A 55,894-nucleotide genomic window follows, 5' to 3' on the forward strand; every position below is an offset into this window, starting at 1 on the left:
TGATAGGCCGGGTGTGGAAGCGCAGCAATGCGTGAAGCTTACCGGTACTAATCGCTCGATTGGCTTGATCGTTCTCATTGAAAATGCTCATCGAATGAAATTCGATGAGCCATCTCTTCTGTCCTGACGCGAAAAGCGCTCCGGACGGGCCGCGCCAAAAGGCGCGACGGCCATCTGGCCTTGCGGAGCTTCGCTCCGACGCCCAACCAGAAGAAAAGACGTGTTCAAAAAAAGGCACCGCCTTACCAGCTTCTCAATCAATTTGCCCTTAGCCGACCTGGTGGTTCTGGCGGGGTGGCTGCACCCGTTCCCATTCCGAACACGGCCGTGAAACGCCCCAGCGCCAATGGTACTTCGTCTTAAGACGCGGGAGAGTAGGTCGCTGCCAGGTCTGCTAAAGGCAAATTGAGCTCGCTCAGCGAACAAAAGATCAGCTTCTCATCACATCATCGGCCCAAGCCGAAAAAAACCGGGCCGCCTTCCAGCGGCCCTTTCGTTTTGATACAATACATAACCGGAATAACGCGGGGTGGAGCAGCCCGGTAGCTCGTCAGGCTCATAACCTGAAGGCCGCAGGTTCAAATCCTGCCCCCGCAACCAATGATCCCTCCGATCGCAATAAAGCCCCCTCGTGGGGCTTTTTGCGTTTCTGCGCAGTGGCAAGCTCGACGGAGCGAAGCCGATCCGCTTATCGAGGTGCGTTCGTCGCAGAAGGCGGCGGACGTCTCGCCATCAGACGCGGCCAAGTGGCGACAACGCCGCACGCAGCGATGCGCGGTGCGTCGCCCGCTTGCCGGAACGTAAAGCCTCGCCAAGGGCGACCCCCAGCCGAAACAGGAACGTCGAAACTGGGCCGTGATGACGGCGGAAATAGCGGATGCGGTTGGAGGTCAAAAGTGCCGAGAGATATGGGTTTCGCTGATAGTCGCCGCCAATGTGCAGGACGGTCGATGTGGGCTCATAATAGACCGCCAGCCCTGTGCGGCGGACGCGCTCCATGTAGTCCACTTCTTCGCTGTAGAGGAAGAACGTCTCGTCCCACATTCCGACCTGCCGACGGGCTTCGGCGGAGATGAGCAGAGCAGCCCCGGTTGCCCAGTCGATGGTTCCGCCATTGCCGTAGAGGAGCGGATCGTCGACGACCTCGCCAAGTCCTATGCCCGCGGATATCCGGCCGCCGAGCAGCGCTTCAGACCACGCACCGATGAGCGACGGCTCCTGCCGGATCGAACGGGCGACACTGCCATCCTCATTGAGGATTTGCGGGACGACGATACCGATGGTCGGATCCAGTAAACGGTTGCGCATTCGTGCGACAGACCCCTTGTGCAGGCGTATGTCCGGATTGAGGACAAGGATATCGACATCGTCGCCGACGGTTGCTGCTGCAGCGTTGATTCCTGCCGAATAGCCGCCATTTCTGCCGGTTTCTATCACACGTGCACCGATTGGGTGCTGCCGGGCAAGTGTGACGGACTGGTCGTGGGATGCATTGTCGACGACCACGATCTCATAGTGCCGCGTGCCCTCAAGCCCATGCTCGAGTGAATCGAGCAGCCCGCCCAGGACAGCTGCGCTGTTGTAGGTGACGATGACGACCGCTACTCCTGCGGAGGCGTTGTTGGACGTCGAAATGGAGGCGGGCCTGTCGCCTGCGTTGGACGTTTTTTCCCTCATGTTTTTCCTCGCTCGGCGTCTCTCTGCTGCAATTGCGCGCTCGCGCAGCATCGCAGGATCGGCCCGGTACAGGAAGACTGCCGAGAGAGGTAGAAGCCTGGTTGCGCCGAAACGCGCTTAAGCCGGATAGGCATACACCCTGTGCGGTGGTTCATCCGATCGATGAATGCCGTAACCTCCACCGGCAAAATATGCCTGCATCGCTAAGACTTTGAGTGCGGTGGAATATCGGCGCGAATTTTCTAGCATGGTTTTGTGGAAGCAGGCGGGGTCCCGTCCGCGCGGTGTTGTCGTCTGACCCGAGGCCGCCTCCTCGAGCCGGGTGGCCATAGAATGGAAGGTTACATGTCGATCGAACCTCAACGCACGACACATCCCTTCACCAATGGACGCGGCGACGCGGGAGCGGTACGGCTGTCTTTCAATCGGGGGCCTTCCGAGGATAGCACTCGGCTGCAGGCGCTGGCCCAGGTTTCGTCGGCAGCCCGCACGCGGGTAGGCCAGTTCATTACACTTGCCGGCGACGGCCTGCCGCGCATGCATGACGGCTGGACCTTCGGCCATACGTTGCGCGCCGTAAAAGGCGAGCGCGGCTGGAGCGAGCGGCTGGAAGGCGACAGCCTGCGTTATGCTGCCATGGTCGCCCTCGGCCTTTCCTATCTCGGGGAGGGTGAGCAGAGACGCATCCTCGGAAACGGAACGGCTGCCGACCTGGCGCGTGCCTGTGCGGAGCGAGCGAGGTCGTCTCAGGATGCCGGTGCGATCGCATTGTCGGCCTGGGCGGCGGCCGAGGCGGGACATTTTCATGCCGAAGCGTTGTTCGATCGTCTTGCAACGAGGATCGGCTCGGCCGAGCCGCTGGCGACGGTGGAGTGCGCGTGGGCCGTCATTGCCGCGCTCTCTGCCGCCCGGCTGGGCAGCACGGCGCAGCTCCTGGATGCGGCTGCTAGGCGTTTGACGGAAGCTCAGTCCGAGACGGGGCTTTTCCCGCATATGCTGCCGGCAACGGCAAGCGGACGTTTGCGGGCGCACATTGGTTGTTATGCCGATCAGGTCTATCCGATCCAGGCGCTGTCGCGCTTGTCGGTGGCGCGCGGTGACGCCGGAGCTCTCGAAGCCGCCGATGCCTGCGCTGCGCGCATCTGCGCACTGCAGGGTCCTTCAGGCCAGTGGTGGTGGCACTACGACACGCGGGACGGCACGGTCGTGGAGGGATACCCTGTCTACAGCGTCCATCAGCATGCGATGGGTCCCATGGCCCTGCTGGACCTGATGGAAGCCGGCGGTACGGCGCACTGGCAGCCGATCCTCCTCGGCCTGCGCTGGCTGGACGACCATCCCGAAACGGTTTCGACGCTGGTGTGCCCGGAGAAGGGCGTCATCTGGAGAAAGGTCGCCCGCCGTGAGCCGGGCAAGGCCGCACGCGCGATTGCCGCCGTCACGACCGCCGCCTCGCCCGGCCTGCATCTTCCCCTGGTCGATACGATCTTTCCCCCGGGCGAAGTCGATTACGAATGCCGGCCGTATGAGCTCGGCTGGCTGTTGTACGCCTGGAATGCGGAGGGCGCCGTCACCTCCCTTGCAAAGCAGCCGGCCAGCGAGCCTGAGGAGATCTGAGATGAACCGTCACCGTCAGCTGTTGTTCGGCATGTATCTCGATGCGGTGCGCATGGACGACGTGATCGAGCGCTGCCACGAGGCGCTTAAGACCCGCAGCCGCATGCTGCTTGGCGTTCTCAACGCCGCCAAGGTGGTCAAGCTGCGGCAGGATGCGCTGCTGCGCGATTCCCTGATCGAGTGCGACCTGCTCGTGGCCGACGGCCAGTCGATCGTCTGGGCCAGCAAGCTCCTTCGGCGCCCCCTGCCGGAGCGAATAGCGGGCATCGATGTCTTCGACCGCCTGCTGAGGCTGGCTCATGAGGAGGGACGCTCGGTGGCGCTGCTGGGAGCGAAGCCCGACGTTCTGCGCAAGCTCGAGGAGGTCGTCGCCAGGCGGTTTCCGGGCCTGACGATCGCCTGTAGTCATCACGGCTATTTCGAGCAGCACGAGGCGGAGCGTGTGGCCGACATGATCCGCGCTTCCGGCGCCGACATGCTGTTCATCGGCATGACGTCGCCTAAAAAGGAAATCTTTCTCGGAACCTACGGGTCGTCTCTCAATGTGCCCGTCCTGCACGGGGTCGGCGGTTCATTCGATGTCATGGCGGGGTTGACCAAGCGGGCGCCGGTGGCCTGGCAGCGAGCCGGCATGGAGTGGGCCTATCGCCTGCTTCAGGAGCCGAGACGGCTGTTCTGGCGCTATCTGGCGACCAACACCAGTTTCATTCAACTGACCGCCCGCGAGATGTTTCATCCGGCAAGGGCGTTTGCGGCCGAGCGGAGCGGACCGGTACCGCAGGCCGGCTCTTCGGCAACCGAACGCGTGAGTGGAGCTTAGGTCGATGAACGAAGTCTTCAGGGGCCGGCTGGCCATCATCGGTATGGGCTACATCGGCCTGCCGACCGCGGTCGCGATCGCGACGCGCGGCATCGATGTGATCGGCGTCGATATCAATCCGGCAACCGTGGCAGCCATTTCGCGCGGCGAGGTTCCCTTCGTCGAGCCAGATCTGGCGGTCGCCGTCAGCGGTGCGGTTGCTATGGGACGGCTGAAGGCGACGACGGAGACACCGGAGGCGGATGCCTTCATCATCGCCGTTCCCACGCCCTTCAACGAGGACCGGACGGCCGACCTTTCCTACGTCAAGGCCGCGGCCGAGCAGATCGCTCCAAAGCTCAAGCCGGGCGACATCGTCGTGCTTGAATCGACCTCGCCTCCCGGAACCACGGAGAAGATCGGGACCTGGATCGGGGCGTTGCGCCCCGACTTGCGCATGCCGCGCGACGGTCAGGCGGTGGCGACTGGGATGAGCCACGTGCTCGGCGAGCCGGAGAACATCGCCTATCTGAACCTCTTCTTCGAGAGCAGGCTGATCGCCCACATCCATGTCAACTGGCTGGCGCCCGTGAAGGTTCGCCGCACGCTGATCGGCGGCAGCAGCAAGATGATCGTCTATGACGATCTCGAGCCCAGTGAAAAGATCAAGGTCTACGACAAGGGCATCACGCTCAACGGCGGACCGCAGACCAACGGCGACGTCTACCAGATGCTGGTGGGATACCGCACCGGCGACATGTACGCACCCCAGCTGGACATGACGGAGGCGCTGAACCGCGAACTGCGGCAGTTCGTATCCTGCGTCGAGAACAACGAACAGCCGGTCGCCGATGGACATGCCGGCCTTCGCGTCGTGCGGATCCTCGAGGCGGCGACGCAGTCGCTGGCCCAGCGCGGTCGCGTCGTCGAACTTGGTCAGGCGAGGATGATCGCATGATCCCCTTTCTCGACCTGAAGGCCCAGTACGCATCGATCAAGGAAGAGATCGACGCGGCTGTCCTCGGTGTTCTCGCATCGGCTCAATACGTGCTCGGCGACGAGGTGGCGGCCTTCGAGCGCGAGTTTGCGGAATATTGCGGTGCAAAGCATGCGATCGCCGTCAATACCGGGACCAGCGCGCTGCACCTGGCGCTGCTCGCCGCCGGAGTGGGGCCCGGAGACGAGGTCATAACGGTTCCGTTCACCTTCGTCGCAACCGCCTCGGCCATCTGCTACACCGGCGCGCGTCCGGTCTTCGTGGACGTCGAGCCGGTCACGCTGACGATGGACCCGACCGCGCTTGAGGCTGCGATCACGCCGAAGACGAAGGCGATCGTGCCGGTTCACCTCTACGGCCAGATGGCCGAGATGGACGAGATCGCCGCCGTCGCCGCCCGTTACGGCCTGCCGGTCATCGAGGATGCCTGCCAGGCGCACGGCGCGGAATACAAGGGCCGGCGCGCCGGCAGTCTCGGCGTGTCCGGCTGCTTCAGTTTCTACCCCGGCAAGAATCTTGGCGCCTGCGGCGAGGGCGGGATCGTCGTGACAGGCAATGACGAGCATGCCGCGCGCATACGCATGCTGCGCGATTGGGGGCAGGAGCAGCGCTATCATCACGTGCTCAAGGGCTTCAACTACCGCATGGACGGTATTCAGGGCGCCATCCTTCGGGTGAAATTGCGGCATCTGGAGAACTGGATCGCGATGCGTCGCGCCCATGCGGCACGCTATACCGCGATGCTGGCGGATTCCCGCGACATTCGTCGCCCATCCGAAATCGCCGGCAGGCGCCACGTCTACCACGTCTATGCCGTGCGCACCGACGATCGCGCTGCCCTGCAGGACCGGTTGCAGGCGAACGGTATCCAGTTCGGCCAGCATTATCCGATCCCCGTGCATCTCCAGGCAGCACACGCCGATCTGGGCTACGGGCCCGGTGATTTCCCCGTTTCCGAGGCAGCGGCCCGGGAGGGCCTTTCTCTGCCGATCTATCCGGAGATGACCGTCAGGCAGGTCGAAAGCGTCGTCGCGGCGGTGCGGGCGAGTGCCTACGTCGGATAGAGCGCTGAGGCGTGTCGCAGAAGCAGATCCCGGTGCCTGCCCGGGCGCATACGACCGGCCAGCGGAGCAGGTGCCACTGGCCACGGTGAAACAACAACGCATTAGCCAGGCGCGATGGGCTGTCGCGGTCGAGGTTGGAAGCAAGGGGCGAAACATGAAGGATAAACGGGTACTCATTACTGGCGGCGCCGGACTGATCGGTTCGCACATTGCCGATCTGGTTGCACTTGAGGCGCCTCGCGAGATTCTTGTTCTCGACAACTTCGTGCGCGGACGACGTGAAAATCTCAAGGCCGCCGCCTCCGCAGCGGCTTTGACGGTCATCGAGGGCGACATACGGGATCGAAAGCTGCTGGCCGAAGTGCTCGATGGCGTCGACATCGTCTTCCACCAGGCTGCCATCCGGATCACGCAGTGCGCCGAAGAGCCGCGCCTGGCTTTCGACGTTCTGGCGGGTGGCACGTTCGACGTCCTGGAGGCCGCGGTCAATGCCGGCGTCCAGAAGGTCGTTGCCGCCTCGTCGGCATCCGTGCTCGGGCTGGCCGAGAGCTTCCCAACGACCGAGGACCATCATCCCTACAACAACCGTACGATCTATGGCGCGGCCAAGGTCTTCAACGAGGCGCTTCTGCGCAGTTTTGCAGACATGTACGGCCTGCGCTACGTAGCTTTGCGCTATTTCAACGTCTACGGGCCGCGAATGGACGCCTATGGCGTCTATACGGAGGTGATGATCCGATGGATGGAGCGCATCGCGGCCGGCCTGCCGCCGATCATCTTCGGTGACGGGCTGCAGACGATGGACTTCGTCGATGCGCGCGACATCGCCCGAGCGAACATGCTGGCGGCGAAATCCGACGTCACCGACGAGGTCTTCAATGTGGCGAGCGGCACCGAGACCAACCTTCTCGAGCTGGCGCATCTGCTCATTCGCATCATGGGGTCCAACGTGGAGCCGCAGTTCCAGCCGGTCCGCAAGGTCAATCCTGTGTCACGCCGGCTAGCCGACACCAGCAAGGCGGAGCGCATGCTCGGCTTCCGCACCGAAATTTCACTTGAGGAAGGGCTCGCAGAGCTGGTCGAATGGTGGCGCGGCGAGGTTGAAAGAGCGGAGGGAGAAGCGGCGTGACGACGTTTCCGATACCCGTAGCAAAGCCGATGATGGACGAACTCGAAATCGAGGCTGTCCGGCGGGTGGTGATGTCCGGATGGGTGACGCAGGGACCGGAAGTCGCAGCCTTCGAAAATGAATTCGCAACCTTTGTCGGCGCGCGGCATGCCTGCGCCGTCTCGAACTGCACGACCGCCCTTCATCTGGCCCTAAAGGTCGTGGGCGTGGAGCCGGGCGACGAGGTCGTGACGGTCAGCAACTCCTTCATCGCAACCGCAAACGCCATTCGCTATTGCGGCGCGATACCGGTGTTCGTCGACATAGAGGCGGACGGCTTCAACATCGATCCGGCCTCCATCGAGGCGGCAATTTCGCCGCGGACGAAGGCGATCCTGTGCGTTCACCAGCTCGGCATGCCCTGCGATCTTGCGAAGATCGTTCCGATTGCCAAGCGCCATGGCATCGCGCTGGTGGAGGATGCCGCCTGCGCATCCGGCAGCGAGATCCTTTGGGACGGGCGCTGGGAGAAGATCGGCAAGCCGCATGGCGACGTCGCGTGCTTCTCCTTCCATCCTCGCAAGCTCTTGACCACGGGTGATGGCGGCATGCTGACGACGTCAAACCCCGACTACGACGCGAAATTCCGCCTGTGGCGTCAGCATGGCATGAGCGTACCGGACACCGTCCGCCATGGTTCGACGCGTGTCATCTTCGAGAGCTATCCGGAGCTAGGGTACAATTACCGGCTGACGGACCTTCAGGCCGCGATCGGGCGCGTTCAACTGGCCAGGTTGCCGGAACTCGTATCGACCCGCCGCCGCCTCGCGGAGCGCTACCGGGACGGGCTCGCCAGAATTCCGAGCGTACAGGCACCCGTCGAACCGTCTTGGGCCCGCAGCAACTGGCAGAGCTACTGCCTTCGCCTTTCCGACGGTGTCGACCAGCTGAAGGTCATGCAGACCCTGCTCGACCAGGGTGTTTCGACGCGAAGGGGCATCATGACGATCCACCGCGAACCGGCATATGCCGAGGTGGGCAGCCACCGCACGGTTGGAAGGCTTCCGCGCAGTGTCGCTGCCCAGGAGCGCTCCATCATCCTCCCGCTTTATGCGCAGATGACGGAGATGGAACTCGCCACCGTGCTTCAGCAACTGTGCGCGATCTGCCGGGCGCCTTCTGCCGATCGCGTCGTCATGGCAGGCGCGGTGCGGATGCTGGCGTTGCCGGCATGGCTGGCGACCATGGTTGAGAACGGCGCCGTCTTCCTGGCGTGAAGCGAAAGGTTGGTCTGCGCCTGTAGATGCTCCCTTGCGCGAGGCCGAAGCAAGCATCAAGAAAGCGGCCCGGGCTTTTCGGCCCGGGCTGCTTTCTTGTCGTCCGTCAGCTGTCTCGCGCAGGTTTCGGCAGTGCAGGCCGAGGACGGGTTCGGATTGCATTTGCGACCCTGATTACGCGGCACGATGCTGCACAGGGGTAGGGCAAGGAGGCATGTCCGTCCGTCGGCGGGCTGTCCTGGCGCCGTCACGGAAGGCGAAATCTCAAGCGGACTTGGATACCGCGGATTTGGATACCCATGTCCTGATCGGTGAGGGCAGCGATTCCGCCGGCATCAGGCCCACGAGATAGCGCAGCGAATAGAGTCCGCTGAGAAGGGTCGCCAGCGTGCCGACCGCCATGCCCTCCCATGGCGGCAGGTAAACGGTCGCGCAGAAGACCAAACCGGAAATCGTCAGGAACACGATGGCGAGCTTCAGGTTGGCCTGCGACCAGCGGAACTGTGAAAGCTTCCGGGCGATGTAGTACACGAACAGGCAATGCCAGACGTAGAGGCCGAAGTAGGCGATCCCCGAGCCGATCGGGCCGAGGTGGGGCACAAGGAGCCATGCCAGCCCGATATGCACCAGAAAGGCCGCAGCATCCCCTACCAGGAAGATCATCCGCCGGCCCTTGGCGACCATGATGAAGCCCATCGGCCACGCGATGATCCGCAAAAGCATGCCGAGGCAGATCCAGCGCAATATGTTGGCCGCCGGATAGAATTCCGGCGTGTAGAACAGCCACATTGCCAGGGACGCGAATGTGAGGGTCGCCAGCACGCCGGGTGCCGCAAGCAGGAGGCTAATCTGCGTTTGCTGGTTTACCAGGCGATTGACCGCAGCGTGGTCGTTGGCGACGGCCGTCAGCCGGGGGTAGAAATCCGCACCCATCGCCTGCAGGATGAAGCCGGCATAGATGCCGCCCAGCACCCAGGCGGCGTGATACTGACCAGCCGCGGCGATGCCATCCTCCCAGAGGACGAACAGCCTGACGATATAGGATGCGCCGTATCCCATGAGCCCTGCCAGCATGAAAACGAAGCCGAGCTGCATCAACGGCACGACCTCCTGCCAGACTTCACGGAAGGTCATCCTCGGGGGACTGATCGCAACCTTGCGGCTGAACCACCAGCACATCAACAACAGTGCCGCAGCACTGGCAACGATCGCGGGCGCGATCGCGCTCGGCCCGAACATGTAGACGAGGACAATGGTGATCGTCGTCGACGCGAGCCCGGATAGGATCTGCATGCGCGCCAGGCCGCCGATATCGCGCAACCCCTGTATAAGGGCTACCTGTCCGCCGGCGGCAAGTTGCAGCAGGACCGCGAGCGACAGCAGCGCGACGCCGTACACATGTTGATCGTCGCTGAAGGTCAGACGCGCGATCGGTTGCGCGAGCGCCACAAGCATGATCGCGCCCAGCAGGCCGAGGACCATGGACGTCCGACGTAAAACCGTCGCCGTGCGGGCGATCCGGTCGTTGTCGCCGCTGCCTGTCGCCTCCGCGATCTGGCGCACGCCGCTCGAGGCCACGCCGCAGCCGGCGAGCGTCTGTGTAAGGTCGACGATGGATTGGTACAGGCCGATCTGGCCGATGCCGGCGGGGCCGAGTAGAACTGCCAGCGTCTTGTTGCGAATGATGGAGAACAGCACATTGACCAGCGACGATCCGCCTATCATGACCATGGTCTTGAGGATGTGGAAGTAGCTGTGGCCGTCCGAATGATGTTCCTGCGATGCCATTGGCCGCTCCGGGCGTCGGATCAGACGCCTGTCCTCTGGGAAAGATTTTTGTGATCTGCCTCAAGTATGCGCTGTACAACGGTGTCGGTGCTTGCCTGCCATGGCGGGGCGCGCCAGCCGAAGGCGTTCTCGAACCTGTCGCAACTGAGGCGTGAATTTGCGGGCCGCACGGCCTTTGTCCTGAAATCCGCCGAGCTGATGTCCAGGACTTCGGCAAAAGGTCCGCCTGCCGCCCGGCTCGCCGCGAAGACATAACGGGCAAAGCCTGCCCAGTTCGTCTCGCCGGTGCCGGCGACGTGATAGATGCCGAAATGATCCCGCGCGGGATGCGTCGCCACCTGCAGGATCGCGGCTGCAAGGTCGAGCGCACAGGTCGGGTTGCCCCACTGGTCCGATACGACCTGAACGGTACCGCGCTCGCAGGCAAGCCGAAGCATCGTCTTGACGAAGTTGGCGCCGAACGGGCTGTAAACCCAACTGGTCCTGAGGATGAAGTGCCGCGGATTGGCGCACGCGACCGCATGTTCGCCCCGCAGCTTCGTATAGCCGTACACTGTTCTCGGCTGCGGTTCGTCGTCTTCCCCGTAAGGATGTTTCGCATTTCCCGAGAAGACGTAGTCGGTCGAGATGTGAATGACCGGCACGTGCAGCGCTGCCGCCGCCTCCGCGACGTTCGCAGCACCGATCACGTTGACCTGGTAGGCCGTGTCCCGATCGTCCTCTGCGCGATCGACCGCGGTATAGGCTGCGGCCGAGACCACGACGTCGGGATTTGCCGCCGCTATGGCGCGCCGGATCGAGGCGGCGTCTGTTAGGTCGAGTGCGGGACGGCCAACGGCGATCAGGTGGATGTCGGGCCGGGCGGCTGAAAGTTCCACGAGGCTGGACACGACCTGTCCGCGCGATCCGGTCACGAGAATTCTCATTTCACCGCTGCCAGCTTGCCCAGGCGGTCGCCGCCATAGATGCCGTCGCGAAGGGGGCGCCACCACCATTCATTGTTTAGATACCAGTCCACGGTTCGCTCCAGACCGCTTTCGAAGGTCTCTTCCGGCCGCCAGCCGAGTTCGCGCTCGATCTTGCTGGTATCCATCGCATAGCGTCGGTCATGGCCCGGACGGTCAGCAACGAACGTGATCAGATCGCGATGACTGGCGCCGTTGCAGCGCGGTCGCTTGCGGTCGAGAGCGTCGCAGATTGCCTCCACGACCGCGACGTTGGTGCGTTCGCTGGCGCCGCCGATGTTGTAGCTCTGGCCGATGCTGCCGCGGGCGGCGACCAGCGCCAGCGCCCGGGCGTGATCCTCGACGTAGAGCCAGTCACGCACGTTCATGCCGGTGCCGTAGATCGGCAGGGGCTTCTCCTCCAGCGCGTTGAGGATCACCAGCGGGATCAGCTTCTCCGGAAAGTGGAAGGCGCCGTAGTTGTTCGAGCAGTTGGTCAGGACGACCGGCAGGCCGAAGGTGTGATGCCATGCGCGCACGAGGTGGTCGGAGGCGGCCTTTGAGGCCGAGTAAGGCGAAGACGGCGCATACGGCGTCTGTTCGTTGAAGCTGCTGTCGTCGAAGGCAAGATCGCCGAAGACTTCATCGGTTGAGACATGATGGAAGCGAAAGCGCGAAGCAGACGCCTCCGGCAGTTCGTGCCAGTATTTGAGCGCTGCCTGCAAGAGTTTGAACGTGCCGAGCACATTGGTCTCGATGAAGGCTGCCGGCCCGTCGATCGACCGGTCGACATGCGTTTCCGCGGCCAGGTGGATGATGCAGCCGATATTCTCGCTTCGCAGCAGCTGCGCGACCGCGGACTCGTCGCAAATATCGGCCCTGACGAAGCGGTAGTTCGGCAATGCCGCAATCGCAGTCAGCGAGGCGAGATTGCCGGCGTAGCTCAGCTTGTCGAGGTTGACGACGCGGTTGTCCGGGTTCGTTGCGAGATGGCGGCAAAGGGCGGAGCCGATGAAGCCGGCGCCGCCGGTGACGAGAATGTTCATGCGCTGGCCTCCTCCATTGCCTCGTAGAGCTGGGCCTTCGCCAGCCGCGGCGCGTTGCGGTCCTTGTCCGAAAGCTGGAACTGGGAGGCGGCGAGCGGCCAGATGATGCCGATGTCCGGATCGTCGAACCGGATGCCGCGATCATGCGCGGCCGAGTAGGGACTGCTGACCTTGTAGATTACCTCCGTCTCCGGCTCGAGCGTCAGAAAGCCGTGCGCGAACCCCTTCGGCACGAGCAGCTGGTTCCACTCTTTCGCCGAAAGGCGCGCCCCGCACCACCGCGCAAAGGTGGGCGACCCCTTGCGGATATCGACCGCGACATCGAAGATCGAGCCCTTCACCACCCGCACGAGCTTGTCCTGGGCGAAGGGTGGCAATTGGTAGTGCAAGCCGCGTAGGACGCCGCGTGCGCTTGAATAGGAATGGTTGTCCTGCACGAAGGCCAGCCCGATGCCGGCATCGGCGAAACCGCGTGCGCTCCATGTTTCGGAGAAAAAGCCGCGTTCGTCGACGAACTTCCTCGGCCGGATCTCCAGCACGCCATCCAGTTCGAGCGGCCTGATCTCAAACGTCATGCGGCGTATTCCTCGGCCAGGCGATTGAGGTAAGCCGCGTAGGAGGTTTTTCCGAGCAGGCTGGCCCGGTGGCGCACGTCCTCCGGTCCGAGCCACCCCATGTCAAGCGCGATCTCCTCTGGGCATGCGATCTGTACGCCCTGCCGCCGCTCTACGGTGCGCACGAAGGACGACGCGTCCTGCAGGCTGTCATAGGTGCCGGTGTCGAGCCAGGCATAGCCGCGTCCGAGCTGGCAGACGTTAAGGTCGCCGCGCTCCAGGTAGATGTTGTTCACCGCGGTGATTTCAAGCTCGCCGCGGGCCGACGGTTCGATCGAACGGGCGATGTCGACGACGTCGTTGTCGTAGAAGTAGAGCCCCGTGACCGCCCAGTTGGACTTCGGCGAAAGCGGCTTCTCCTCGATCGTCAGCGCCTTGCCGGTCTCCTTGTCGAAGCTGACGACGCCGTAACGTTCCGGATCCTCCACGTGATAGGCGAAGACCGATGCGCCCGTGTTGCGCGCCGCCGCCTGGCGGCAGACATTCGGCAAGCCGCTTCCGAAGAAGATGTTGTCGCCGAGGATCATGGCGACGTTGTCGTCCCCGATGAACTGCCGCCCGATGATGAATGCTTCCGCAAGGCCGTTCGGATGCGGTTGTTCGGCATATGAGATGTCGAGACCGAAGTCCGATCCGTTGCCGAGCAGCGCCTGGAAGCACGGCAGATCGCGCGGTGTGGAGATGATCAGGATCTCTCGAATGCCGGTCAGCATCAACACGCTGAGCGGATAGTAGATCATCGGCTTGTCGTAGATCGGAAGTATCTGTTTCGACACGGCGATCGTCAGCGGATAGAGGCGCGTCCCGCTTCCTCCGGCGAGAATGATGCCCTTCATCGCGTGTGCCCCTCCAAACCCTGACGTTGCGGACCCCGATACTGCGGCCTGTGATGTTGTGGCCCCTGACATTGCGGCCCCTGACATTTGGGTATGCGTGCCCCCCGCTTCATTGGCTCGCCTCTTCCGTTGAAGCCGCGTCGGCGGCCTGCTCGGCGTCCCTGATGCGAACCCGCTGGACACGAACGACGTCGCCGGGAAGGAGCGTCGTGGTCTCCTCCGCGTCGATCGGCGTCACCTTTCCGTCGACGCGCCGGGAAATGCTGTAGGTGGTGATCGACGGCTGGGCACCGTTTTCCTCGCCGGTATCAACGCCCAGCGTGTCCGTCAGGAACCGTTGCCTGGTGTCGCGCCGCAACTGCAACTGCTTCAGCGCACCGCGCTCGGACTGGAGCTGTGCGGTGACGTCGGCCTGCCGGTTATCGGCAAGACCTTCGAGGTTGCGTGTTGCCTCCGCTATGTTCTGTCGTGCGCGCATGATCGCGGTCACCATGTCGAGCCGCGAAGCCTGGTAGCTGCGCAGCGTTCTTTCGAGGTCCGTCTGCCGCGTCGGCAGGATGACGCCGCGGTCCACCATCGGCTTGATGGTGGCCAATTCCTTGCGAACCGAATCGAGATCCTCGTCGTTCGAGTCGATCTTCTTTTCCAGCGCGTCGATTTCCTGCGCCATCAGGTCGCGCAGTTCGGCGAACGAGCGCGACTGGCGCTCGACGACCGCGGCGCGTGCGGCGAATATCTGTTTCTCTTGGTCGTAGATCCCCGCCGCCAGCGGATTTTTGCGATAGGGCTTCATGTCGAACTTGAACTCCTTGGCCCCAGCCATCTCCGCATCCAGGCGCGCCACGCGAATGGTGCTACGCAGGATGGAATCGTTGAGTTCGCGCAGCTCTCCTGCGAATTCGGCGCGATCCCGTGTGCCGCTGAGGCCCTCGGGACGGAACTCGCCGCCCGCCAGCGCGAGTGCCTGCAACACCGTCAGCCCGGGCCGGAACCGGAATTCGCCGGAGGTCGTCACGTCGCCCACGACGTAGATCGGAGGATAGTCGACGATGGCGATGGAGGCTTCCGGCTTTTCGACAAGCCCGATCCTGGCCTTCAGCTCGTCGGCGATCTTGGCGGCGAGCTGCGCCTCGTCGAGGTCGCCCACCGGCACGTTGCCGAGAACCGGCAGGGCGATTGTGCCCTCGTCGGATACGACAAATTCGCCGCCGAGCGCATCCCACCGCTCGTAGACGCCCCGCGTTGGCATCCATTGTACCACGTTCAGCCGCAGTCGTGTCTGCGGCACGAGCTTGGAGGCGAACGCGGGTACGGGCGCTAGGAGAATGCCCAGCAGAAGCGCCGAGACCATGGTCCCGGCTCCTATCGAACGGCGACGATGCAGGGTGGTGCCTGGCATGTGTGTCTCCAACCTGAAAGATCCCGGGCATGAACGGCGGCGTAAGACATATGCTCGCCCGCCAGCGCCCGGCTTGCCTCAGCGACGGCGCTTTCCAGTGTGCAAATTATTGAAATATTGAGAAGGGGAAGGACGTTGCTTCGGCTTCATCAATATTGGTGAAAGTGTATATGCCATACCTACCCACGTCGCCCTTCCCGTGCCCGAGCATAATCTTGCGCAATCTATGGGTGGTGCTCGGACGGGTGAGGTAGGGCGCCCCCTGCGCCGGGTTCCTTAGATGGTGGATGAGCGCTCGATCGCCTAGTTCGTTTGGATGATTGCCTGCCGCCGAGCGTGTCCACATGCGCTGCCTTTCGCGCCCTCCACTCAGCCCATTTGTGTCGTCGCCGTCGCTTCGGACGTGCGCTAAGGTCTTCGAGGTGATGCGCGAATGCGTCCGTCTGGCCGGTCGTCACGGCTGCCGGCCGACGAGTCGCGCGGGTGAAGGATATGGTGCTTTTGGACGGGAACGATTACGCGGAAGCGGGTTTGGGCGTGGCCGGAATCAGGGGTGGGCCTGAGCCGCAACGCGTGATGCTGATCATGTCGGATACGGGCAGTGTTTCACCTCGGCTCGTTGATGCGGTGGAGCGCGAGTTCCCCTGGATACTGGTCGAGCAGGTCGGCAGCGTCGCTGCCGCGTGCCGGAGCTTCTCCCACCCCGTGGCGCTGATGCTTGTCGACGTAGGCCTGATGGGGGAGGCGGAGGCTGCCACCGCGGCCCTCAACCGCATCCATTCCCATGCGCTCGCCGCGGTTATCGAGCCCCATGAGAAGCAGCAGGCCGCCTCCCTCTCGGCCATCGTCGACTCGCCGCTTTTCCGGAGCGTCCTGCCGATGGACATGCGTCTCGACATCTGGCTGTCGATCATCCGCTTGATGCTGTGTGGCGGCGAGTACTTCCCGCCCGGGTCGATGGTCAATGCGCGCCCGGCCGATGTCGGTCCCGTCCTCGCCTACAACGCGGCGGCGCAGCCCCCGCCGCGCAAGCCTGAGAACGGCGTTTCGGACCTCACCGCGCGCGAATTGCAAATCCTCGAAATGGTCTCGCGCGGCATGCAGAACAAGCTCATCGCCGCCGCGTTCGGCCTGTCGGAGCACACGGTGAAGATCCACCTGCACAACATCATCCGCAAGCTCGGCGTCCACAATCGCACCGAGGCCGCGGCCAGGTTCCGCACCGCCCGCCACAGCAACGCGTTGTTCGAATAGGCCCCTTGGCGCGCCGCCGAACCGCGGGTGGGGCCGCCGACTGGTTCCATCCCATGCGGCAAATTTATCTGAGCCGCGGGTTAATATCCATTGCCATCCCGGTCGCGTTTCTAAATTAGCAAACGATATTGCGTTGACCGCAAAGCGCTGCAATTCTCCCCGGTGAAATCGGTGGCGAGCCCTGATTCGCCGGCTGCTGCCTCCGACAACGGAGTGGGGATGCATGAAAATCACTAGCGTTCTTCTCGGCGCGGCGACCGTCGCGGCGACTGCATATGGTGCGCATGCGGCCGACGCCGTCGTCGCGGCCGAGCCGGAACCGATGGACTATGTCCGGCTCTGCGACGCCGAAGGCGAGGGGTACTTCTACATCCCCGGCAGCGAAACCTGCCTGAAAATCGGCGGTTACCTCCGGGCCGAGGTCGCCGGCGGCGACCCGAACGGGCAGGATACCTATCCCGGTGGAGGCGGCGATTCCTGGTTCACGCGCTCGCGGCTCTTGCTCACGATGGACACGGCGTCGGAGACCGACTTCGGGAAGCTCAACACCTATTTTGAGGTGGAGATAAACCGCGACGACAACACCGATGCCTACGAAACCATCAAGGCCGCCTATATCGAGCTGGCCGGCTTCCGCGCCGGTCTCAGCGACACGCTCTACACCGAATTCACAGGCTATGCCGGCAACGGCATCAACGACTATTACTACGTCGACTACGGCGACTTTGCCCGCAATCAGCTCCGCTACACCTACGATCCGGGCTCCGGATTCAGCTTCGGCCTGGCCGTGGAGGATCCGAGCGAACAGGACAACGACCGCGTCTACGACTACGCCGTGGCCGAAGACAGCTACATGCCCGATCTGGTCGTTGCGGCGGGTTACACCGCAGGCGACTTCATGATCCGTGGCGCAGGGGGCTATGACGCCTCGATGGAGGAGGGAGCCGTCAAAGTTCGCATCGACGGCAAGATCGGCCAGTTGTCACTGTTTGCGATGGGCGGGTGGAGCACCGACGGTGACCGGATCAACAATTATGCGCTCTGGGAAGGCGACTGGGCGGCGTGGTTGGGCGCGACCTATGATCTGTCCGACAAGGCGCAGTTCAATGCCTCGATCAACTTCGACGAAGGCGATGACATCGAAGCGGCGCTGAACGTGGTCTACACCGTCGTTCCCGGACTGACGATCACCCCCGAACTCGATTTCGTCAACAACATGGACGAGAAGGCCGGCCCTAAGGCCAAAAACTGGGGTGGTGTCCTGCGCGTGCAGCGCGACTTCTGAGCGCGTTCTTCCTGCATGGCCGGCAGCAGCTCTGGCCTGCCTCCACTGGTGGCGTTACCGCTTTGCAAAGCGGCTTATATGGCGCGCGCTCCATTCTTCCCAGTAGTCCAGCCGTTCCAGGTTGACGCCGCCGCGGGCGATCCCGGTTCCGGCATCCGTCATCAGCGATCCGGGCCGATGCGCGCCGAAGGATAGCGGCTGGCGCAGCCGCTTCCAGCCGCGCCAGCCGAAGACGAGTTTCAGCCTGGCGATATATTCGCTGTCCGCACCCGTGCGCACGTCTTCATAGTAGCCGGCCTGCGCCAGGGCCTCTTCGCGGCGGAAGAGCGGCGAAGCGGGGTTGAGCCGCGTGAGGGGGTAGACCTGCCGGGCGTAGAAGTGGCCGTGGTCATCGACCCGCGCCCAGTTCGACAGGGTGAAGAAAAGCCCCTTGTCCTTCAGAAGCGGCTTCACCTGACGGGCGATCTTTTCGGGATGCGCCCAGTCGTCGGAGTCCTGACAGGTGACGAACATCCCTCTTGCATTGGCGAGCGCCATGTTCCGAGCCGCATAGGGCCCGCCATTGCCGTCGCGCACGATCAGCCGGACGCGCGGGTCTCGCCCGGCCAGCTCCCTGACCACGGCGACGGTGTCGTCCGTGCTCGCATCGTCGACGACGACGACCTCGATGTCGCGGTAGGTCTGGGCAAGAAGCGACTCGATCGAGCGCCCGATGCGGGCGCCGGTGTTGTAGGCCGGCATGGTCACGGTGACGAGCGGGCCGCGGACGCTGCCGGCGGCAACGCGGCTGGCAAGGTTGGAGGCCGACATCGGCTTTGCCTGGTCGATCAGGGCGACGGGCGACAGCCCGTGCGAAGACAGATAGGCGTTTGCGAGATCCAGTTGCGTGCCGTCCTGCGGCATTGCATTGGCGAACAGGAGAAAAAGGTCCGGCTCGCGTGCGCCATTGCCACGGTCGATGGCGGCCTTCGCGGCGGCCAGCGCTTCGTCGCGCCGGCCTTGCGCCAGAAGCAGGGCAATACGCAGCCCGCTGCTCACAGGTGCGCCGGCGTCCACGAATTCAGCGGCCGTCTCAAGGCTGTAGGCCGCAATCGCCTCGGTTGCGGCGGCGAGCTGGCGCCCTTTCAGGAGGCCATTTGCCCGCGCTTTTCGCAGAAGCTCCACGCCTGCATCATTCTGCCCGGAGGCAGCCAGCGAAACGCCGAGCGCCAGTGCCTCGCGCCCCGAGCGCGGCTCGCGGACGAGAGCGCTCGCCGAGCGGTAGCAGCCGAGCCGGTAAAATGCCCAGGCCCGGCCGGCGCGCTCGCCGTCGGACTGCGACAGTGCAAGCGCTTCCGCAAACCGGTTGGTCGAGATCAGGTATTGGAATTGGATACGACGGAACTGCAGCACGGACCACCCGCTTGCCGGAGATCGTCCAGGGCGGGCGACACCTGTTCCAGATCCCGGCGGATCGATAAACCTCGCAGTAACCAATAGTTTGTGGCAAGGCAAGGTCGGGCAGCGGGTTGCCCTCAGTTCGGCTCGGTTGTTGCTTGCCTATCGTCAATCCATCGCCTGTTCGAAACCTTGCGGCGTTCGAAGCCTCAGTCCAGCTGTTGACAGAACGCAGTCCGCTGTCGCACCGATAGGCGCTCCCGCAACAAGCAGCCACGGCCGTCATGTCGAAAACCACACGCGCCACCCAGGCCCTCGTCCGGGCCGGCATCGCATTTACCACCCACGCCTATGAGTACGATCCGTCCGCCGAGAGGATCGGGATGCAGGCCGCCGAAGCCCTGGGCGAGACGCCGGACCGTGTGCTGAAGACCCTGATGGCGGAGGTCGATGGCAAGCCCGTCTGTGTCATCGTGCCGTCCGATTGCGAAGTCAGCATGAAAAAGCTCGCCGCAACCTTCAAAGGCAAGTCGGCCAGAATGATGAAGCCGTCGGACGCGGAGCGGCTGACGGGCTACCACGTCGGCGGCATCAGTCCGTTGGGCCAGCGCAAGCAGGTCCCGACCGCAATCGAGGCCATGGCGCTGGCGCATGCGAGCGTCTATGTCAACGGCGGTCAGCGCGGCCTCCAGGTTCGGCTGTCGCCGCACGACATCTGCAAGGCGCTGAACGCCGTGGCCGCGCCGCTTGTTTCGTAGAGACGCAGCGAGTCGCAGCTATCCGCACGCCCGACCTTCTGTTTTTTGCGAATCCGTCCTAAGAAGGGGGATCGCAATCGAAGACAGCAGGAACCGCGATGAACGCACCCGTTCGCACCGCCCCCGTCGATCCGGCCAAGCTCGAGAAGCTTGCAGATGTGGCCGTCAATGTCGGCCTTCGGCTGCAGAAGGGGCAGGATCTCGTGATGACCGCGCCGATCGCGGCCCTGCCGCTGGTCCGCCTCATCACCAAGCATGCCTATATGGCCGGCGCCGGTCTTGTCAGCACGTTCTATGCCGACGAGGAGGCCACGCTTTCGCGCTATCGCTACGCCCCGGACGCCAGTTTTGACCGGGCCACGGACTGGCTGTACGAGGGCATGGCAAAGGCCTATGCCGATGGCGCCGCCCGCCTGGCGATCGCCGGTGACAATCCCATGCTGCTTGCCGGCGAGGATCCCGCCAAGGTCGCCCGAGCCAACAGGGCGAACTCGATTGCCTACAAGCCGGCACTGGAGAAGATCGCCAATTTCGACATCAACTGGAACATCGTTTCCTATCCCAACCCGTCCTGGGCCCGGCAGGTGTTTCCGAACGATCCCGAGGACGTGGCGGTCGAGAAGCTCGCCAATGCGATCTTCGCCGCGTCGCGCGTCGACCTGGATGATCCGATCGGCGCCTGGAAGGCGCACAATGCGAACCTGCGCAGCCGTTCCACCTGGCTGAACGGCGAGCGCTTTTCGGCCCTTCATTTCAAAGGGCCGGGGACGGACCTCACCATCGGTCTTGCCGATGGTCACGAGTGGCATGGCGGGGCCTCGACCGCAAAGAACGGCATCACCTGCAACCCGAACATCCCGACCGAAGAAGTCTTCACCACCCCGCACGCATTGCGCGTCGAAGGGCATGTTTCCAGCACCAAGCCCCTTTCGCATCAAGGGACCCTCATCGATGACATCCGCGTGCGCTTCGAGGGCGGCCGCATCGTGGAGGCGCACGCGTCGAAGGGCGAGGCCGTCCTTGTCAAGGTCCTCGACACCGACGCCGGCGCGCGCCGCCTGGGCGAGGTCGCGCTGGTTCCGCATTCCTCGCCGATCTCGGCGAGCGGGTTGCTGTTCTACAACACCCTTTTCGACGAAAACGCCGCCTGCCATATCGCGCTCGGCCAGTGCTATTCGAAGTGCTTCCTGGATGGCGCGAACCTCTCGCCGGAGCAGATCGCCGCACAGGGCGGAAATTCGAGCCTGATCCACATCGACTGGATGATCGGCTCGGACAAGATCGACATCGATGGCGTCCGGGTTGACGGCAGCCGCGTTCCGGTGATGCGCGGCGGTGAATGGGCATGAGGATCGCGTGACGACGATCGGTGTCATTGGCGGCGGAGGTTGGCTCGCGGGTGCGCTTCTGCGCCCCGCGCTGCAGGATGGTCTGCTGCGGCCGGACAGGCTGATTCTCTCGTCGCGCTCCGGCCGCGTGCCGGGTTTCGAGGAATGGCCGGATATTGAGGTGACGGCCGACAACGAGGAACTGGCGACAGCGTCGGACATCGTGATGCTCTGCGTTCGTCCGCAGGATCTGGCCGAGATCGCGGTCGACCTGCGCGATCGGCTGCTCATATCCGTCGTCGCCGGCGTGACGGTGGCGGATCTGGCCCGGAGCTACCGCGCGACACGTGTTGTGCGCGCAATGCCCAATGCCTGCGCCGAGCACCGGCTGTCGTTCACACCCTGGTTCGCCACCGACAGCGTGACGGATCGCGAAGCCGATTTCGTCTACCGGTTCTTCTCCGCCTCCGGGCAGGCGCATGGAATTCTCGAGGAGGCGCAGCTCGATTACTTCACCGCGTTGACCGGCTCTGGACCTGCATTTCCGGCACTTTTTGCCGATGCCATGATCCGCCACGCGATCGGCGCGGGGCTCGATCCGGAGACGGCAGATGCCGCCGTGCGTCAGCTTTTCCTGGGAGCGGGTGTGTTGATGGCGGAATCGGACACAACACCGTCGGATCTCGTCGACGTCTTCCTCGACTACCGTGGCACCACCGCCGCCGGCCTTTCGGCGATGATCGAGGCGGACATAGCCTCGCCCATCTTTCGCGGCCTCTCGGCCGCCCGCCGGCGCGCCTCCAAGGGGCTGGTCTGAGCTTTCAGGTCTTCGGCTAAATCGGCTCCGGCGGCATTGCCCCGGCGGCATTGCCATTGCGTCGGGCACCGTTGACGCGGCATGGGTTCGGTCCTATTTTTAGAATTATTCTAAAAAAGGTTTCCTGATGCTCTCCCGTTTTTTCCGCAGCTACAAGCGCTCTCTGGAATCGCTTAGCGAACAGGAGATACTGGCCCTCGCCATCTCGTCCGAGGAGGACGACAGCCGCATCTACCTCGCCTATGCCGATGCGCTGCGGGAAACTTCGCCGCACACCGCGCACATGTTTGCCGAAATGGCGCAGGAGGAGAACGAGCATCGCCGCATGCTGATCGACATGCACATCCGCAGGTTCGGAGAGCGCATCCCGCTCGTCCGGCGCGAGCATGTCCGCGACTTTCCCGAGCGCAAGCCTGACTGGCTGATCGCCAACATGCCTGTCCAGACGGCGCGTGCGCAGGCCAAAGCGATGGAGGAAGCCGCCCACCGGTTCTACCTTCAGGCGGCGTCGCGGGCGACCGATGCGCCCACCCGAAAGCTTCTCGGCGACCTGGCGATCGCTGAGAAATCCCATGAGGACAAGGCCCGCCATATGCGCGAGGGCGAGGAGAACGCGGCAGCCATTGCCGACGAGGACCAGGTCGCCCGCCGCCAGTTCATCCTCACCTACGTCCAGCCGGGGCTTGCCGGCCTGATGGACGGGTCCGTTTCGACGCTGGCACCGATCTTCGCCGCGGCGTTTGCCACGCAGGATACCTGGCAGACCTTTCTCGTTGGCCTCTCCGCATCCGTCGGCGCCGGCATATCGATGGGCTTTACCGAGGCGGCCCATGACGACGGCAAGATTTCCGGCCGTGGTTCGCCGGTCAAGCGCGGGCTGGCGTCCGGCATCATGACCGCGCTCGGCGGTCTCGGCCATGCGCTGCCCTATCTGATCCCGCATTTCGGGATCGCCACCACCATTGCGGCCTCGGTCGTCTTCGTCGAGCTTTGGGCGATCGCCTTCATCCAGAACCGTTTCATGGAGACGCCTTTCTGGCGTGCCGCCTTCCAGGTGGTGCTGGGCGGCGGGCTGGTGTTTGCCTGCGGTGTGCTGATTGGCAACGCCTGACCCGAAACGGAAACGGCGGCCGTGGGGCCGCCGTACACTGCACTCCGGAATGTCTTGGCGCAGTGCCTACTTGCCGACCGACGACACCATGAGCGCATCGCCATTCTCGATGGAGACCCAGCGACCAGGGTGGAAGGAGGCCTGCCGCTTCAGGTAGCGATAGGGCGTCTCGGTCCACAGCTTCACGTCGCCGTCCAGGTTGTCGAGGATGTAGTCGCCATCGGTGGAACGTACCGTGAGCACCGCATGACCCTCGCCATCCGGCTTGCGCACAACGGTGATCAACAGGTCTGCAGCCGAAAAGCCGTGCTCGATCAGCTTGCGGCGCTTCAAAAGCACGAAGTCCTCGCAGTCGCCGGCCGTGTCCGGATAGGCCCAGTGCTCGTCCTTGCCGTAGAGCTCCTTGTCGGTGACGGGCGTGAGCTCGTGGTTGATGGTGCTGTTGATGTTGCGAACGACGTTCCAGCCGAACTCGGTCACCTTTGCCGGGCCCGGATCGCGTTGGCCGGCGGCACATTCGGACCGGTATTGCTGGCAGAACTCGTAGTGACCGATCGGTTGCGAGGTGATGGCGCCGGTCTGCATCGAAAGGGCGGAAGCGGGTGCCGAAAACGTTGCTGAAGATGATACAAAAAGGGCTGAAATTGCCACAAAGAATGCCTTAGCACCAATCATTCGCGCCATTGGGTGTCCCCTCAATCGTTAACAAAACGTTAAATTTTTAGGGGGCTGGTCGTCAATCACGATAATTCGCAATGCGGCAACATGGTTAAAATGCGCCGCCTTGCGTGGCATTCATGCAGCATCAACCATGTGGGAAACCGCCTCTTTGAGCTTCTCGATATCCTCCGGGCGCGACAGGCGATGGTCGCCGTCACGGATGAGCGTCAGCACGGCGTCGTCGCCGGACAGGTGCTCCATCAGGCGGATCGCATGGGTGTAGGGCACGTCCGGATCTTCCATGCCCTGCAGCACGTGCACCGGGCAGCCGGTGTCGAGCACACCGCCGAGCACCCGGTTCCGGCGACCGTCCTCGATCAGCTTCAGCGTGTAGACGTTCGGCTCGGGACCGTAGGGCGTCGGCTCCTCGAAATAGCCGCGCTCGGCAAGCGAGGTCCGCTCGGCCTCGGTGAGGTTGGGCTCGATCAGCTCGCTGGTGAAATCGGGCGCGGGCGCGATCAGGACCATGCCGGCGATGTCCTCCACCCGGCCCGCCCGGCGCAGCTCCTGGGCGACCCTGAGCGCCAGCCATCCGCCCATCGACGAGCCGACAAGGATCATGCGTCCGGTGCCGAGGTGCCGGCGCGCATGGTCGATCACGGCCAGCGCCTCTTCCAGCCAGCGCGAAATCGTGCCGTCCGCAAAGGCACCGCCCGACGCGCCGTGGCCGGAATAGTCGAAACGGATGCAGCCGGTGCCGAGCTGTGCGGCGAGGCCTGCGAGTTCGGCTGCCTTGGTTCCCGTCATGTCGGATCGGTAGCCGCCGAGCCAGACGAGATGTGCATGCCGGTTGCCGGGGTTTTCGCCAAGCAGGCGCATGGCGATCTGTCTGCTGTCGGGGCCCGTCCCCACCAAAAGCGTGGCGTCGGTCTCTCTCGTTTCTTCTGCGCTCATGCGTTTCTCCTGAAGTGCCGCGTGCGGCCGCGCTCCATGCCGGCGGGACCGCCTCTTGAGCCCTGATCTACACGATTTCGCCGAGGACGGCACAGATGGTGATTTTTTCCGCGCGACATGCTATTGACTTCGCCTCGGCGATTGACACATTGCCGCCAAGCAGCGCGTATGCGCAACGCCGGCGGCAGGATCGCCCAGCACATGCGATCCCTATCCGAAACGATTCGAGGAGAATACGACCATTCGCAGACCCTTCAAAGCGGACGCTCCGGTCAAGGACGGCCCCCGCTCAAACCGTGAAATCCGGATCCCCCGGATTCAGCTCATCGATGCCGAAGGCGTAAACCACGGCATCGTGCCCACCGATCAGGCCCTTCGCATGGCGGAAGACGCCGGTCTCGATCTCGTGGAGATTTCCCCCAACACCGATCCGCCGGTGTGCAAGATTCTCGATCTCGGCAAGCTGAAGTACGCCAACCAGAAGAAGGCGGCCGAAGCGCGCAAGAAGCAGAAGATCGTCGAGATCAAGGAAATCAAGATGCGCCCAAACATCGACACGCACGATTACGACGTGAAGATGAAGGCGATGAACCGGTTCTTCGAAGACGGCGACAAGGTCAAGGTGACGTTGAAGTTCCGCGGCCGCGAAATGGCCCACCAGGAACTTGGCATGAAGCTTCTGCTTCAGGTCAAGGAAGACACGCAGACGATCGCCAAGGTCGAGGCAGAGCCGAAGCTCGAAGGCCGTCAGATGATGATGGTGCTTGCACCCCGGACGTGACCGACGGGCCGGCCGTCCGGCCGGCTTGGGTGACGACCCATGAAATGTGCATGAGCCGCCGACCTGGCGGCTTTTTGCATTCTGGCACAGACGCCGAGATCTCAGGAATCCGGTTGCGCTTTCGGGGCACTTCGGTTACAAGCCCCCGTCCGAACGGTCCGGCAGGGCATGCCGTGGCCGTTCTTTACGCTGGAGATGTGCCTCGTCAGCCGTCTCGAAACCAAGAAGAATGGAGTAGCAAAATGCCCAAGATGAAGACGAAATCGTCTGCCAAGAAGCGGTTCAAGATCACCGCTACCGGCAAGGTCCGTGCTGCCGCCGCCGGCAAGCGTCACGGCATGATCAAGCGTACCAACAAGTTCATTCGCGACGCGCGTGGAACCATGGTTCTCGCCGAGCCCGATGGCAAGAAGGTCATCAAGAACTACCTGCCGAACGGTCTCTGAGACTTTCAGGCATTTTGGACACGTTAAGGAGATCATGACATGGCACGTGTAAAACGCGGCGTTACCGCCCACGCCAAGCACAAGAAGACGCTGAAGGCAGCCAAGGGCTTCTACGGCCGTCGCAAGAACACCATCCGCGCCGCCAAGGCAGCGGTTGACCGTTCCAAGCAGTACGCCTACCGCGACCGCAAGGTAAACAAGCGCAACTTCCGCGCTCTCTGGATCCAGCGCATCAACGCTGCCGTCCGCGAATTCGGCCTGACCTACGGCCGCTTCATCGACGGCCTCAACAAGGCCGGCATCGAAGTCGACCGCAAGGTCCTCTCCGACATGGCGATCCATGAGCCGGCAGCGTTCGGCGCTCTCGTCGCAGCTTCCAAGAAGGCGCTCGAGTACCTCAAGGACGCTGGCACCACCAACGAGTTTGAAAGCGCGGTTCGTTAAGCCAGCGCTTCCCAAGCCTTTGTACATAGAAGTTGGGAAACCCGCGCTGGCAGGGCTGGCGCGGGTTTTTCTTTGAGCCAATGGATTTGAGCAATGTCCGATCTCGACACTTTGAAGCAGACCCTGTTGGCGGACGTTGCAGCCGCCGGCGATGAAGCGGCCATTGAGGCCGTGCGCGTTGCAGCCCTCGGCAAGAAGGGCTCCGTCTCCGAACTCCTGAAGACGCTCGGCACCATGACGCCGGAAGAGCGCCAGACCCGCGGCGCGGCGATCAATGCCCTGAAGAACGAACTGACAGAAGCGATTGCCGCCCGAAAGACCGAGCTGCGGGACGCTGCGATCGCAGCCCGGCTCGTCGCCGAGACGGTCGATGTCAGCCTGCCGGTGCGTTCCTCCCCCGCCGAGCGCGGCCGCATCCATCCGATCAGCCAGATCGTCGACGAGATCACCGCGATCTTCGCCGACATGGGCTTCTCGATCGCCGAAGGGCCGGATATCGAGACGGACTATTACAATTTCACCGCGCTCAACTTCCCCGAGGGTCACCCGGCCCGCGAGATGCACGACACCTTCTTCTTCCCGCCGGATGGCAACGGCGAGCGCAAGGTGCTGCGCACGCACACCTCGCCCGTTCAGGTTCGCACCATGGAGGCGCAGAAGCCGCCGATACGCATCATCATCCCGGGCAAGACTTACCGGCAGGATTCGGACGCGACCCATTCGCCGATGTTCCATCAGGTGGAAGGGCTCGTGGTCGACAAGACCGCGAACGTCGCCAACATGCGCTGGGTGCTGGAGGAGTTCTGCAAGGCCTTCTTCGAGGTCGACAGCGTGACGATGCGTTTCCGCCCGTCGTTCTTCCCCTTCACCGAGCCCTCCTTCGAGGTCGACATCCAGTGCGACCGCTCTTCGGGCCCGATCGTCAAGTTCGGGGAGGGAACGGACTGGATGGAGATCCTCGGCTGCGGCATGGTCCATCCGAACGTGCTGCGCGCCGGCGGTCTCGATCCGGACGAATACCAGGGCTTCGCCTGGGGCATGGGGCTCGACCGCATCGCCATGCTGAAATACGGCATGCCGGACCTGCGCGACTTCTTCAACGCCGACGTCCGCTGGATGAACCACTACGGCTTCCGCCCGCTCGACGTGCCGACCCTGTTCGGCGGCCTCAGTGCTTAAGTCGCGCGCGTAAGGATCAGAAACGATGAAATTCACACTCTCCTGGCTGAAAGAGCATCTGGAAACGGACGCCTCGCTCGAACAGATCTGCGAACGCCTGACCGCGATCGGGCTCGAGGTCGAGGATGTCGACGACAAGGCCTCGTTCAAACCGTTCGTCATCGCCAAGGTGGTCTCCGCCGAACAACATCCGAACGCCGACAAGCTGCGCGTGCTGATGGTGGACACAGGCTCGGGCGCACCGGTGCAGGTCGTCTGCGGTGCGCCGAACGCGCGCACCGGCCTCGTCGGCGCCTTCGCCGCTCCCGGCACCTATGTGCCTGGCATCGACGTGACGCTTTCCGTCGGCAACATCCGCGGCGTCGAAAGCCGCGGCATGATGTGCTCGGAAAAGGAACTGGAGATGTCGGACAATCATGACGGCATCATCGATCTGCCGGCGGATGCGCCGGTCGGGACCAGCTTCGCCTCCTATGTGGGCCTCGACGATCCGGTCATCGAGATCAATCTGACGCCGAACCGCCCAGACTGCACCAGCGTCTACGGCATTGCCCGCGACCTGGCCGCCTCCGGTCTCGGCACGCTGAAGGCGCCGAAGGTACCGACCTTTGCCGTGGAAGGCGAGACCCCGGTGAAGGTGGCGCTGGAACTCGGCGAGGATACCCATCTCTGCCCCGGCTTCGCTCTCCGCCTCGTGCGCGGCGTCAGGAATGGCCCGAGCCCGCGCTGGATGCAGCAGCGGCTGCTGGCGATCGGCCTGCGCCCGATCAATGCGCTGGTCGACATCACCAACTACATGACCTTCGATCAGGGCCGCCCCATGCACGTCTTCGACGCGGCGAAGGTCAGGGGCAACCTGATCGTCCGCCGGGCGAAGGAGGGCGAAACCGTGCTGGCGCTCGACCAGCGTGAATACACGCTGTCGCCGGCCAATGTCGTGATCGCTGACGACAACGGCATCGAGTCCATCGGCGGCGTCATGGGTGGCGAGCATTCGGGTTGCGACGAGAACACGACCGATGTGCTTATCGAATCGGCTCTGTGGGACCCGATGAACATCGCCCGCACGGGCCGCATGCTCGGCATCATCACCGATGCGCGCTATCGTTTCGAGCGCGGCGTCGATCCGGAATACATGCTCCCCGGCCTGGAGCGGACGACCGAGCTCGTGCTGCAGCTTTGCGGCGGCACGGCGGCAAAGGCGGACGTGGTCGGCTACAGGGGCTACGAGCCGAAGTCGATCGATTTGCCGGTATCCGAGGTGAAGCGCCTGACAGGGCTCGAGGTCTCGTCGGAGGAAAGCCGCGAGATCCTGACGAAGCTCGGCTTCGGCGTGACAGGTGCAGGCGAGCGGTTGACCGTCACGGTTCCATCCTGGCGCCCGGATGTGGACGGCAAGGCCGATCTCGTGGAGGAGGTCATGCGCATCCACGGCGTCGACAAGATCCATGCCGAACCGCTGCCGAGCCACGGAAGCGTCAATGGCAAGATCCTGACGACGCTGCAGATCCGTTCGCGGCAGGCAAAGCGCGCGCTCGCCTCCCGTGGCATGATGGAGGCTGTCACCTGGTCGTTCATCCCGAAGGCGCAGGCCGAGCTTTTCGGCGGTGGCGCCCCGGAACTGGCACTGTCGAACCCTATTGCTGCCGACATGTCGGATATGCGCCCCTCGCTGCTGCCGGGTCTTCTGGTCGCCGCCCAGCGCAACGCCGACAAGGGTCACGGCGACGTTGCGATCTTCGAGGTCTCGGGAACCTATGAGAACGACCGGCCGGAAGGCCAGCGGCGCGTCGCAGGCGGCGTGCGTCGCGGCACGGCGTCGCTCGCCGGTGCCGGGCGGCTGTGGTCGAATGCGGCCAAAGGCGGCGGCAAGCCCGTCGACGTCTTCGACGCCAAGGCCGATGCACTGGCCGTCATCGAGGCCTGCGGCCTGCCGATGGCCAATGTCCAGATCGAGCCCGGCGGCCCGGCGTGGTACCATCCTGGCCGCTCGGGCACGATCAAGATGGGTCCGAAGATCGTGCTTGGCTATTTCGGAGAGTTCCATCCGAAGACGCTGGCGGCCCTCGATGTTTCAGGCGCGCTCGCCGGTTTCGAGATCTTCGTCGACGCGATGCCGGAACCAAAGAAGAAGGCGACGCGAACGAAGCCCGCGCTCGACCTGTCGCCGTTCCAGGCGGTTCGGCGCGACTTCGCCTTCGTCGTGGACAAAGCCGTCGAAGCGGGCGCGATCGTGCGCGCAGCAACGGGTGCCGACCGCAAGCTCGTTACCGCCGTCAATGTCTTTGACGTCTTCGAGGGAGCGTCCGTTGGCGAAGGCAAGAAGTCGATCGCGATCGAGGTCGTCATCCAGCCCACCGACAAGACGCTGACGGACGAGGATTTCGAGGCCCTGACCGCCAAGATCGTCGCCAATGTCGCAAAGACCACCGGCGGGGTCTTGCGCGCCTGAGCCTGACCCGCTGAGGCTCGATACTGGGCTTCGGGACCGGACTGCCGTTTCCCGGAGCCGAAATGACGGGCAGGGCTATCCGCCGGCCGCTTCGCATGCAGGCGGTGGAAGAGACCCGTGATACGTCCCGTCGTCCGCCTGCCTTTCGGCATCGGTTGGATGCTGAAGTTGTGCTGTGGGCCATCCCTCCCGTCATTCCAGCCCGCCCCGGCGCCTGACGCCGGGTGGGATATGTCAGGCGGCCTTGACAGCCTTCTTGTTGGAGTTCGCCACGGCGAGCTTCGTCAGGTCGCTGTCGGTCTGGCCCTCTTCCTGCAGCGTTGCATCGAGAAGCTTGACCGCCTCCTTGTGGCCGAGCGTTTGCGCCCAGGTCTTCAGCGTTCCGTAGCGCGAGATCTCGTAGTGCTCGACGGCCTGGGCGGCCGAGATCAGGCCGGCATCCAGCGCAGCGGTGCCCTTGAATTCCTCCAGGATCTCCTCGCCCTCGGCGAGAATGCCTTCGATCGCTTCGCAGGTCTTGCCCTGGGCACGCTTGCCGATGATCTCGAACACCTGCTGCAGGCGCTCGACCTGGCCCTGCGTCTGCTCCCTGTGCTTTTCGAAGGCAGCCTTCAGTTCGGCCGACTGCGCGCCGCGCGCCATCTTGGGAAGTGCCTTCAGGATCTGCCGTTCCGCATAGTAGATGTCCTTCAGGGTGTCGTAGAAGAGATCATCCAATGTCTTTTCCTTGGCCATCTGCCTCGTCCTTCCGTCAGTGTGAGAGAACGTCACGCTGTTGTGACCTAACGTCAACGGCAAGGCGGCGCAGATGTTCCGGGATGATGCAGACTTTCCCCGGGATTGCTCGCCAAAGCCGCACTGGCACGATGCGCCAGTGCGTGTCGATCTACGGATGCGGTCAGACGCCGGCAGCGTCGAGTGCGGCGATCTGCCCCGGCGTCAGCCTGAGGCTGGCCGAATTGATGAGGCTCTCGATCTGCGTGAGGCTGGTCGCGCTTGCGATCGGCGCGGTGACGGCAGGCTTGGCCATCAGCCATGCCAGCGCGACCTCCGCAGGCTTTGCGCCTGCCTCTGCGCTGACCTTGTCGAGCGCAGCAAGGATGCGCATGCCCTTGTCGTCGAGGTAGTGCGCGACCCCTTCGCCGCGGGCGGCGGCCTTTGTATCGGCGGGCGAGCGATACTTTCCGCTGAGGAAACCGCTCGCCAGGCTGAAGTAGGTGATGACGCCGATGTTCTCGCGCAGGCAGAGTTCGGCAAGCTGGCCTTCGAACCCGGAGCGGTCGTAGAGATTGTACTCGGGCTGAAGGGCGGCGTAGCGCGGCAGGCCGGCGGCCTCGGCTGCATCGAAGGATGCCTGCAACTGTGCGGCATCGAGGTTGGAGGCGCCGAAGGCCCGCACCTTGCCCGCCTTGACCAGCGCCGCATGGGCTTCCAGCGTTTCCTCGTAAGGTGTGCGCTCGTCCGGCCAGTGCGAGAGATAGAGATCGATGTGATCGGTCTGCAGCCTTTTCAGCGACGCCTCGACCGCTTCCGCGATCCAGGTCTTCGAAAGGTCGCGATGACCCTGCCCCATGTCGGAACCGACCTTGGTGATCAGGACGACACTGTCGCGCGCCACGCCGGATTGCTTCAGCCATTTGCCGATGATGGTCTCCGATTCGCCGCCGCTGTTTCCGGGTACCCAGCGGGAGTAGACGTCGGCGGTGTCAATCGCGTTGAATCCGGCGCCGACGAAGGCGTCGAGCAGCGCAAACGAGGTCTTCTCGTCAGCGGTCCAGCCAAAGACGTTACCGCCGAAGACGAGGGGCGCGATGTCGAGGCCGGTGCGACCGAGCGAGCGCTTCTGCATGCGAGTTCTCCAAATTTCTCTGATGAAACAATCGAGGCGGGCGATCGGTAGAGTAGGGCGAGATCACGACATGTACACCCAGTCACGTGGAAATTTTGCCGGCCGCCGCCCTTGCTAGGCACGTACCTCACGACTAGTCTTCGACCCGTTTCAAGGAGGAGCTCCCATGCTGCGTTTCGGTATTCTCTCGACGGCCAAGATCGGCCGCGAACTGGTCGTGCCTGCCATTCAGGACGCAGAGAATTGCGTGGTTACGGCAATAGCCAGCCGCGATATCGCGAAGGCCCGCGCGATGGCTGCCCGCTTCTCGGTGCCGCACGCCTTCGGCTCCTACGAGGAAATGCTGGCATCCGACACGATCGACGCCGTCTATATCCCCCTGCCGACCTCGCAGCATGCTGAATGGACGATCAAGGCCGCCGACGCCGGCAAGCATGTCCTTTGCGAAAAGCCGATCGCGCTGAAGGCATCGGAGATCGACGCGCTGATCGCGGCCCGCGACCGCAACAAGGTGGTGGTGTCCGAGGCGTACATGGTCACCTATGCGCCCGTGTGGCGCAAGGTGCGCGAGCTTTTGCAGGAGGGAGCGATCGGCAAGCTCCGCCACGTCCAGGGCGCCTTCACCTATTTCAACCGTGATCCCGGCAATATGCGCAACATTCCGGCACTCGGCGGTGGCGGTCTGCCGGATATCGGCGTCTATCCCGCGATCACGACCCGTTTCGCCACCGGCAAGGAGCCGATCCGGGTGCAGGCGTCGACGGAGCGCGATCCGGAGTTCGGCACCGACATCTATTCGAGCGTGCGTGCGGATTTCGGCGATTTCGAATTGAGCTTCTATGTCTCCACCCAGCTGGCGGCCCGTCAGGTGATGGTGTTCCATGGCGACAAGGGCTTCATCGAGGTGAAATCGCCCTTCAACGCCGATCGCTACGGCGCTGAGGAGCTCGAGCTGACCAACCAGAACCACGCCCTGTCGCAGCTGTTCCGTTTTCAGGATTCGCGCCAGTACAAGCTGGAGGCGGAGGCCTTCTCCCGCGCGGCCGCCGGAGCGGTAGAGGAAGTGGTCCCGCTCGAAAGCTCCGTCAGGAACCAGAAGCTGATCGACGCCATCTATCGCGCCAGCGACAAGGATGGCTGGGAGACGGTCTGACACGCTCGTCCGTCTCCCTGAGAGTCCCGGCCGAGCAATCGGCCTTGTCGCATCACGCCCCTGTCTGCCGGCGCCAGCCAACAAGCTTCAGGAGCATGATATCGAGTACGGCCAGTGCCACGAGCGCGATCGCCGCCATGCCGAGCGTCGAAAGCTGCTCCCGGGCCATAAGGAGGATGGCGGCGCTCGCGAGCACCCAGAGCCCGTCGCCGGCAATGGCGATGCCGATGGCGGCCGCGCGCGGTTGCGCCGGTCGCCCCGCGGCGAGATGGAACACGCCCCATCCGAGGAGGAACAGGCCGACCGAGCCGACGATTGCGGGATCGACGGAAGCCCCGAGCAAGCCGGCGATCGGCCCGGCAAGGGCTACCAGCCCGGCGCCGGCCACGAGCGAAAAGGCGCCGTCGGCGAGCATGACGGCCTTAAGGAGGTTGCGGTTGAGGTTTGCAAACATGGGGATCGTCCTTTCGTTGCTGATGGCCCGATCCTCCAGAAGCTGCCGATCAGAAACAATTACCTTGGAGGTAATGGATTTTCGCCCCGATCCGTCGTCTCCTGCTTGCGACGCAGGGAGGTGTCGATGGAGTTCGGTGAACGGTTAAAGGAATGGCGCACCCACAGGCGCCTGAGCCAGATGCAGCTTGCCGCCGAAGCCGGCATCTCGACGCGCCATCTTTCCTTCCTCGAGACGGGCCGGTCTCGGCCGTCTGAGGGGATGATCCTGCGCCTGTCGGATGTACTGGCAATCCCCGCGCGCGACCAGGGCATTCTCTTTTCGACGGCCGGTTTTCGGCCCCGACTGGAAACCCGGCCGGCAACGGCCCTGGATGCGATGCCAAGTGCGGTCAAGGAGGCGATCAGCCTGATTCTTGCGCGCCACGATCCCTATCCCGGCGTCGTTTTCGACCACGATTACAACGTGCTTGCCGCGAACGGCGCGCTTGAGGGGCTGGCTGCAATGGCAGGCCTCGCATTACGGCCCGGCGACAATTTCCTCGATGCCTATCTCGGCCCGTCGCCCCTGCGTTCCATCATCCTCAACTGGGAACAGACGGCCGCCGACCTTTTCCATCGCATCCGGGCCGACGCCTGGCTGCAGGGGCCGCGCAGCGCGCTTGCGCGGCGGATCGAGCGGCTGGCGGCGGATGGGGACGTGCGCGCAGCACTGGAAGCCTTCCCGCAAAGCGAGCGGCTGCCCGTTCTTCCGGTCGAGATCGGCATGGGAAAGACACGGCTCTCCTTCATCACCACGCTGACATCGTTCGGCTCGGCACAGGACGCCCTGGTGCAAGGCGTCCTGATCGAATCCTTCTTTCCGGCGGACGAACAGACGCGCAGGCACTTCGAAAGCGGGCCTTCGAACAGGAGCATAGCCTAGCGGTGGCGACGCTGCGCCGTCATCGGCATGTCTTTCCGGGGACGGCGTCCCCGGCCTACTGGTCAGCCGCGCCACCGCCGGTCAAAATAGGGCATGAGCATGTTTCCGGATAATGATTCGCCCACCAACCTCGCGGAATATTCCGTTTCGGAGCTTTCCGGCTCGATCAAGCGTACGGTCGAGCAGGCCTTCGACCAGATTAGGGTGCGCGGCGAGATTTCCGGCTATCGCGGGCCGCATTCGTCCGGTCATGCCTATTTCAGCCTGAAGGACGACCGGGCCCGCATCGACGCGGTTATCTGGAAAGGCAGCTTCTCGCGCCTCCGCTTCCGCCCCGAGGAGGGCATGGAGGTCATTGCCACCGGCAAGGTCACCACTTTCCCGGGATCGTCGAAGTACCAGATCGTGATCGAGACGCTGGAGCCGGCCGGGGCCGGCGCGCTGATGGCTCTCCTGGAGGAGCGGCGGCGCAAGCTGGCGGCGGAGGGGCTGTTCGACGCGGGCCGCAAGCGGCCGCTTCCGTTCCTGCCGCCTGTGATCGGCGTCGTCACCTCGCCGACCGGCGCGGTCATTCGCGATATCCTGCACCGGATCGCGGATCGCTTTCCGGTCCACGTCCTGGTCTGGCCGGTGAAGGTGCAGGGCGAAGGCTCGGGCGAGGAGGTGGCAGCTGCCATTCGCGGCTTCAACGCGCTTGTGCCGGGCGGGGCGATCCCGCGGCCCGATGTCCTGATCGTGGCGCGTGGCGGCGGCAGCCTTGAGGATCTCTGGAGCTTCAACGACGAGATCGTCGTCCGGGCCGCCGCGGCCTCCGAAATACCGCTGATATCGGCCGTCGGCCACGAGACCGACTGGACGCTGATCGATCATGCCGCCGACCGGCGCGCGCCGACGCCGACGGGGGCGGCGGAAATGGCCGTACCGGTAAAGGCCGACCTCGAGGCGGCCGTCGCGGCCCTTGCCGCCCGGCTGCGCGGGGCGGCGGTGCGCCAGATGGATGGCCGCCGCCAGGGCCTGCGGGCGCTTGCCCGCACTCTTCCTTCGCTGGACCAGCTTCTGGCGCTGCCACGCCGCCGCTTCGATGAGGCTTCCGCCGGTCTCGGGCGCGGCTTGCACATGAACACGCTGAACAAGAGGCGCACCTTCGAGCGGGTTTCGGCGCATCTGCGCCCGGAGCTTCTTTCCGGCCGGCTCGTCGAGCGACGCCAGCGCGTCGTCGAAGCATTGCGGCGCGCCGAACGCGTCGTCGAAAGACGGCTCGACCAGGGGCGGGCGCGGATAACGGCGCTCGATGCGGCGCTGCGCACGACGCCTTCGCGCATCCTCGCACGGACAGAGCGTTCGCGCGACCGGCTGAAGGGGCTGGCTCTGCGCGCCGATACGGCGCTGGCCGGGGACCTCTCGCGGCGCAAGGCGCTGCTGGGCGCGCAGGACAGGATCTTGCAGTCCCTTTCCTATCGCAACGTTCTCAGCCGCGGCTATGCGCTGGTGCGGGACGAGGCCGGACATGCGGTCAAGCAGGCCGCCGCCGTCTCCGCAGGGGCTGTTCTCTCCATCGAATTCGCCGATGGCAAGGTCGATGCCGTCGCAGGGGCAACGGCGTCGGAGGTTGCGTCCCCGGCACCGCCCCCGCAGCCGCCAAAACGCAAGCCTGCCAAGTCCGAAGATTCAGGTTCGGCGCCGCCAAAGCAGGGATCGCTCTTCTAGAGCGTAATGGCGGAGGCATGCCTTCATTCGAAGGCTGCCAGAAGCGCGCGCAAGGCCGCGTCCAGTTCCTCTCGTTGCCGGGCGTCAAGGCCATCGACCAGCCGATGCTGGTTGGCGACATGGGCTTCCACGGCGCGGTCCACGCGCTCGCGTCCTTCCGGTGTCAGGGCGATCAGCACGCTGCGGCCGTCGTCAGGATTTTTGATCCGCTCCACCAGCCCTTCCTTCTCCAGCTGATCGATCCGGTTGGTCATCGTGCCCGATGTGACCATGGTCGTCGCCAGAAGGTCTCCCGGCGAGAGCCGGAACGGCGCGCCCGATCGGCGCAGGGTTGCCAGCACGTCGAAGCCCGCAACGGACAGGCCATGCTCGGCGAGCACCTGCTCGATCTCGCGGCCGAGATGCTGGCGTACGCGGTTCAGCCTGCCGAGCAGGGCCATCGGCCCGACGTCGAGGTCCGGCCGCTCCCGGTTCCACTGTGCGATGATGCGGTCGACATGATCCATGCGCCGACTATCGCGGAATTTCTCTTGACGTCAAGATAAACCGATATATCTTGACGTCAAGATAAATGGATTCGAACCGATGAACCACCTACGCGACATTTTGCTGACCGCGATTGCGCCCGCCATATGGGGCAGCACCTACATCGTCACGACGGAGCTGCTGCCGGCAGGCTATCCGCTCACCGTATCGCTGCTCAGGGCCCTGCCGGCGGGGCTGCTGCTGCTGCTCATCGTCCGGGAGCTGCCGAAGGGCGTATGGTTGGCGCGCGCCTTCATTCTCGGCGCGCTCAACTTCTCCTTCTTCTGGGCCATGCTGTTCGTGTCGGCCTATCGCCTGCCGGGCGGGGTGGCGGCGACGGTCGGCGCAATCCAGCCGCTGATCGTGATCGCCCTGTCGCGGATGGTGCTAGGCTCGCCCATACGGCCGCTGTCCCTCCTCGCCGGTCTCACGGGCATCGCCGGCGTGGCGCTGCTTGTGCTGACGCCGGCCGCAGACCTCGACCCGGTGGGTGTCGCCGCGGGCCTTGCCGGCGCCGTCTCCATGGCGGCTGGCACGGTGCTCTCCCGCTATTGGCAGCCGCCGGTCTCTCCATTGACCTTCACGGCGTGGCAGCTTGCGGCGGGCGGCCTGCTGCTGGTGCCGGCCGCGTTGATGCTCGAACCGGCACTGCCGCCGCCGACCTATCTCAACATTCTCGGCTTCGCCTATCTCGGCCTCGTCGGCGCGGCCTTGACCTACATTCTCTGGTTCCGCGGCCTTTCCCGGCTCGGACCGCCGGCCGTCGCCTCCCTTGGCTTCCTCAGCCCGATGACGGCCGTGCTGCTCGGCTGGGGGCTGCTGGGCCAGAGCCTCACCCCGTTGCAGGTCGCCGGCATCGCCGTGGTCCTCGTCAGCGTATGGGGCAGCCAGCGCGCCCAGGCAGGGCTGCGACCAACCGCGTCATTGCCGAACGGTCCGCAAACGCCTAAATCCGCCCTATGGACGAAGACGTAGAAACCCCGCGGTCCCATTTCGAAGAGCTGCGCGCCCGGGCCCGGCGCGACATGGCCGCCATCGGCATCACCGCCCCTTTCATTCCTCTGCTGGTGGATACGTTCTACGGCCGCGTGCGCGCCCACCCGCAGCTCGGCCCGGTGTTCGAGGCGCGCCTGGCCGGACGCTGGCCTGAGCATATGGAGAAGATGAAGCGGTTCTGGTCCGCCGTTGCCTTCAAGGACGGCGGTTATGGCGGCAAGCCTGTCATGGCGCATCAGGGGATCGCAAATCTCGACGCGCCGCTCTTCCAGGTCTGGCTCGGCCTGTTCTCGGCGACCCTGGACGACATCGCACCGACGCCCGAGGCAAAAGCCTGGTTCATGGCGACAGCGGGTCGGATCGCCCGCAGCCTGGTGCTGTCGCTCTTCTACAACCCCGCAGACGACGATCCGGCCCTGCGGTCCGCCTGACCCTTATCGCAACACCACGACGCATTTTCGGGCGTCAGGCACCAGCGGTCTCCCTCCTGGCGTTCGAGGTGACGCCAACGCTTGCGGCGACCACCAGTCCGGTGCCCAGCATCTGCAGCGGCGTCATCGGCTGGCCGAGGATCGTGAAGCCGGCCAGCGCGCCGATCGCCGGCTCGAGGCTCATCAGGATGCCGAAAGCAGCAGTCGGCATGCGCCGGAGTGCGATCATTTCCAGTGCATAGGGCAGCAGCGGTACGAGAACGGCAAGCCCCAGCATCGTCAGCAGCATTTCCGCCGAGAACATCCGCGGCAGTTCCTGCATTCCTGCCGGGAGGCAAACCATCGCAGAGACAAGAAGCGAGATCGCAAGCCCCTCCAGCCCGGGAAAGAGCTTACCCGACTTCTTCATGAGGAGAATGTAGCCGCCCCAGCCGGCGCCGGCGCCAGCCGCGAGCAGAAGCCCGAGCGGATCGGCCGACCAGCTCTCGCCGTTGTGACACAGTAGGCCAACGCCGACGAATGCTGCCAGCGGCCATATCAGCCGCCATCCGCCGAGACCGAAGGTGGCGACGGCGAGCGGCCCGAGAAACTCGACCGCGACCGTCAAGCCGAGCGGGATGCGGGCAATCGCGGCATAGAAGCAGACGGTCATCACCGCCATGGTCACGCCAAGCGCAACCGCGCTTTTCCATTGCTCCCGGCTATAGGAGTGGATTTGCGGGCGCAGGAGGGCCAGCAGGATCAGCGATGCGAACAGCAGGCGGACGAAGCTCGTCGCGAAGGGGCCGTGCTGCGCGATCACGCCGGCGGAAAGCGCAGCGCCCACCTGCACGCTCGACATGGAAAACAGGCACAGCGTCACGCCCGACAAGAGCGCCGTCCGCTCCCCGGGTGATCCGGGCGCGGCACTGTCGAACGCATTGTGGACTTGCTGGTCGGCCATGGCGGTCCCTCCGGCCTACCGTGGTAGCGGATGGATCACGTTCCGACAAATTGATTGCGGTGAGGCTTTGCTTCAGCAGAATTGATGCTTGCCGGCAGTTCCGGAAACGACGACGCGCACCATGAGGTGCGCGTCGAAGACGTGTGGAACCAGATGCGAGCGGTCGTCAGCCCTGACGAAGCGGGGAGATCGAAATCTCGACGCGGCGGTTCTGGGCGCGGCCGGCCTCTGTTGCATTGGAGGCGATCGGCCGGTCCTGGCCGTAGCCTATCGCTGACATGCGGCGCTGGTCGACACCGCGCGAGCCGAGATAATTGGCGACCGAATAGGCGCGGCGTTCCGAGAGCGCCTGGTTGTGCGCGGCCGAGCCGGTGGAATCGGTGTGTCCGTCGACGTCGATCAGCGACCTGTTGAACTTGCGAAGCACGATCGCTACGGAATCGAGCGTCGGATAGAAGGCCGGCACGATCTGGTCCTGGTCCGTCGCAAAGGTGATGTTCGACGGCATGTTCAGGATGATCCGGTCGCCGGCGCGGGTGACGGACACGCCCGTTCCCTGCAGCTGCGCACGCAGCTCTGCTTCCTGGTTGTCCATGTAGTTGCCGATCGCGCCGCCGGCCAGCGCGCCGACGCCGGCGCCGATCAGGGCCGCATTGCGTCGCTGCACGGGGTTGTTGCCGACAAGCAGGCCGGTCGCAGCACCGAGGCCGGCGCCAATCAGCGCGCCGCCTGCGGTGTTCGACACCTTCTGTTCACCCGTATACGGATCGGTGGTGGTGCATGCGGAAAGATAGATGGCGGAGAGGGAGATGATTGCGATCTTTTTGTACATGAAAGAGCCTGATTCCGAGCGTTCTTCGTGATTCTGCTTCAAACTATCGATTGCGGCAGCAACATGAAAGCCCACGGGCTTTCCCCAGCGGATTGCATCGTGGGAAGCTGTCCCGCTGAAAAAGTCGGCGTTTAGCCGGAAATGCCCTTCAGCACGTTGGCGACGTTGAGTCCAATTTCCGGAACGCCATAGCCGCCCTCCATCACCACCAGAACCGGCACCCCGCTGGCGGCGATCGTCCGCCCCATGCTGATATAGTCCGGCGAGGTCAGCTTGAAGAAGGAGATCGGGTCTTTCTCGAACGTGTCGACGCCGAGGGAGACGACGATCGCTTCGGTGCCGAAGTCTGCGATCTGCTTCAGCGACGCCTCCAGTGCCGCGCCCCAGACGGAATAGGGCGTGCCGCGGCCCATGGGAAAGTTGCGCGTGGTACCGGCGCCGTCACCCTTGCCGGTTTCTTCCTCGTAGCCGAGAAAATGCGGGAACGCCTCGGCCGGGTCGCCATGTAGCGAGGCGAAGAAGACGTCGCCGCGCTCGTAGAAGATGTCCTGCGTACCGTTGCCGTGGTGGAAATCGACGTCCAGCACCGCGACCTTGGTCGCGCCCTTGTCGAGCAGGCGCTGGGCGGCGACGGCGGCGTTGTTGATGAAGCAATAGCCGCCGAACATGTCGATGCCGGCGTGATGGCCCGGTGGGCGGCAAAGCGAGAACGCAGCCTTGTGGCCGTCCGCAATCAGGTCGGCACCGTCGATCGCCGACGACATAGAGGAAAGGGCCGCTTCCCACGTGCCGGGCGAAATCGCCGTCTCGGCGGCGTTGCAGTAATAGCCGAGCTGGCCGTCGATGTCGGTGGGAATACGCGGGGACGTGCGGCGGACGGGGAACGACGTCGCGATCGCCTCGCCCCGGTGTCCGGCCGCCTGCCAGCGGTCCCAGGCGGTTTCAAGGAAGGCGAGATAGCCGGCATCGTGCACTTTGAGCGCGGTTTCCAGCCCATGCCGCACCGGCGCCACGACATCGGTGTAACCCGCCTCCTTGACCGCCGCCAGGATCCATTCGGCCCGGAACGGCGCCTCGAAGGGGGGCACCAGTTCGCCGCCGTAGAGCTCGGTCTTGGCGTTTCTAAGCTTGTGGTCTTCTGAAAATACGACGCGCATCCAATGGCTCCCCAATTCGTTGCGGCGACGTTAGCCGCGAAGCCTTGACCGGGCAAGGCATGACCGTCGACCTCCCCGTTTGCCGGCTCACTTCGCAGCGAGGTCGTCTTGTGACATGAGAAATGCCTGCATCTGGAGGCGTCGAGGGGAAAACCTCCCCGCTATCCACATCTCCTCCGGATGCCGGAATCTCTTCGTGAGTACACCCACAGGTTGAGTTTACGGGCCCTTGTCCTGACCGGAAAATGCCACGCCCTGATGCGAGCCCTATGGTCGACAATTGCGACGGCGCAGCAAAGGGAAATGGGCGCTGCAATCTCGTTTGCACATATTACGTAAAGGGAAGCGCTGCTTGCGAAAGATTGCGCAAGGCGCCGCGAGGGACAGCTTTGGGGCATGATCGAAGGAGTCTTGCGCGCGATCCGGCGCATTTCGAGACAGGGCAGTGCCCGCTGCAATCTTGACGTTTACCGCGGTATTCCCCGGTCGAGGCCTTGAGGGCGGGCCGCTGCAAAATTCCTTGCGTTCCCGCTTTTTCTGGCATTCACTCCGGCCATTCAGCCAGAACAATACGGGGAAGGAAAGAAAAATGGCATATCGTCGCTTCAACCTGCGCGCAGCTCTGTTGCTCGGTGCAGTGCTTGTCGCAAGCAGCCCGGCGCTGGCCGAGGCAGTGCTCCATCGCGGCAACGCCGGTGAGCCGCAGACGCTCGACCAGGCCCACACCTCGATAAACATCGAGGAATTCATCCTCAAGGATCTCTATGAAGGCCTGACCATCTACGACGCCACCGGCAAGATCGTTCCCGGCGCCGCCGAGACCTGGGATCTCTCCGACGACGGCCTGACCTACACGTTCAAGCTGCGCGGCGATGCCAAGTGGTCCGACGGATCGCCGGTGACGGCAGAGGATTTCGCCTTCTCGTTCCGTCGTGTCGAGGACCCGAAGACGGCTGCCGGCTACGCCAACATTCTCTATCCGATCAAGAACGCGGAGAAGGTGAACAAGGGCGAGGCCCAGCCGGCGGACCTCGGCGTGAAGGCGATCGACGAGAAGACGCTTGAAATCACGCTCGAGCGCCCGACCCCCTTCTTCCTCGAGCTGCTGGCCCACCAGACGGCGCTGCCGGTGTCGAAGGCCAGCGTCGAGAAGAACGGCGCCGATTTCGTCAAGCCCGGTATCATGGTCTCGAACGGCGCCTTCAAGCTCGTCAGCCACGTGCCGAACGACAACCTCGTCGTCGAGAAGAATTCGAACTACTGGGACGCCGCCAACGTCAAGCTCGACAAGGTGATCTTCTATCCGATCGACGACCAGGCGGCCTCCGTTCGCCGCTTCGAAGCGAAGGAGATGGATCTCGTCTACAACTTCTCCGCCGACCAGATCGATCGTCTGCGGGGCGCCTATGGCGACCAGGTCCACGTTTCCCCGACGCTTGCGACCTACTACTACGCCTTCGACACCCGCCAGGAGCCTTATAGCGACGTGCGCGTACGCCAGGCGCTGTCCATGGCCGTGGACCGCGACTTCCTTGCCAAGGAGATCTACTCCGGCTCGCAGATCCCGGCCTACTCCATGGTCCCGCCCGGCATCGAGACCTACGGCGAACCGGCGAAGGCGGATTTTTCGGGGTTGTCGCAGCTTGACCGTGAGGACAAGGCGATCGCCCTGATGAAGGAGGCGGGCTACGGCGAGGGCGGCAAGCCGCTCGACATCGAGATCCGCTACCACACCAACCCGAACCATGAGCGCGTGGCCACCGCCATCGCCGACATGTGGAAGAACACCTTCGGCGCAAAAGTCTCGCTGGTGAACCTCGATGTGTCCTCGCACTACGCCTACCTGCAGGAAGGCGGCAAGTTCAACGTCGCCCGCGCCGGCTGGGTCGCCGACTATGCCGATGCGGAAAACTTCCTGGCGCTGAGCCTCGGCTCCAACAAGACCTTCAACTACGGCCATTTCCAGAACCCCGAGTTCGACGGCCTGATGAAGAAGTCCTATGAGGAAACCGATCCGGCAGCCCGCTCCAAGCTTCTCCACGAGGCAGAGACGCTGCTGATGAAGGAACAGCCGGTTGCGCCGCTCCTCACCCAGGCCGATCTCTGGCTCGTTTCCGGGCGCGTGCAGGGTTGGCATGACAATGCCGCCAACCAGCATCTGAGCCGGTTCCTCAACGTTTCCGAGTAACTTTTCGATACGAGGCGGCGCGTGGACCGGGTCCGTGCGCCGCTTCACAGGAGAACGGGCATGATAGCCTTCGTTTTGCGCCGCCTGGCGAGCGCCGTGCCGACCTTGTTCATCGTCGTCACGATTTCCTTTTTCCTGATGCGGTTTGCCCCCGGCGGTCCCTTCAATCTGGAACGACCGCTGCCACCGGCAACGATGGAAAACCTGGTCCGCACCTACCAGCTGGATCAGCCGCTGTGGCGACAGTACGCGACCTATGTCAGCAACGCCGTGACGGGCGATTTCGGCCCCAGCTACGTTTACAAGGACAACTCGGTCGCCGAACTGATCGGCAAGGGCCTGCCTTATTCGATGGAGCTCGGCTTCTACGCGCTGCTACTGGCCCTGATCGGCGGCGTCGCGATGGGCACGGTTGCCGCGCTGCGCCAGAACAGCGCGCTCGACTTCGGCATCATGTCGCTTGCGACCGTGGGCACCACCGTGCCGAACTTCGTCGTCGGCCCGGTGCTGACGCTGATCTTTGCAATCGTCCTTTCGTGGCTGCCGGCCGGGGGGTGGGGGGATGGATCATTGCGTTTCCTGATCCTTCCAATGATCGCTCTCGCGCTGCCGCAGTTGGCCGTTTTCGCCCGCCTCACGCGCGGCTCGATGATCGAGGCGCTGCATGCCGATCATATCCGCACGGTGAGGGCCTATGGCCTGCCATCGCGCGTCGTCGTCGTCACGCATGCCATGCGCGGCGCGATGCTGCCGGTCGTGTCATACCTCGCACCCTGCGCCGCAGCGCTGCTGACGGGGTCGGCCGTGGTCGAGACGATTTTCACGATCCCCGGCGTTGGCCGCTATTTCGTCCTCGGCGCGATCAACCGCGACTATACGCTGGTCATGGGCACGGTGATCCTGATCGCCATCTTCGTCATCGTCTTCAATCTATTGGTCGACATCCTCTACGGCCTTCTCGACCCGAGGGTCCGCCATGACTGACATTGCCGCAAACCCGCTGAACGAGCCGCCAAAGACGGTCAGCCGCAGTCTGTTCCAGCTCGCACTTATCCGTTTCCGCCGTAACAGGGCGGCGATGGCAGGCTGCGTGACGCTGTTGCTGATCGCGCTCTTCTCGTTCCTTGGCCCGCTCTTCGTTCCGCATACCTATGACCAGGTCTTTCCGTCCTACGTGACGATCCCGCCCAGCCTGCAGCCGCGTCCCGACGTGTCGACGCTGCAGGAGGTCATGGACGGGGTTGCCGCCCGCGCGCGCGTTAAGCTCGAGGCCTTCAGGGTGGAAGGGCAGGCGTTTACCGCCACCATCAGCTCAGACGAGCCGATCGATCCGCGCGCGACGCGCTACTTCGACAGGGCCAACGAGTTCCGCGATACCAAGGTCGAAGCGACCGAGAATGACGGCCGTGTGCTGAAACTGAGCGGACAGGTGAACCGCGAGTACTTTCCATTCGGCACCGATTCCAACGGGCGCGACCTTCTCGCGCGCGTCATGCTCGGCGGACAGATCTCGATTGCCGTGGGCCTGCTCGCAAGCCTCGTCTCGCTCGGCATCGGCGTGCTCTACGGCGCGACCTCGGGCTATATCGGCGGGCGGGTCGACAATGTCATGATGCGCTTCGTCGAGATCCTCTATTCGCTGCCCTTCGTCTTCCTCGTCGTCGTTCTCGTGGTCTTCTTCGGCCGCAGCTTCGTGCTGATCTTTCTGGTGATCGGCGCGGTGGAGTGGCTGGACATGGCGCGCATCGTGCGCGGCCAGACGCTGGCGCTCAAGCGGCGCGAGTTCGTCGGCGCCGCGCAGGCGCTGGGGCTCACCGACTGGCAGATCATTCGCCGGCACATCATCCCCAACACGATTGGCCCGGTCATCGTCTTCGTCACCGTCGTCGTGCCGAAGGTGATCCTGCTGGAGAGCTTCCTGTCCTTCCTCGGCCTTGGCGTCCAGGCGCCGCTGACGAGCTGGGGCGCGCTGATCTCCGAAGGGGCGAACAACATCCAGTCCGCGCCGTGGCTTTTGATTTTCCCGTCGATCTTCTTCGTCGCCACGCTGTTCTCGCTGAACTTCGTCGGTGACGGCCTGCGCGACGCGTTCGACCCGAAGGACCGCTGAGATGGCAGAGACGAACGAAACGATCCTCGCCATCCGCGAGTTGAAGGTGAATTTCACCACGCCCGACGGGACGGTCAATGCCGTCAAGGGCATCGACCTCGACGTCAGGGCAGGCGAGACGCTGGCCGTGGTCGGCGAGTCCGGCTCCGGCAAGAGCCAGACCATGATGGGCATCATGGGCCTGCTCGCCCGCAACGGCGCGGTCACGGGCTCCGCCATGTACCGCGGCAAGGAACTGATCGGCGTGCCGCCGGCCGAGCTGAACAAGGTCCGCGGCGCCAAGGTCACGATGATCTTCCAGGAGCCGATGACCTCGCTCGATCCGCTTTATCCAATTGGGCGCCAGATCGCAGAGCCGATCGTCCACCACCGCGGCGGCAGCTACAAGGAGGCGCGCAAGCGGGTACTGGAGCTTCTGGAGCTCGTGGGCATTCCCGAACCGGCCAGGCGCATCGACAGCTATCCGCACGAGCTCTCCGGCGGGCAGCGCCAGCGCGTCATGATCGCGATGGCGCTCGCCAACGACCCGGACATCCTGATCGCTGACGAACCGACAACCGCACTCGATGTCACCATCCAGGCGCAGATCCTCAAGCTTCTGCGCTCGCTACAGGAGCGCTTCGGCATGGCGATCGTGCTGATTACCCACGATCTCGGCATCGTGCGGCATTTTGCCGAGCGGGTCGCCGTGATGCGGCGCGGCGAGGTAGTGGAGCAGGGGGCGACCGCCGACATCTTCGATCGGCCGACGTCCGACTACACGAAGATGCTGCTTGCCGCCGAACCCCATGGCCGAAAGGCGCCGCCGTCCGATGCCGCACCGATCATACTGGAGGGACGCGACGTCGTCGTGGATTACCGGATCGGCGGCGGCCTGTTTTCGGGCGGCGCTTCGACGTTCCGCGCGGTGGACCGCGTGACGGTGAGGCTGCGGGAGGGGCAGACCATTGGCATCGTCGGCGAATCGGGATCGGGCAAATCGACGCTGGGCCGTGCATTGCTGCGGCTCGTCCATTCCGAGGGACGATACCGGTTTGGCTCGACCGACATTTCCGGCTTCGACCGTTCGCGCATGCGCCCGTTGCGCAAGGCGATGCAGCTCGTCTTCCAGGATCCGTATGGATCCCTTTCACCACGCCAGACGGTTGGCGAGATCATCACCGAGGGCCTGCTCGTGCACGAGCCGGAACTCGGCAAGGCCGAGCGCGATCGGCGTGCGATCGCGGCGTTGAGCGAGGTGGGCCTTGATCCCGACGCGCGCAACCGCTACCCGCACGAATTCTCGGGCGGCCAGCGTCAGCGCATCGCCATTGCCCGCGCCATGATCCTCAAGCCGAAGGTCGTCATTCTCGACGAGCCGACTTCGGCGCTCGACCGATCGGTCCAGGGGCAGGTGATCGAGCTTCTGCGCAGTCTGCAACGGAGCCACCAGCTCTCCTACGTGTTCATCAGTCACGATCTCTCGGTGGTGAAGGCGATGTCGGACTATGTCGTGGTGATGAAGGATGGCCGCATCGTCGAGGAGGGGGAGACCGACTCGATCTTCGAGGCGCCCGCCAACGCCTACACCAAATCCCTGATCGGTGCGGCCTTCAACATCTGAGGCCAGTGTCGGCTGACGCGCCCCTGACAGGGCGGGTCGGCTGGCTTACCGGTCGCTGTCGGGCTCGGGATAGGAATAGGGCTCGGGCTTCTGTTGTCCATCCCGCTGGAACATCTTGAAGCTGAAGGTGGTATTGGCTCCCATGGCCTGGCGCATGCTGGTCTTCCCGTGCACGACAACCGGCAGGTCGTAGGATGGGTCGTCGCGCCGGTCGCGAGATGCGGCAAACGCGGTGCCGACAAGCGCTGCGGAGACGGTGAGCAAAAGAACGGATCGAAAGAGCATCGCAACACCCCTTGGCCGCATCCCGGCCGACTGGCGCCCCTATGTCCTTTCAGGCGCCGACTTGCAGAGAAACATAATTGCCATTTCCGGACTTCGCCAGTATCCCGGGATTGAATGGACCGTCCACAAAACGGACGTTATTGATCGTGAACGCGACGGCGTTGCTTCTGTCGCCGGCGGGCGGTATCCCGTCCTGACCGCGCCGTCACGGCGCATGCAATCCTGAATGGTGGATGGACGAGACGTGGACACACAGACTTTCCCGACCTTTGGCCGAACCTTCGACGCCTTCCTGTTCGACATGGATGGCACCTTGATCAATTCGATCGCGGCCACCGAGCGCGTATGGGGCAAATGGGCGCGCAAGCACGGGCTCGACGTCGAGGCCTTCCTGCCGACGATGCACGGAAGGCGGGGCATCGATACGATCGCGGCGCTGAACCTTCCGGGTATCGATCCGCGCCTGGAGGCGCTGGAGGTCGAGCGCGGCGAGATCGAGGATGTCGAGGGTGTGGTGGCGATCGACGGCGCCATCGCTTTCCTGGGGGCCTTGCCGGCCGATCGCTGGGCGATCGTCACCTCGGCGCCGATCGCGCTGGCGCGCCGCCGGCTGGCGGCTGCCGGCATCGCACTTCCGCAGACGATCGTGACGGCGGAAGACGTCAAGACCGGCAAGCCCTCGCCCGAAGGCTATCTCCTCGCCGCTTCACGGCTCGGTGTCGATCCCGCGCGTTGCCTGGTGTTCGAGGACGTGGAGGCCGGCGTGAAGGCCGGGGAGCGCGCCGGCGCTGGCGTCGTCGTCGTTACTGCGACCCATGCGGAGGAACCGGTGACAGGCCACCCGTCGATCGCAAGCTATCGCCAGTTGCGCCTCAGCGTCGATGCGAGCGGCGTATTGACCTTGGCGCACGCGGCCACCTCCTGAGGTTCACGTCACGTCCGATCCCCTCCTCGATCCGTTCGTTAGGAAATGGAAGCTTGTGCCGGACGGCTTGGCCGTCACGACGCCAAGCAGTCATCTGCTCCCCGTGCAATGGTACGGTCGCCCGGCGATGCTGAAGGTGGCGACGGTGCCGGAGGAGGCTACCGGCGGCAGGCTGATGGCCTGGTGGAACGGCGAAGGGGCGGCGTCGGTCTATGCAGCGGAAGGGGACGCGATCCTGCTGGAGCGCGCCTGCGGCGCACGCTCGCTTGCCGCGCTCGCCCGCAGCAGTCAGGACGACCAGGCCACGCATATCCTCTGTGCTGCGGTCGAGCGCCTGCACCGGCCCCGGCCAAGGAGGTTGCCGGAGCTTGTCCCTTTGGAGAGATGGTTCGAGGCGCTCAAGCCCGGTGCCGCCAGATACGGCGGCATCCTGCACCGGTGCGCGGCCACTGCGCGGGAACTCCTGGCAGATCAGCGGGACATCGTGGTCCTGCACGGCGACGTTCATCACGACAACTTCCTCGATTTCGGTGAGCGTGGCTGGCTGGCGATCGATCCCAAGGGGCTGCTTGGCGAGCGCGCCTTCGATTATGCCAACATCTTCTGCAATCCCGACCTTGCCGATCCGCAAGTTCCGGTCGCGACGCTGCCGGAACGGTTCACAGCCCGTCTCGGGATCGTCTGCGCCGAGGCCGACCTCGACGCCCACCGGTTGCTGCAATGGATTGTCGCCTGGGCGGGGCTTTCGGCTGTCTGGTATCTGGACGATGCAATGCCGGCCGACCTCGATCTTGCCGTCGCAGCCCTTGCCGCAGCCGCGCTGGACCATTGATGCCCTTGACGATCACGGTCTGGCGGTGACAGAAAAGAGCCGCGGCGCATCACGCCCGCCTTTCCCGAACATTGAGGAATAATCGACCGCCTGTGCGGATGCGCGGCGGCGTTCGTTCATTCATGGAGGCATCATGCTTGAAGAAACCCTTCCGCTGGACCGTCTGGCGTATTGCTCAGACCGCTTCGTTCTCTTGTCCGGCTGCTCCGGCGGAGGAAAGTCGGTGCTGCTATCCGCCCTGCGAAACCGTGGTTTTGCCGCTTTCGAGGAGCCGGGCCGCCAGGTGGTGCGGGAGCATCTGTTGATCGACGGCCCGGCGCTCCCCTGGCGCGATCAGGCGCTCTTCGCCGAGCTCTGCGTGTCCCGCGCCATGCAGCAGATGACGGCCGCGACTGAAAGCTCCGGGCCTGTCTTCTTCGACCGCGGTATCGTCGATGCCGTCGCCTTCTTCGAGTATCTGGGCCGCGACGTGCCCGCCCACCTCGAAAGGGCTGCAAGAGTTCTGCGCTATCGCCGTACGGTTTTCGTAACCCCTCCCTGGCCGCAGATCTTCCTGGCCGACAGGGAGCGGCGCCATTCCTATGAGGAGGCCGTCGCCCAGTACGATGCTTCCATCGCGACGTTCCGCAGGCTGGACTATCAGCCACTGGAACTGCCGAAGACCTCCGTCGAGAGCCGCGCCGATTTTATCCTCGGCAGGATCGGGTAATCCTGGCCATCGGTGATGCCAAAGGAAAATGCCCGGCGGTGCCGGGCATTGGAAACGTGTCGGAAAATAGCGGTGGTCAGCCTTCGAAGAATTCCTTCATCCGGGCGAAGAAGCCCGTCGATTCCGGGTTGTTGTCCTTCGAGGAGATCTCCTCGAACTCCTTCAGCAGTTCACGCTGGCGCTTCGTCAGCTTCTGCGGCGTTTCGATCATGATCTGGATGTAGAGATCGCCCACCTGGCTGGAGCGGAGCACCGGCATCCCCTTGCCCTTCAGGCGGAACTGGCGACCGTTCTGCGTGCCTTCCGGCACCGTCACGCGTGACTTCGTACCGTCCAGCGTGGAGACGTCGAAGGTGCCGCCAAGGGCAGCCGTCGTCATCGAGATCGGCACGCTGCAGTGGAGATCGGCGCCGTCACGCTGGAAGATCTCGTGCGGCTTGACCGAGAGGAAGATGTAGAGATCGCCCGCCGGTACCCCGCGCATGCCCGCCTCGCCCTCACCGGCCAGCCGGATACGGGTACCGTCCTCGATCCCCTGCGGGATGTTGACGGAGAGCGAGCGCTCCTCGGTGACACGGCCGTGGCCGTGGCACTTGGTGCAGGGATCGGGAATGATCGTGCCGCGGCCCTGGCAGGTCGGACAGGTGCGCTCGATCGAGAAGAAGCCTTGCGCCGCGCGCACGCGGCCAGCACCCTGGCAGGTGCCGCAGGTCTGCGGCTTGGTGCCTGGCTTGGCGCCGGTCCCCGTGCAGACGTCGCAGGTGATCGAGGTCGGAACGCGGATCTGCGCCGTCTTGCCGGTGAAGGACTCCTCGAGGGAGATCTCCATGTTGTAGCGCAGGTCCGCCCCGCGCTCGCGGCCGCCGGAGGAGCGCCGCTGGCGACCACCGCCCATCATTTCGCCGAAGATATCTTCGAAGATGTCGGAGAAGCCGCCCGCGCCGAACCCGCCGCCGCCAAAGCCGCCGCCGCCCATGCCGCCCTGCTCGAAGGCCGCGTGGCCGTAGCGGTCGTAGGCGGCACGCTTCTGCGGATCCTTCAGGATCTCATAGGCCTCGTTGACTTCCTTGAACCGGACCTCAGCGGCGGTGTCTCCCGGATTCTTGTCCGGGTGATACTTCATCGCCATCTTGCGAAAGGCGCTCTTGAGCTCCTTTTCATCGGCGGTTCGGGACACGCCCAGCGTCTCGTAGAAGTCAGTTTTAGCCATATCACTGCCACGCCCGCTTCGTGTACGGGATCATTGTTCGTTGAAGGAGGAAATGCCAGCCGTCAGTCGATCTATCCGGCTTCACGGCCAAAAAGCAAGGTGGCGGGACGCTTCGAGCATATGGAACCATGATTTCGTCACCGCAGTGAACGCCAAGCATCATGGATTTGCCCTTCGTCTTTGGTCCGCCCTTCTTCGGAGGAAGGCCGGTCGCGGCAGGCGCGACCGGCGGGTTCATTTACGATGCAGACCGCTTGCGGTCGTCGTCGTCCTTCACTTCCTCGTAGTCCGCGTCGACGACATTGTCGCCGCCTTCGGCTGAGGAAGAAGAGCCGGCCTGTTCGGCCTGCTGGGCTTCGTAGATCGCCTGGCCAAGCTTCATGGAAACTTCCATGAGCGTATTGGTCTTTGCCTTGATGTCCTCTGCGTCGGGCTCGGAAGCCTCGACGGAGGTCTTCAGCGCGGCGATCGCGTCCTCGATGGCCTTGCGGTCATCGGCAGAGACCTTGTCGCCGTATTCCTTGAGCGACTTCTCGCTCGAATGTATCAGGCTTTCGGCCTGGTTCTTGGCTTCGACGGACTCGCGACGCTTCTTGTCGGTCTCGGCATTGGCCTCGGCGTCCTTGACCATCTTCTCGATGTCGGCGTCGGACAGGCCGCCCGAAGCCTGGATGCGGATCTGGTGCTCCTTGCCGGTGCCCTTGTCCTTGGCCGAGACCTGGACGATGCCGTTGGCGTCGATATCGAAGGTGACTTCGATCTGCGGCACGCCGCGCGGTGCCGGCGGAATGCCGACGAGGTCGAACTGGCCGAGCAGCTTGTTGTCGGCGGCCATCTCGCGCTCGCCCTGGCTGACGCGGATCGTCACGGCCGACTGGTTGTCCTCGGCGGTCGAGAAGGTCTGGCTCTTCTTCGTCGGGATCGTCGTGTTACGCTCGATCAGACGGGTGAAGACGCCACCCAGCGTCTCGATGCCCAGTGACAGCGGGGTCACGTCGAGAAGCAGAACGTCCTTGACGTCGCCCTGCAGAACGCCGGCCTGGATGGCGGCACCCATGGCGACCACTTCATCCGGGTTCACGCCCTTGTGTGGCTCCTTGCCGAACAGCTGCTTGACCACTTCCTGGACCTTGGGCATGCGGCTCATGCCGCCGACGAGAACGACTTCGTCAATTTCGGCAGCCGAAACGCCGGCATCCTTCAGCGCGGCCTTGCAGGGCGCGACGGTCTTCTGGATCAGGTCGTCGACGAGGGCCTCGAACTTGGCGCGCGTCAGCTTCATCGTCAGGTGCTTCGGGCCGGAAGCGTCGGCGGTGATGAACGGCAGGTTGATTTCGGTCTGCTGCGAGGACGACAGCTCGATCTTCGCCTTTTCGGCTGCTTCCTTCAGGCGCTGCAGGGCCAGCTTGTCGTTCTTCAGGTCGATGCCCTGGTCCTTCTTAAACTCGGCCGAGAGATACTCGACGAGACGCATGTCGAAGTCTTCGCCGCCGAGGAAGGTGTCGCCGTTGGTGGACTTCACCTCGAACACGCCGTCGCCGATCTCGAGGACGGAGATATCGAAGGTGCCGCCGCCAAGGTCGTAGACGGCGATCGTCTTGCCGTCCTTCTTGTCAAGGCCGTAAGCGAGGGCCGCAGCCGTCGGCTCGTTGATGATGCGCAGCACTTCGAGGCCGGCGATCTTGCCGGCGTCCTTGGTCGCCTGGCGCTGGGCGTCGTTGAAATAGGCGGGAACGGTGATGACGGCCTGCGTGACCTTCTCGCCGAGATAGGACTCGGCGGTTTCCTTCATCTTCTGAAGGATCATCGCGGAGATCTGCGAGGGGGAATAGGTCTCGCCGTGTGCCTCGACCCAGGCGTCGCCGTTCGGCGCCTTGACGATCTTGTAGGGCACCATGCCCTTGTCCTTCTGGGTGGTCGGATCATCGAAGGTCCGGCCGATCAGGCGCTTGATGGCGAAGAGCGTGTTTTCCGGGTTGGTCACCGCCTGGCGCTTGGCCGGCTGGCCGACAAGGCGTTCGCCGTCGTCCGAAAACGCGACCATCGACGGCGTGGTGCGCGCGCCTTCGGCGTTCTCAATGACTTTCGCGTCCTTGCCATCCATGACGGCGACGCAGGAATTGGTCGTTCCGAGGTCGATACCGATAACTTTTGCCATGTCATTCTCTCCTTGAAGCGAACTGCCGGAACCCAATTCTGGCATTCGTTCGGCAGTCCCTAGTGGGATGGTATTGCACGAATACGCGACGGAAGCCGCGGTTTCCGGCTATATAAGGATCAGTCTAGGTGACTGCAAGGCATCAATCTTCCCTGATGGCTGGCATTTCGAACCGACGCGGCCGCAGGAATCTCCGCCATCAAACGAATGTGGGAGGCCCGCCCTTCGCCGTCAAGAGCCGCATCGTGACGCGGCCCGACATGCAGCATATAGAGCCAAATCAGAACGCGGTTTCGCACGCGCGGCGGGTGCAAAATTAACGCCCGAAAGTGTCGGGAGGGACGTCGAAAATTCGCCTCCCTTTCGGGGCCCGGCTGCGAACGATCAGCCGCCCATCAGCACGTCGAGGAGCGTGGAGCGTCGGGTCTGCGGCTGTTGTTGCTGGCCGACATCGGCAGGCGGCACGGGCAACCCCACATCGTCGATCTGGCGATCCGGTATCGCAGCCGGCACCGCGTCGGGGCTGGTCTGCGTGCTGCTCGTGCCAAGCGCACGTGCCACCATTTCGGCCCAGGAATCCTGCCCTGCCGGGTCGGTGCCCGGGCCAACTGCCGCGACGGGGAGGTCGCCGCCGCCGAGGCCGAACAGTGGCGAGGGCGAAAGTCCCTCATGGGCGGCGGTCATGTAGCGGCTCCAGGCCTTGGCCGGCAGCCCGCCGCCGGTCACCTTCTTCATCGACTTGCCGTCGTCGTTGCCGAACCAGACGCCGGTCGTGAGGTTGCTGGTGTAGCCGACGAACAGCGCGTCGCGGAACGACTGGGTCGTGCCCGACTTGCCGGCGGCCTGCCATCCCGGAATATTGGCGTTCTTGCCTGTGCCGTGGGTTATCACGCCGACCATCATGCCGTTCATCATGGCGACGATTTCCGGCTGCAGCACCCGCGGTGGGTTGTCGTAGGTGTTCTCGTAGAGCACTTTGCCGGCAGCCGTTGAAATGCGGCGGATGATATGTGGCGTGGCCTTGTAGCCGCCGTTCATGAAGGGAGCGTATGCGGAGGTGAGTTCGACCAGCGAAACCTCGGAGGTGCCGAGCGCGATCGAGGCATTCGACTGCATCTCAGATTCGATCCCGAGCCGATGGGCCAGCTTGATCACCTGGTTGGGGCCGACCTCCATGACAAGCTGGGCGGCGATGGTATTGAGCGAATTGGCCAGAGCATCGGCGAGCGTCACCTCGCCGCGGTACTTCTGGTCGTAGTTCTCCGGCGTCCACTTGCCGATCCGCACCGGCGCGTCGTTGCGCACCGATTGCGGCGAGCGCCCCATTTCCAGCGCGGCGGCATAGACGAACGGCTTGAAGGCCGAACCCGGCTGGCGTTTCGCCTTTGAGGCGCGGTCGAACTGGCTTGTCGCGTAGTCGCGGCCGCCGACGAGGGCGCGGATGGCGCCGGTGCCGTCGATCGAGACGAGTGCCGCCTGCGAGGCGCCGAGCTTCTCGCCCTCAGCGTCGATGACCGCGGTAATGGCCTCGTCGGCCTTCTTCTCCAGGTCGAGGTCGATCGTCGTTTCGACAACGAGATCCTCGGTAATGTCACCGACGAGCTTCGGCACCTGGTCCATCACGAGATCGGCGGCATAGTGCTCGGCGCCCGACCAGTAGCTCTTCGCCCGCGTCGGCGGCTGCGACATCGCGGTCGTGATCTCGCCATCCGTGACGAAGCCGGCATCGCGCATCGCGCCGAGAACGACCTGCGCCCGCTCCTCGGCCGCTTCCGGATCGCGCGCCGGCGAGAGGCGTGAAGGCGCCTTCAGGAGACCTGCAAGCAGCGCCGCTTCACCGAGATTGACGTCGCGGGCGGACTTGCCGAAATAGCGCCGCGAGGCCGCCTCCACACCATAGGCATTGGAGCCGAAGAACACGCGGTTGAGGTACATCGCCAGGATTTCGTCCTTTGTGTACTTGTGCTCCAGCCAGAAGGCGAGCAACACCTCCTGGACCTTTCTTTCCATCGTCCGCTCGGGCGAAAGAAACAGGTTCTTGGCGAGCTGCTGCGTCAGCGTCGAGCCGCCCTGCACCATGCGCCCGGTCGTCAGGTTCGTGACCATCGCGCGGGCGAGGCCGAACGGATCGATGCCGAAATGCGAGTAGAAGCGGCGGTCTTCGATGGCGAGGACGGCCTGCGGGATATACGGCGACATCTGTTCCAGCGGCACCGCTTCCCCGCCCGTCGTGCCGCGATTGGCAATCACCGTTCCGTCCGTTGACGCGATCTTCACGTTCGGCGGCCTTGCGGGGATCGACCAGGTCGTCGCGCTCGGCATCTGCGCGCCGTAGTAGAGGACCAGCGCGCCGATACCCATGCCGCCCCATATGCCGAGCACGATGCACCAGTAGGCAAGGAAGCGAATGGGCGCGAAGATGCCCCCGCCGCTGCGCGTGCGACGCCGGGCAGGGCTCTTTCCGCGCGGCGCTGCTGCGGGCTTGCGCGCGCTCGCCTTCGCCTTGCGCTTGGAAGTTCTGGTCACGCGATCATCCTCGTCGATACGCAGATCGTCGTCTTCATGATCGTCTTCAACCTCGAATGAGGGCTCGATCCGTCCTGAGTTGCGCCGGCCTGCCATGCTGGGGGAAATGCGCCTTTCCTGCTTCGGCCGTGCGCGGCGAAAATCGCCGCGAGTGCCCTAAGGTCTTGATTTTGCGGACGCGCTGCGCCCGCAAACACACGGTGGTCGGTTGAACTGTAATTGCGGCGATTTAAGGGGTGGTTAAGGACGGTTTAACGGAGACATAGCCGTCTGGCCACATAGGTGAAACGCGTTGCCGGCCGTTCGCGCCGGGGCAGACAGTCTTCGGCCGCGCGACTTTGTGATTTCCACTTTCCGGAAGCCGC

The 55,894-nt window shown here is 64.0% G+C and carries 50 protein-coding genes, 1 tRNA gene and 2 rRNA genes; 32 read left to right on the forward strand and 21 right to left on the reverse strand.

From position 1 onward, the window contains the following. The 3 genes from CRO48_RS13175 to CRO48_RS13185 all read left to right on the forward strand — a co-directional run. Positions 1-72, forward strand: a 23S ribosomal RNA gene (locus CRO48_RS13175); the annotation flags it as partial. A gap of 204 nt (positions 73-276) precedes the next feature. Further along, positions 277-391: ribosomal RNA gene (rrf, locus tag CRO48_RS13180) — 5S ribosomal RNA — on the forward strand. 132 nt (positions 392-523) lie between these two features. Next, positions 524-600, forward strand: a tRNA-Met gene (locus CRO48_RS13185). A gap of 132 nt (positions 601-732) precedes the next feature. On the opposite strand, the gene CRO48_RS13190 is transcribed toward CRO48_RS13185, so the two are convergent. Continuing rightward, positions 733-1,677, reverse strand: a complete 945-nt coding sequence (locus tag CRO48_RS13190) for a glycosyltransferase family 2 protein (protein WP_097139999.1) — start codon at positions 1,675-1,677, stop codon at positions 733-735. Positions 1,678-2,022: 345 nt separating this feature from the next. On the opposite strand from CRO48_RS13190, the gene CRO48_RS13195 reads away from it, so the two are divergent. The 6 genes from CRO48_RS13195 to CRO48_RS13225 all read left to right on the forward strand — a co-directional run bounded on the left by CRO48_RS13195 (position 2,023) and on the right by CRO48_RS13225 (position 8,539). Beyond that, positions 2,023-3,294: a hypothetical protein gene (locus tag CRO48_RS13195; protein ID WP_245423520.1), complete on the forward strand. Its 1,272-nt coding sequence runs from the start codon at positions 2,023-2,025 to the stop codon at positions 3,292-3,294. 1 nt (position 3,295) lies between these two features. Next, complete coding sequence (locus CRO48_RS13200; protein WP_097140001.1) at positions 3,296-4,114, forward strand: WecB/TagA/CpsF family glycosyltransferase; 819 nt, start codon at positions 3,296-3,298, stop codon at positions 4,112-4,114. Positions 4,115-4,118: 4 nt separating this feature from the next. After that, the gene (locus tag CRO48_RS33385) at positions 4,119-5,051 is read left to right on the forward strand and encodes an NAD(P)-binding domain-containing protein (RefSeq protein WP_407071928.1); all 933 of its coding nucleotides are present in this window, start codon (positions 4,119-4,121) and stop codon (positions 5,049-5,051) included. After that, the gene (locus CRO48_RS13215; protein WP_097140004.1) at positions 5,048-6,154 is read left to right on the forward strand and encodes a DegT/DnrJ/EryC1/StrS family aminotransferase; all 1,107 of its coding nucleotides are present in this window, start codon (positions 5,048-5,050) and stop codon (positions 6,152-6,154) included. The genes CRO48_RS33385 and CRO48_RS13215 overlap by 4 nt, the downstream gene beginning before the upstream one ends. 154 nt (positions 6,155-6,308) lie before the next feature. Further along, positions 6,309-7,283: an NAD-dependent epimerase/dehydratase family protein gene (locus tag CRO48_RS13220; protein WP_097140006.1), complete on the forward strand. Its 975-nt coding sequence runs from the start codon at positions 6,309-6,311 to the stop codon at positions 7,281-7,283. A 29-nt stretch (positions 7,284-7,312) separates the two neighbouring features. Further along, positions 7,313-8,539, forward strand: coding sequence for a DegT/DnrJ/EryC1/StrS family aminotransferase (locus CRO48_RS13225; protein ID WP_097140489.1), 1,227 nt, complete (start codon positions 7,313-7,315; stop codon positions 8,537-8,539). 264 nt (positions 8,540-8,803) lie between these two features. Here CRO48_RS13225 and CRO48_RS13230 read toward each other — a convergent pair whose 3' ends face one another. The 6 genes from CRO48_RS13230 to CRO48_RS13255 form a co-directional block, all read right to left on the reverse strand. Further along, on the reverse strand, positions 8,804-10,327 hold the full coding sequence (locus CRO48_RS13230; protein ID WP_097140007.1) for an O-antigen translocase: 1,524 nt from the start codon (positions 10,325-10,327) through the stop codon (positions 8,804-8,806). 20 nt (positions 10,328-10,347) lie between these two features. After that, positions 10,348-11,253 (reverse strand): dTDP-4-dehydrorhamnose reductase, encoded by a 906-nt coding sequence (gene rfbD, locus CRO48_RS13235; protein ID WP_097140009.1) that lies wholly within the window; start codon positions 11,251-11,253, stop codon positions 10,348-10,350. After that, positions 11,250-12,317: a dTDP-glucose 4,6-dehydratase gene (gene rfbB / locus CRO48_RS13240; RefSeq protein WP_097140011.1), complete on the reverse strand. Its 1,068-nt coding sequence runs from the start codon at positions 12,315-12,317 to the stop codon at positions 11,250-11,252. The genes rfbD and rfbB overlap by 4 nt, the downstream gene beginning before the upstream one ends. Further along, the gene (gene rfbC, locus CRO48_RS13245; protein ID WP_097140012.1) at positions 12,314-12,892 is read right to left on the reverse strand and encodes a dTDP-4-dehydrorhamnose 3,5-epimerase; all 579 of its coding nucleotides are present in this window, start codon (positions 12,890-12,892) and stop codon (positions 12,314-12,316) included. The genes rfbB and rfbC overlap by 4 nt, the downstream gene beginning before the upstream one ends. Continuing rightward, the gene (gene rfbA / locus CRO48_RS13250) at positions 12,889-13,767 is read right to left on the reverse strand and encodes a glucose-1-phosphate thymidylyltransferase RfbA (protein WP_097140014.1); all 879 of its coding nucleotides are present in this window, start codon (positions 13,765-13,767) and stop codon (positions 12,889-12,891) included. The genes rfbC and rfbA overlap by 4 nt, the downstream gene beginning before the upstream one ends. A gap of 109 nt (positions 13,768-13,876) precedes the next feature. Beyond that, the gene (locus tag CRO48_RS13255; protein ID WP_097140016.1) at positions 13,877-15,166 is read right to left on the reverse strand and encodes a polysaccharide biosynthesis/export family protein; all 1,290 of its coding nucleotides are present in this window, start codon (positions 15,164-15,166) and stop codon (positions 13,877-13,879) included. A gap of 492 nt (positions 15,167-15,658) precedes the next feature. On the opposite strand from CRO48_RS13255, the gene CRO48_RS13260 reads away from it, so the two are divergent. Then, positions 15,659-16,420, forward strand: coding sequence for a helix-turn-helix transcriptional regulator (locus CRO48_RS13260; protein WP_097140018.1), 762 nt, complete (start codon positions 15,659-15,661; stop codon positions 16,418-16,420). 223 nt (positions 16,421-16,643) lie between these two features. Then, positions 16,644-17,705, forward strand: coding sequence for a porin (locus tag CRO48_RS13265; RefSeq protein ID WP_097140020.1), 1,062 nt, complete (start codon positions 16,644-16,646; stop codon positions 17,703-17,705). A 54-nt stretch (positions 17,706-17,759) separates the two neighbouring features. On the opposite strand, the gene CRO48_RS13270 is transcribed toward CRO48_RS13265, so the two are convergent. Then, the gene (locus CRO48_RS13270; RefSeq protein ID WP_097140022.1) at positions 17,760-19,097 is read right to left on the reverse strand and encodes a glycosyltransferase family 2 protein; all 1,338 of its coding nucleotides are present in this window, start codon (positions 19,095-19,097) and stop codon (positions 17,760-17,762) included. 269 nt (positions 19,098-19,366) lie between these two features. Here CRO48_RS13270 and ybaK point away from each other — a divergent pair, with 269 nt between their 5' ends. From ybaK to mbfA, 4 genes are all read left to right on the forward strand, one after another. Next, positions 19,367-19,840, forward strand: coding sequence for a Cys-tRNA(Pro) deacylase (gene ybaK / locus CRO48_RS13275; RefSeq protein WP_097140024.1), 474 nt, complete (start codon positions 19,367-19,369; stop codon positions 19,838-19,840). A 98-nt stretch (positions 19,841-19,938) separates the two neighbouring features. Further along, positions 19,939-21,189 (forward strand): aminopeptidase, encoded by a 1,251-nt coding sequence (locus CRO48_RS13280; RefSeq protein ID WP_097140026.1) that lies wholly within the window; start codon positions 19,939-19,941, stop codon positions 21,187-21,189. Between the two features lie 7 nt (positions 21,190-21,196). After that, positions 21,197-21,985 carry a pyrroline-5-carboxylate reductase family protein gene (locus CRO48_RS13285; RefSeq protein WP_176526753.1) on the forward strand — a complete coding sequence of 263 codons (789 nt, stop codon included), beginning with the start codon at positions 21,197-21,199 and terminating at the stop codon, positions 21,983-21,985. A gap of 127 nt (positions 21,986-22,112) precedes the next feature. Continuing rightward, the gene (gene mbfA, locus CRO48_RS13290) at positions 22,113-23,096 is read left to right on the forward strand and encodes an iron exporter MbfA (RefSeq protein ID WP_097140030.1); all 984 of its coding nucleotides are present in this window, start codon (positions 22,113-22,115) and stop codon (positions 23,094-23,096) included. A gap of 66 nt (positions 23,097-23,162) precedes the next feature. Here the strand turns inward: mbfA and CRO48_RS13295 are convergent, their stop codons facing one another. Together CRO48_RS13295 and CRO48_RS13300 are read right to left on the reverse strand one after the other, a co-directional pair. After that, on the reverse strand, positions 23,163-23,780 hold the full coding sequence (locus CRO48_RS13295; protein WP_097140032.1) for a transglutaminase-like cysteine peptidase: 618 nt from the start codon (positions 23,778-23,780) through the stop codon (positions 23,163-23,165). Between the two features lie 111 nt (positions 23,781-23,891). After that, the gene (locus CRO48_RS13300; RefSeq protein ID WP_097140034.1) at positions 23,892-24,710 is read right to left on the reverse strand and encodes an alpha/beta hydrolase; all 819 of its coding nucleotides are present in this window, start codon (positions 24,708-24,710) and stop codon (positions 23,892-23,894) included. 241 nt (positions 24,711-24,951) lie between these two features. Between CRO48_RS13300 and infC the strand changes: the two genes are divergently transcribed. The 5 genes from infC (at position 24,952) to pheT (ending at position 30,012) form a co-directional block, all read left to right on the forward strand. Then, positions 24,952-25,491 carry a translation initiation factor IF-3 gene (gene infC / locus CRO48_RS13305; protein ID WP_097140036.1) on the forward strand — a complete coding sequence of 180 codons (540 nt, stop codon included), beginning with the start codon at positions 24,952-24,954 and terminating at the stop codon, positions 25,489-25,491. A 242-nt stretch (positions 25,492-25,733) separates the two neighbouring features. Continuing rightward, complete coding sequence (rpmI, locus tag CRO48_RS13310; protein WP_065372108.1) at positions 25,734-25,937, forward strand: 50S ribosomal protein L35; 204 nt, start codon at positions 25,734-25,736, stop codon at positions 25,935-25,937. Between the two features lie 39 nt (positions 25,938-25,976). Beyond that, on the forward strand, positions 25,977-26,381 hold the full coding sequence (gene rplT / locus CRO48_RS13315) for a 50S ribosomal protein L20 (protein WP_097140038.1): 405 nt from the start codon (positions 25,977-25,979) through the stop codon (positions 26,379-26,381). Positions 26,382-26,474: 93 nt separating this feature from the next. Next, positions 26,475-27,560, forward strand: a complete 1,086-nt coding sequence (pheS, locus tag CRO48_RS13320) for a phenylalanine--tRNA ligase subunit alpha (RefSeq protein ID WP_097140040.1) — start codon at positions 26,475-26,477, stop codon at positions 27,558-27,560. A 25-nt stretch (positions 27,561-27,585) separates the two neighbouring features. Next, on the forward strand, positions 27,586-30,012 hold the full coding sequence (gene pheT / locus CRO48_RS13325; RefSeq protein ID WP_097140042.1) for a phenylalanine--tRNA ligase subunit beta: 2,427 nt from the start codon (positions 27,586-27,588) through the stop codon (positions 30,010-30,012). A gap of 234 nt (positions 30,013-30,246) precedes the next feature. Here the strand turns inward: pheT and CRO48_RS13330 are convergent, their stop codons facing one another. Beyond that, on the reverse strand, positions 30,247-30,747 hold the full coding sequence (locus CRO48_RS13330; protein WP_097140044.1) for a YciE/YciF ferroxidase family protein: 501 nt from the start codon (positions 30,745-30,747) through the stop codon (positions 30,247-30,249). A gap of 163 nt (positions 30,748-30,910) precedes the next feature. Beyond that, positions 30,911-31,861, reverse strand: coding sequence for an aldo/keto reductase (locus CRO48_RS13335; RefSeq protein ID WP_097140046.1), 951 nt, complete (start codon positions 31,859-31,861; stop codon positions 30,911-30,913). A gap of 166 nt (positions 31,862-32,027) precedes the next feature. Here CRO48_RS13335 and CRO48_RS13340 point away from each other — a divergent pair, with 166 nt between their 5' ends. Then, positions 32,028-33,014, forward strand: a complete 987-nt coding sequence (locus tag CRO48_RS13340; RefSeq protein WP_097140049.1) for a Gfo/Idh/MocA family protein — start codon at positions 32,028-32,030, stop codon at positions 33,012-33,014. Between the two features lie 52 nt (positions 33,015-33,066). Here the strand turns inward: CRO48_RS13340 and CRO48_RS13345 are convergent, their stop codons facing one another. Further along, entirely contained in the window at positions 33,067-33,468 is a 402-nt protein-coding gene (locus tag CRO48_RS13345) for a hypothetical protein (protein WP_097140051.1), read from the reverse strand. 126 nt (positions 33,469-33,594) lie between these two features. On the opposite strand from CRO48_RS13345, the gene CRO48_RS13350 reads away from it, so the two are divergent. Beyond that, positions 33,595-34,392, forward strand: coding sequence for a helix-turn-helix domain-containing protein (locus CRO48_RS13350; RefSeq protein ID WP_097140052.1), 798 nt, complete (start codon positions 33,595-33,597; stop codon positions 34,390-34,392). A 93-nt stretch (positions 34,393-34,485) separates the two neighbouring features. Further along, positions 34,486-36,099: an exodeoxyribonuclease VII large subunit gene (xseA, locus tag CRO48_RS13355; protein ID WP_097140054.1), complete on the forward strand. Its 1,614-nt coding sequence runs from the start codon at positions 34,486-34,488 to the stop codon at positions 36,097-36,099. 23 nt (positions 36,100-36,122) lie between these two features. Here xseA and CRO48_RS13360 read toward each other — a convergent pair whose 3' ends face one another. Beyond that, entirely contained in the window at positions 36,123-36,605 is a 483-nt protein-coding gene (locus CRO48_RS13360; protein ID WP_097140057.1) for a MarR family winged helix-turn-helix transcriptional regulator, read from the reverse strand. 79 nt (positions 36,606-36,684) lie between these two features. Here CRO48_RS13360 and CRO48_RS13365 point away from each other — a divergent pair, with 79 nt between their 5' ends. Together CRO48_RS13365 and CRO48_RS13370 are read left to right on the forward strand one after the other, a co-directional pair. Continuing rightward, positions 36,685-37,599: an EamA family transporter gene (locus CRO48_RS13365; RefSeq protein ID WP_097140059.1), complete on the forward strand. Its 915-nt coding sequence runs from the start codon at positions 36,685-36,687 to the stop codon at positions 37,597-37,599. Beyond that, on the forward strand, positions 37,584-38,051 hold the full coding sequence (locus tag CRO48_RS13370) for a group III truncated hemoglobin (RefSeq protein ID WP_097140061.1): 468 nt from the start codon (positions 37,584-37,586) through the stop codon (positions 38,049-38,051). Before CRO48_RS13365 ends, CRO48_RS13370 begins: the two co-directional genes overlap by 16 nt. Positions 38,052-38,085: 34 nt before the next feature. On the opposite strand, the gene CRO48_RS13375 is transcribed toward CRO48_RS13370, so the two are convergent. From CRO48_RS13375 to CRO48_RS13385, 3 genes are all read right to left on the reverse strand, one after another. Beyond that, the gene (locus CRO48_RS13375) at positions 38,086-38,994 is read right to left on the reverse strand and encodes an EamA family transporter (RefSeq protein ID WP_097140063.1); all 909 of its coding nucleotides are present in this window, start codon (positions 38,992-38,994) and stop codon (positions 38,086-38,088) included. Between the two features lie 166 nt (positions 38,995-39,160). After that, the gene (locus CRO48_RS13380) at positions 39,161-39,826 is read right to left on the reverse strand and encodes an OmpA family protein (RefSeq protein WP_097140491.1); all 666 of its coding nucleotides are present in this window, start codon (positions 39,824-39,826) and stop codon (positions 39,161-39,163) included. Positions 39,827-39,957: 131 nt separating this feature from the next. Next, positions 39,958-40,983 carry a histone deacetylase family protein gene (locus CRO48_RS13385; RefSeq protein ID WP_097140065.1) on the reverse strand — a complete coding sequence of 342 codons (1,026 nt, stop codon included), beginning with the start codon at positions 40,981-40,983 and terminating at the stop codon, positions 39,958-39,960. 589 nt (positions 40,984-41,572) lie between these two features. Between CRO48_RS13385 and CRO48_RS13390 the strand changes: the two genes are divergently transcribed. From CRO48_RS13390 to CRO48_RS13405, 4 genes are read left to right on the forward strand one after another with little or no spacing between them, the layout of a single operon-like run. Continuing rightward, positions 41,573-43,171, forward strand: a complete 1,599-nt coding sequence (locus CRO48_RS13390; RefSeq protein WP_097140066.1) for a peptide ABC transporter substrate-binding protein — start codon at positions 41,573-41,575, stop codon at positions 43,169-43,171. A 60-nt stretch (positions 43,172-43,231) separates the two neighbouring features. Next, entirely contained in the window at positions 43,232-44,155 is a 924-nt protein-coding gene (oppB, locus tag CRO48_RS13395; protein WP_097140068.1) for an oligopeptide ABC transporter permease OppB, read from the forward strand. Beyond that, positions 44,148-45,281: an ABC transporter permease gene (locus CRO48_RS13400; protein ID WP_097140070.1), complete on the forward strand. Its 1,134-nt coding sequence runs from the start codon at positions 44,148-44,150 to the stop codon at positions 45,279-45,281. The genes oppB and CRO48_RS13400 overlap by 8 nt, the downstream gene beginning before the upstream one ends. Before the next feature lies 1 nt (position 45,282). Beyond that, a complete protein-coding gene (locus tag CRO48_RS13405) occupies positions 45,283-46,884 on the forward strand; it encodes an ABC transporter ATP-binding protein (RefSeq protein WP_097140073.1) in 1,602 nt (533 codons plus the stop codon). A 45-nt stretch (positions 46,885-46,929) separates the two neighbouring features. On the opposite strand, the gene CRO48_RS13410 is transcribed toward CRO48_RS13405, so the two are convergent. Then, entirely contained in the window at positions 46,930-47,169 is a 240-nt protein-coding gene (locus CRO48_RS13410) for a hypothetical protein (RefSeq protein ID WP_097140075.1), read from the reverse strand. Between the two features lie 226 nt (positions 47,170-47,395). Here CRO48_RS13410 and CRO48_RS13415 point away from each other — a divergent pair, with 226 nt between their 5' ends. From CRO48_RS13415 to CRO48_RS13425, 3 genes are all read left to right on the forward strand, one after another. Continuing rightward, positions 47,396-48,094 carry an HAD-IA family hydrolase gene (locus CRO48_RS13415; protein WP_097140077.1) on the forward strand — a complete coding sequence of 233 codons (699 nt, stop codon included), beginning with the start codon at positions 47,396-47,398 and terminating at the stop codon, positions 48,092-48,094. Positions 48,095-48,149: 55 nt separating this feature from the next. Further along, entirely contained in the window at positions 48,150-48,926 is a 777-nt protein-coding gene (locus tag CRO48_RS13420; protein ID WP_097140079.1) for an aminoglycoside phosphotransferase family protein, read from the forward strand. A 133-nt stretch (positions 48,927-49,059) separates the two neighbouring features. Beyond that, the gene (locus CRO48_RS13425; protein ID WP_097140081.1) at positions 49,060-49,635 is read left to right on the forward strand and encodes an AAA family ATPase; all 576 of its coding nucleotides are present in this window, start codon (positions 49,060-49,062) and stop codon (positions 49,633-49,635) included. A gap of 76 nt (positions 49,636-49,711) precedes the next feature. Here CRO48_RS13425 and dnaJ read toward each other — a convergent pair whose 3' ends face one another. From dnaJ to CRO48_RS13440, 3 genes are all read right to left on the reverse strand, one after another. Then, positions 49,712-50,845: a molecular chaperone DnaJ gene (dnaJ, locus tag CRO48_RS13430; RefSeq protein WP_097140083.1), complete on the reverse strand. Its 1,134-nt coding sequence runs from the start codon at positions 50,843-50,845 to the stop codon at positions 49,712-49,714. Positions 50,846-51,083: 238 nt separating this feature from the next. Continuing rightward, positions 51,084-53,003, reverse strand: coding sequence for a molecular chaperone DnaK (gene dnaK / locus CRO48_RS13435; RefSeq protein WP_097140084.1), 1,920 nt, complete (start codon positions 53,001-53,003; stop codon positions 51,084-51,086). 384 nt (positions 53,004-53,387) lie between these two features. Next, positions 53,388-55,625 carry a transglycosylase domain-containing protein gene (locus CRO48_RS13440; RefSeq protein ID WP_097140086.1) on the reverse strand — a complete coding sequence of 746 codons (2,238 nt, stop codon included), beginning with the start codon at positions 55,623-55,625 and terminating at the stop codon, positions 53,388-53,390. Between the last annotated feature and the right edge of the window lie 269 nt (positions 55,626-55,894).

Origin of the sequence: Rhizobium subbaraonis (assembly GCF_900220975.1) — a bacterium.
GTDB classification, from domain to species: domain Bacteria; phylum Pseudomonadota; class Alphaproteobacteria; order Rhizobiales; family Rhizobiaceae; genus Mycoplana; species Mycoplana subbaraonis.

What these genes read in the sequence shown, in the direction of transcription:
- rfbD (WP_097140009.1), bottom strand. Translation starts at nt 11,253, where the DNA reads ATGAGAATTCTCGTGACCGGATCGCGCGGACAGGTCGTGTCCAGCCTC.
- CRO48_RS13370 (WP_097140061.1), top strand. Translation starts at nt 37,584, where the DNA reads ATGGACGAAGACGTAGAAACCCCGCGGTCCCATTTCGAAGAGCTGCGC.
- rfbC (WP_097140012.1), bottom strand. Translation starts at nt 12,892, where the DNA reads ATGACGTTTGAGATCAGGCCGCTCGAACTGGATGGCGTGCTGGAGATC.
- mbfA (WP_097140030.1), top strand. Translation starts at nt 22,113, where the DNA reads ATGCTCTCCCGTTTTTTCCGCAGCTACAAGCGCTCTCTGGAATCGCTT.
- CRO48_RS13390 (WP_097140066.1), top strand. Translation starts at nt 41,573, where the DNA reads ATGGCATATCGTCGCTTCAACCTGCGCGCAGCTCTGTTGCTCGGTGCA.
- CRO48_RS13365 (WP_097140059.1), top strand. Translation starts at nt 36,685, where the DNA reads ATGAACCACCTACGCGACATTTTGCTGACCGCGATTGCGCCCGCCATA.
- CRO48_RS13360 (WP_097140057.1), bottom strand. Translation starts at nt 36,605, where the DNA reads ATGGATCATGTCGACCGCATCATCGCACAGTGGAACCGGGAGCGGCCG.
- pheT (WP_097140042.1), top strand. Translation starts at nt 27,586, where the DNA reads ATGAAATTCACACTCTCCTGGCTGAAAGAGCATCTGGAAACGGACGCC.
- CRO48_RS13345 (WP_097140051.1), bottom strand. Translation starts at nt 33,468, where the DNA reads ATGTTTGCAAACCTCAACCGCAACCTCCTTAAGGCCGTCATGCTCGCC.
- CRO48_RS13220 (WP_097140006.1), top strand. Translation starts at nt 6,309, where the DNA reads ATGAAGGATAAACGGGTACTCATTACTGGCGGCGCCGGACTGATCGGT.
- xseA (WP_097140054.1), top strand. Translation starts at nt 34,486, where the DNA reads ATGAGCATGTTTCCGGATAATGATTCGCCCACCAACCTCGCGGAATAT.
- CRO48_RS13410 (WP_097140075.1), bottom strand. Translation starts at nt 47,169, where the DNA reads ATGCTCTTTCGATCCGTTCTTTTGCTCACCGTCTCCGCAGCGCTTGTC.
- CRO48_RS13225 (WP_097140489.1), top strand. Translation starts at nt 7,313, where the DNA reads ATGATGGACGAACTCGAAATCGAGGCTGTCCGGCGGGTGGTGATGTCC.
- CRO48_RS13295 (WP_097140032.1), bottom strand. Translation starts at nt 23,780, where the DNA reads ATGGCGCGAATGATTGGTGCTAAGGCATTCTTTGTGGCAATTTCAGCC.
- CRO48_RS13190 (WP_097139999.1), bottom strand. Translation starts at nt 1,677, where the DNA reads ATGAGGGAAAAAACGTCCAACGCAGGCGACAGGCCCGCCTCCATTTCG.
- rpmI (WP_065372108.1), top strand. Translation starts at nt 25,734, where the DNA reads ATGCCCAAGATGAAGACGAAATCGTCTGCCAAGAAGCGGTTCAAGATC.
- CRO48_RS13230 (WP_097140007.1), bottom strand. Translation starts at nt 10,327, where the DNA reads ATGGCATCGCAGGAACATCATTCGGACGGCCACAGCTACTTCCACATC.
- CRO48_RS13200 (WP_097140001.1), top strand. Translation starts at nt 3,296, where the DNA reads ATGAACCGTCACCGTCAGCTGTTGTTCGGCATGTATCTCGATGCGGTG.
- CRO48_RS13375 (WP_097140063.1), bottom strand. Translation starts at nt 38,994, where the DNA reads ATGGCCGACCAGCAAGTCCACAATGCGTTCGACAGTGCCGCGCCCGGA.
- dnaK (WP_097140084.1), bottom strand. Translation starts at nt 53,003, where the DNA reads ATGGCAAAAGTTATCGGTATCGACCTCGGAACGACCAATTCCTGCGTC.
- CRO48_RS13195 (WP_245423520.1), top strand. Translation starts at nt 2,023, where the DNA reads ATGTCGATCGAACCTCAACGCACGACACATCCCTTCACCAATGGACGC.
- rplT (WP_097140038.1), top strand. Translation starts at nt 25,977, where the DNA reads ATGGCACGTGTAAAACGCGGCGTTACCGCCCACGCCAAGCACAAGAAG.
- CRO48_RS33385 (WP_407071928.1), top strand. Translation starts at nt 4,119, where the DNA reads ATGAACGAAGTCTTCAGGGGCCGGCTGGCCATCATCGGTATGGGCTAC.
- CRO48_RS13385 (WP_097140065.1), bottom strand. Translation starts at nt 40,983, where the DNA reads ATGCGCGTCGTATTTTCAGAAGACCACAAGCTTAGAAACGCCAAGACC.
- CRO48_RS13425 (WP_097140081.1), top strand. Translation starts at nt 49,060, where the DNA reads ATGCTTGAAGAAACCCTTCCGCTGGACCGTCTGGCGTATTGCTCAGAC.
- CRO48_RS13415 (WP_097140077.1), top strand. Translation starts at nt 47,396, where the DNA reads ATGGTGGATGGACGAGACGTGGACACACAGACTTTCCCGACCTTTGGC.
- CRO48_RS13400 (WP_097140070.1), top strand. Translation starts at nt 44,148, where the DNA reads ATGACTGACATTGCCGCAAACCCGCTGAACGAGCCGCCAAAGACGGTC.
- CRO48_RS13335 (WP_097140046.1), bottom strand. Translation starts at nt 31,861, where the DNA reads ATGCAGAAGCGCTCGCTCGGTCGCACCGGCCTCGACATCGCGCCCCTC.
- CRO48_RS13340 (WP_097140049.1), top strand. Translation starts at nt 32,028, where the DNA reads ATGCTGCGTTTCGGTATTCTCTCGACGGCCAAGATCGGCCGCGAACTG.
- dnaJ (WP_097140083.1), bottom strand. Translation starts at nt 50,845, where the DNA reads ATGGCTAAAACTGACTTCTACGAGACGCTGGGCGTGTCCCGAACCGCC.
- CRO48_RS13350 (WP_097140052.1), top strand. Translation starts at nt 33,595, where the DNA reads ATGGAGTTCGGTGAACGGTTAAAGGAATGGCGCACCCACAGGCGCCTG.
- CRO48_RS13405 (WP_097140073.1), top strand. Translation starts at nt 45,283, where the DNA reads ATGGCAGAGACGAACGAAACGATCCTCGCCATCCGCGAGTTGAAGGTG.
- CRO48_RS13260 (WP_097140018.1), top strand. Translation starts at nt 15,659, where the DNA reads ATGGTGCTTTTGGACGGGAACGATTACGCGGAAGCGGGTTTGGGCGTG.
- CRO48_RS13215 (WP_097140004.1), top strand. Translation starts at nt 5,048, where the DNA reads ATGATCCCCTTTCTCGACCTGAAGGCCCAGTACGCATCGATCAAGGAA.
- CRO48_RS13300 (WP_097140034.1), bottom strand. Translation starts at nt 24,710, where the DNA reads ATGAGCGCAGAAGAAACGAGAGAGACCGACGCCACGCTTTTGGTGGGG.
- oppB (WP_097140068.1), top strand. Translation starts at nt 43,232, where the DNA reads ATGATAGCCTTCGTTTTGCGCCGCCTGGCGAGCGCCGTGCCGACCTTG.
- rfbB (WP_097140011.1), bottom strand. Translation starts at nt 12,317, where the DNA reads ATGAACATTCTCGTCACCGGCGGCGCCGGCTTCATCGGCTCCGCCCTT.
- ybaK (WP_097140024.1), top strand. Translation starts at nt 19,367, where the DNA reads ATGTCGAAAACCACACGCGCCACCCAGGCCCTCGTCCGGGCCGGCATC.
- CRO48_RS13380 (WP_097140491.1), bottom strand. Translation starts at nt 39,826, where the DNA reads ATGTACAAAAAGATCGCAATCATCTCCCTCTCCGCCATCTATCTTTCC.
- pheS (WP_097140040.1), top strand. Translation starts at nt 26,475, where the DNA reads ATGTCCGATCTCGACACTTTGAAGCAGACCCTGTTGGCGGACGTTGCA.
- CRO48_RS13255 (WP_097140016.1), bottom strand. Translation starts at nt 15,166, where the DNA reads ATGCCAGGCACCACCCTGCATCGTCGCCGTTCGATAGGAGCCGGGACC.
- CRO48_RS13280 (WP_097140026.1), top strand. Translation starts at nt 19,939, where the DNA reads ATGAACGCACCCGTTCGCACCGCCCCCGTCGATCCGGCCAAGCTCGAG.
- CRO48_RS13265 (WP_097140020.1), top strand. Translation starts at nt 16,644, where the DNA reads ATGAAAATCACTAGCGTTCTTCTCGGCGCGGCGACCGTCGCGGCGACT.
- rfbA (WP_097140014.1), bottom strand. Translation starts at nt 13,767, where the DNA reads ATGAAGGGCATCATTCTCGCCGGAGGAAGCGGGACGCGCCTCTATCCG.
- CRO48_RS13330 (WP_097140044.1), bottom strand. Translation starts at nt 30,747, where the DNA reads ATGGCCAAGGAAAAGACATTGGATGATCTCTTCTACGACACCCTGAAG.
- CRO48_RS13440 (WP_097140086.1), bottom strand. Translation starts at nt 55,625, where the DNA reads ATGGCAGGCCGGCGCAACTCAGGACGGATCGAGCCCTCATTCGAGGTT.